General features: G+C 68.5%; 50 protein-coding genes and 1 riboswitch (2 of these 51 running past the window's edge). Of the genes, 9 read left to right on the top strand and 41 right to left on the bottom strand.

Annotation, left to right across the window (positions count from 1 at the left end; genetic code table 11):
- From IB230_RS15760 to IB230_RS15730, 7 genes are all read right to left on the bottom strand, one after another.
- On the bottom strand, positions 1-768 hold the 5' portion of the coding sequence (locus tag IB230_RS15760; RefSeq protein ID WP_192273728.1) for a sensor histidine kinase. Its footprint begins 564 nt before the window's first position; the window shows 768 of its 1332 coding nt (coding positions 1-768); it begins with the start codon at positions 766-768; its stop codon lies off the left edge, out of view.
- Positions 765-2102 (bottom strand): sigma-54 dependent transcriptional regulator, encoded by a 1338-nt coding sequence (locus IB230_RS15755; protein WP_192273727.1) that lies wholly within the window; start codon positions 2100-2102, stop codon positions 765-767. The genes IB230_RS15760 and IB230_RS15755 overlap by 4 nt, the downstream gene beginning before the upstream one ends.
- Positions 2103-2105: 3 nt before the next feature.
- Positions 2106-3320 carry an ABC transporter permease gene (locus IB230_RS15750; protein WP_192273726.1) on the bottom strand — a complete coding sequence of 405 codons (1215 nt, stop codon included), beginning with the start codon at positions 3318-3320 and terminating at the stop codon, positions 2106-2108.
- Positions 3321-3383: 63 nt separating this feature from the next.
- Positions 3384-4607 carry an FtsX-like permease family protein gene (locus IB230_RS15745; protein ID WP_192273725.1) on the bottom strand — a complete coding sequence of 408 codons (1224 nt, stop codon included), beginning with the start codon at positions 4605-4607 and terminating at the stop codon, positions 3384-3386.
- Positions 4608-4630: 23 nt separating this feature from the next.
- Entirely contained in the window at positions 4631-5941 is a 1311-nt protein-coding gene (locus IB230_RS15740) for an ABC transporter permease (protein ID WP_192273724.1), read from the bottom strand.
- Positions 5942-5951: 10 nt separating this feature from the next.
- On the bottom strand, positions 5952-6674 hold the full coding sequence (locus IB230_RS15735) for an ABC transporter ATP-binding protein (protein ID WP_062357085.1): 723 nt from the start codon (positions 6672-6674) through the stop codon (positions 5952-5954).
- 63 nt (positions 6675-6737) lie between these two features.
- Positions 6738-8006, bottom strand: coding sequence for an efflux RND transporter periplasmic adaptor subunit (locus tag IB230_RS15730; RefSeq protein WP_192273723.1), 1269 nt, complete (start codon positions 8004-8006; stop codon positions 6738-6740).
- 194 nt (positions 8007-8200) lie between these two features.
- On the opposite strand from IB230_RS15730, the gene glmS reads away from it, so the two are divergent.
- Positions 8201-10027 (top strand): glutamine--fructose-6-phosphate transaminase (isomerizing), encoded by a 1827-nt coding sequence (gene glmS, locus IB230_RS15725; RefSeq protein ID WP_192273722.1) that lies wholly within the window; start codon positions 8201-8203, stop codon positions 10025-10027.
- 75 nt (positions 10028-10102) lie between these two features.
- On the opposite strand, the gene IB230_RS15720 is transcribed toward glmS, so the two are convergent.
- The 7 genes from IB230_RS15720 to IB230_RS15690 all read right to left on the bottom strand — a co-directional run bounded on the left by IB230_RS15720 (position 10103) and on the right by IB230_RS15690 (position 21257).
- Positions 10103-11206, bottom strand: coding sequence for a toxic anion resistance protein (locus IB230_RS15720; protein ID WP_192273721.1), 1104 nt, complete (start codon positions 11204-11206; stop codon positions 10103-10105).
- On the bottom strand, positions 11203-11895 hold the full coding sequence (locus IB230_RS15715) for a hypothetical protein (RefSeq protein WP_192273720.1): 693 nt from the start codon (positions 11893-11895) through the stop codon (positions 11203-11205). The genes IB230_RS15720 and IB230_RS15715 overlap by 4 nt, the downstream gene beginning before the upstream one ends.
- Positions 11892-17213, bottom strand: a complete 5322-nt coding sequence (locus IB230_RS15710) for a DNA repair ATPase (protein WP_192273719.1) — start codon at positions 17211-17213, stop codon at positions 11892-11894. The genes IB230_RS15715 and IB230_RS15710 overlap by 4 nt, the downstream gene beginning before the upstream one ends.
- 87 nt (positions 17214-17300) lie before the next feature.
- Entirely contained in the window at positions 17301-19274 is a 1974-nt protein-coding gene (locus IB230_RS15705; protein WP_192273718.1) for a hypothetical protein, read from the bottom strand.
- 30 nt (positions 19275-19304) lie between these two features.
- The gene (locus tag IB230_RS15700) at positions 19305-19940 is read right to left on the bottom strand and encodes a hypothetical protein (protein ID WP_192273717.1); all 636 of its coding nucleotides are present in this window, start codon (positions 19938-19940) and stop codon (positions 19305-19307) included.
- Between the two features lie 13 nt (positions 19941-19953).
- Positions 19954-20616, bottom strand: coding sequence for a PspA/IM30 family protein (locus IB230_RS15695; RefSeq protein WP_192273716.1), 663 nt, complete (start codon positions 20614-20616; stop codon positions 19954-19956).
- On the bottom strand, positions 20616-21257 hold the full coding sequence (locus tag IB230_RS15690) for a DUF2170 family protein (RefSeq protein ID WP_192273715.1): 642 nt from the start codon (positions 21255-21257) through the stop codon (positions 20616-20618). Before IB230_RS15690 ends, IB230_RS15695 begins: the two co-directional genes overlap by 1 nt.
- 260 nt (positions 21258-21517) lie before the next feature.
- Here IB230_RS15690 and IB230_RS15685 point away from each other — a divergent pair, with 260 nt between their 5' ends.
- Positions 21518-22558 (top strand): glycerophosphodiester phosphodiesterase, encoded by a 1041-nt coding sequence (locus tag IB230_RS15685; RefSeq protein ID WP_192273714.1) that lies wholly within the window; start codon positions 21518-21520, stop codon positions 22556-22558.
- Between the two features lie 6 nt (positions 22559-22564).
- Here the strand turns inward: IB230_RS15685 and fabB are convergent, their stop codons facing one another.
- Together fabB and fabA are read right to left on the bottom strand one after the other, a co-directional pair.
- Positions 22565-23773 carry a beta-ketoacyl-ACP synthase I gene (gene fabB / locus IB230_RS15680; RefSeq protein ID WP_192273713.1) on the bottom strand — a complete coding sequence of 403 codons (1209 nt, stop codon included), beginning with the start codon at positions 23771-23773 and terminating at the stop codon, positions 22565-22567.
- A gap of 1 nt (position 23774) precedes the next feature.
- Positions 23775-24290, bottom strand: a complete 516-nt coding sequence (gene fabA, locus IB230_RS15675) for a 3-hydroxyacyl-[acyl-carrier-protein] dehydratase FabA (RefSeq protein ID WP_192273712.1) — start codon at positions 24288-24290, stop codon at positions 23775-23777.
- Between the two features lie 215 nt (positions 24291-24505).
- Between fabA and dinB the strand changes: the two genes are divergently transcribed.
- Positions 24506-25579, top strand: coding sequence for a DNA polymerase IV (gene dinB, locus IB230_RS15670; RefSeq protein WP_192273711.1), 1074 nt, complete (start codon positions 24506-24508; stop codon positions 25577-25579).
- Between the two features lie 8 nt (positions 25580-25587).
- Here the strand turns inward: dinB and IB230_RS15665 are convergent, their stop codons facing one another.
- The 4 genes from IB230_RS15665 to IB230_RS15650 all read right to left on the bottom strand — a co-directional run bounded on the left by IB230_RS15665 (position 25588) and on the right by IB230_RS15650 (position 29085).
- Positions 25588-25881: a DUF2218 domain-containing protein gene (locus IB230_RS15665; RefSeq protein WP_192273710.1), complete on the bottom strand. Its 294-nt coding sequence runs from the start codon at positions 25879-25881 to the stop codon at positions 25588-25590.
- Positions 25882-25985: 104 nt separating this feature from the next.
- Positions 25986-27872, bottom strand: coding sequence for a TonB-dependent vitamin B12 receptor (gene btuB / locus IB230_RS15660; RefSeq protein ID WP_192273709.1), 1887 nt, complete (start codon positions 27870-27872; stop codon positions 25986-25988).
- A gap of 128 nt (positions 27873-28000) precedes the next feature.
- Positions 28001-28219: riboswitch (cobalamin riboswitch) on the bottom strand.
- 15 nt (positions 28220-28234) lie between these two features.
- A complete protein-coding gene (locus IB230_RS15655; protein WP_142126073.1) occupies positions 28235-28603 on the bottom strand; it encodes a TfoX/Sxy family protein in 369 nt (122 codons plus the stop codon).
- Complete coding sequence (locus tag IB230_RS15650; protein ID WP_192273708.1) at positions 28600-29085, bottom strand: GAF domain-containing protein; 486 nt, start codon at positions 29083-29085, stop codon at positions 28600-28602. Before IB230_RS15650 ends, IB230_RS15655 begins: the two co-directional genes overlap by 4 nt.
- A gap of 90 nt (positions 29086-29175) precedes the next feature.
- Between IB230_RS15650 and IB230_RS15645 the strand changes: the two genes are divergently transcribed.
- A complete protein-coding gene (locus IB230_RS15645) occupies positions 29176-29901 on the top strand; it encodes a TMEM175 family protein (protein ID WP_192273707.1) in 726 nt (241 codons plus the stop codon).
- A gap of 4 nt (positions 29902-29905) precedes the next feature.
- Positions 29906-30571, top strand: coding sequence for a dethiobiotin synthase (gene bioD, locus IB230_RS15640; RefSeq protein WP_225589537.1), 666 nt, complete (start codon positions 29906-29908; stop codon positions 30569-30571).
- 102 nt (positions 30572-30673) lie between these two features.
- Here bioD and IB230_RS15635 read toward each other — a convergent pair whose 3' ends face one another.
- The 3 genes from IB230_RS15635 to IB230_RS15625 all read right to left on the bottom strand — a co-directional run bounded on the left by IB230_RS15635 (position 30674) and on the right by IB230_RS15625 (position 33004).
- On the bottom strand, positions 30674-31066 hold the full coding sequence (locus IB230_RS15635) for a phasin family protein (RefSeq protein WP_192273705.1): 393 nt from the start codon (positions 31064-31066) through the stop codon (positions 30674-30676).
- A gap of 156 nt (positions 31067-31222) precedes the next feature.
- Entirely contained in the window at positions 31223-31579 is a 357-nt protein-coding gene (gene queD, locus IB230_RS15630) for a 6-carboxytetrahydropterin synthase QueD (RefSeq protein WP_192273704.1), read from the bottom strand.
- Between the two features lie 63 nt (positions 31580-31642).
- A complete protein-coding gene (locus tag IB230_RS15625) occupies positions 31643-33004 on the bottom strand; it encodes a DEAD/DEAH box helicase (RefSeq protein ID WP_192273703.1) in 1362 nt (453 codons plus the stop codon).
- A gap of 400 nt (positions 33005-33404) precedes the next feature.
- Here IB230_RS15625 and IB230_RS15620 point away from each other — a divergent pair, with 400 nt between their 5' ends.
- Positions 33405-34172, top strand: coding sequence for a Crp/Fnr family transcriptional regulator (locus tag IB230_RS15620; protein ID WP_192273702.1), 768 nt, complete (start codon positions 33405-33407; stop codon positions 34170-34172).
- Between the two features lie 97 nt (positions 34173-34269).
- Here IB230_RS15620 and cydC read toward each other — a convergent pair whose 3' ends face one another.
- The 12 genes from cydC to ccoN all read right to left on the bottom strand — a co-directional run bounded on the left by cydC (position 34270) and on the right by ccoN (position 46579).
- Positions 34270-35943: a thiol reductant ABC exporter subunit CydC gene (gene cydC / locus IB230_RS15615; RefSeq protein WP_343227335.1), complete on the bottom strand. Its 1674-nt coding sequence runs from the start codon at positions 35941-35943 to the stop codon at positions 34270-34272.
- Positions 35940-37628, bottom strand: a complete 1689-nt coding sequence (cydD, locus tag IB230_RS15610) for a thiol reductant ABC exporter subunit CydD (protein ID WP_192273701.1) — start codon at positions 37626-37628, stop codon at positions 35940-35942. Before cydD ends, cydC begins: the two co-directional genes overlap by 4 nt.
- Positions 37625-38350, bottom strand: coding sequence for a sulfite exporter TauE/SafE family protein (locus IB230_RS15605; RefSeq protein ID WP_192273700.1), 726 nt, complete (start codon positions 38348-38350; stop codon positions 37625-37627). Before IB230_RS15605 ends, cydD begins: the two co-directional genes overlap by 4 nt.
- The gene (gene ccoS / locus IB230_RS15600; protein ID WP_062351317.1) at positions 38340-38534 is read right to left on the bottom strand and encodes a cbb3-type cytochrome oxidase assembly protein CcoS; all 195 of its coding nucleotides are present in this window, start codon (positions 38532-38534) and stop codon (positions 38340-38342) included. The genes IB230_RS15605 and ccoS overlap by 11 nt, the downstream gene beginning before the upstream one ends.
- A complete protein-coding gene (locus IB230_RS15595; protein ID WP_192273699.1) occupies positions 38531-40903 on the bottom strand; it encodes a heavy metal translocating P-type ATPase in 2373 nt (790 codons plus the stop codon). The genes ccoS and IB230_RS15595 overlap by 4 nt, the downstream gene beginning before the upstream one ends.
- Before the next feature lie 8 nt (positions 40904-40911).
- Positions 40912-41433 carry a FixH family protein gene (locus IB230_RS15590; RefSeq protein WP_192273698.1) on the bottom strand — a complete coding sequence of 174 codons (522 nt, stop codon included), beginning with the start codon at positions 41431-41433 and terminating at the stop codon, positions 40912-40914.
- Positions 41430-43019 (bottom strand): 4Fe-4S dicluster domain-containing protein, encoded by a 1590-nt coding sequence (locus IB230_RS15585; protein WP_192273697.1) that lies wholly within the window; start codon positions 43017-43019, stop codon positions 41430-41432. Before IB230_RS15585 ends, IB230_RS15590 begins: the two co-directional genes overlap by 4 nt.
- 121 nt (positions 43020-43140) lie before the next feature.
- Positions 43141-43437: a hypothetical protein gene (locus IB230_RS15580; RefSeq protein ID WP_056880835.1), complete on the bottom strand. Its 297-nt coding sequence runs from the start codon at positions 43435-43437 to the stop codon at positions 43141-43143.
- On the bottom strand, positions 43434-44369 hold the full coding sequence (gene ccoP / locus IB230_RS15575) for a cytochrome-c oxidase, cbb3-type subunit III (protein ID WP_192273696.1): 936 nt from the start codon (positions 44367-44369) through the stop codon (positions 43434-43436). The genes IB230_RS15580 and ccoP overlap by 4 nt, the downstream gene beginning before the upstream one ends.
- Positions 44366-44506 carry a cbb3-type cytochrome c oxidase subunit 3 gene (locus tag IB230_RS15570; protein ID WP_083537657.1) on the bottom strand — a complete coding sequence of 47 codons (141 nt, stop codon included), beginning with the start codon at positions 44504-44506 and terminating at the stop codon, positions 44366-44368. The genes ccoP and IB230_RS15570 overlap by 4 nt, the downstream gene beginning before the upstream one ends.
- Before the next feature lie 3 nt (positions 44507-44509).
- Positions 44510-45130: a cytochrome-c oxidase, cbb3-type subunit II gene (gene ccoO, locus IB230_RS15565; RefSeq protein ID WP_192273695.1), complete on the bottom strand. Its 621-nt coding sequence runs from the start codon at positions 45128-45130 to the stop codon at positions 44510-44512.
- Positions 45131-45139: 9 nt separating this feature from the next.
- Positions 45140-46579 carry a cytochrome-c oxidase, cbb3-type subunit I gene (gene ccoN / locus IB230_RS15560; protein ID WP_192273694.1) on the bottom strand — a complete coding sequence of 480 codons (1440 nt, stop codon included), beginning with the start codon at positions 46577-46579 and terminating at the stop codon, positions 45140-45142.
- Between the two features lie 208 nt (positions 46580-46787).
- Between ccoN and IB230_RS15555 the strand changes: the two genes are divergently transcribed.
- Genes IB230_RS15555 through cydX form a run of 3 tightly spaced genes read left to right on the top strand, consistent with a single transcriptional unit; the run spans position 46788 to position 49663 of the window.
- Positions 46788-48374: a cytochrome ubiquinol oxidase subunit I gene (locus IB230_RS15555; RefSeq protein WP_192273693.1), complete on the top strand. Its 1587-nt coding sequence runs from the start codon at positions 46788-46790 to the stop codon at positions 48372-48374.
- Positions 48375-48386: 12 nt separating this feature from the next.
- Positions 48387-49535 carry a cytochrome d ubiquinol oxidase subunit II gene (cydB, locus tag IB230_RS15550; RefSeq protein WP_192273692.1) on the top strand — a complete coding sequence of 383 codons (1149 nt, stop codon included), beginning with the start codon at positions 48387-48389 and terminating at the stop codon, positions 49533-49535.
- An 11-nt stretch (positions 49536-49546) separates the two neighbouring features.
- A complete protein-coding gene (gene cydX / locus IB230_RS15545; protein WP_192273691.1) occupies positions 49547-49663 on the top strand; it encodes a cytochrome bd-I oxidase subunit CydX in 117 nt (38 codons plus the stop codon).
- A gap of 9 nt (positions 49664-49672) precedes the next feature.
- Here cydX and IB230_RS15540 read toward each other — a convergent pair whose 3' ends face one another.
- The 6 genes in view from IB230_RS15540 to IB230_RS15515 are tightly spaced (at most 19 nt apart) and all read right to left on the bottom strand, a layout consistent with a single transcriptional unit that may run on beyond the window.
- Complete coding sequence (locus IB230_RS15540; RefSeq protein WP_192273690.1) at positions 49673-51283, bottom strand: family 43 glycosylhydrolase; 1611 nt, start codon at positions 51281-51283, stop codon at positions 49673-49675.
- Positions 51284-51302: 19 nt separating this feature from the next.
- Complete coding sequence (locus tag IB230_RS15535) at positions 51303-52976, bottom strand: glycoside hydrolase family 43 protein (protein WP_225589536.1); 1674 nt, start codon at positions 52974-52976, stop codon at positions 51303-51305.
- A gap of 10 nt (positions 52977-52986) precedes the next feature.
- Complete coding sequence (locus IB230_RS15530; protein WP_192273689.1) at positions 52987-53895, bottom strand: 2-dehydro-3-deoxygalactonokinase; 909 nt, start codon at positions 53893-53895, stop codon at positions 52987-52989.
- Complete coding sequence (locus IB230_RS15525; RefSeq protein ID WP_192273688.1) at positions 53892-54818, bottom strand: SMP-30/gluconolactonase/LRE family protein; 927 nt, start codon at positions 54816-54818, stop codon at positions 53892-53894. Before IB230_RS15525 ends, IB230_RS15530 begins: the two co-directional genes overlap by 4 nt.
- Positions 54796-55947, bottom strand: coding sequence for a galactonate dehydratase (dgoD, locus tag IB230_RS15520; protein ID WP_192273687.1), 1152 nt, complete (start codon positions 55945-55947; stop codon positions 54796-54798). The genes IB230_RS15525 and dgoD overlap by 23 nt, the downstream gene beginning before the upstream one ends.
- Positions 55944-56548 carry the 3' portion of a 2-dehydro-3-deoxy-6-phosphogalactonate aldolase gene (locus tag IB230_RS15515; RefSeq protein WP_192273686.1) on the bottom strand. 19 nt of this gene lie beyond the right edge of the window, so the window shows 605 of its 624 coding nt (coding positions 20-624); its start codon lies beyond the right edge, outside the window; its stop codon occupies positions 55944-55946. Before IB230_RS15515 ends, dgoD begins: the two co-directional genes overlap by 4 nt.

The raw sequence follows: 56548 nt of genomic DNA, 5'->3' as shown, positions 1-56548 counted from the left end.
CGCCACCGGTGCGAGCGAATTGTTGAGTTCGTGGCTGATCACGCGGATGACCTTCTTCCACGTCATCACTTCCTGCCGCCGCAGCTCGCTGGTCAGCAGGCGCAGCAGCAACAGCTCATGCGGACGCCCGTTGAGGCGGAAGCTGCGACGCGCGAGGTGGTACACCTGTTCCTCGCCGTCTTCCTCTTCGCTGCCGATGGCGAACAGGCTGTCGCCACCGCGAGCGAGCGCTTCGCGCATCTCGACCGGGGCGGATCCGATCAACGCTTCGTAGTCCTGGCCTTCGAGTTTCCAGCCGCTGTGCAGCAGCTTGCGCGCCGCCACGTTGGCGAAGATCACCCGGCGGACGCCGTCGCCGCCGGGCGCGACCAGCAGCATGGCGACCGGGGTGTTCTGCACCATGGTGTCGAGCAGCAGTTCGCGCTGGACCAGGCTCAGGCGCTGCTCGCGCAATACCTCGCCGAGCGCAGAGTGCGCCTGCACCAGTTCGGCGAGTTCGTCGTGGCCGCGCCAGTGGATACCGAAGTTGTATTCGCCGTCGCGATAGCTGTTGACGCTGCCGGCCAACGCGCGGAACAGCGAATGGGTGCTGCGCAGGCCGCGTCGGATCGCCCACATCGCCAGTGGCAGGACCACGATGACCGATACCAGTGCGGCCACCACATCGTCGCCGATCCAGTGCGACAGCAGGATCGGCAACACCACCGCCAGCGCCAGCAGGGGCAGCAGCCAGGACAGCACGCGGCCGGCGAGCGAACGACGGATCATGGCGCCTTGATGCCGAACCGTTCCATGCGCCGGTACAGCGCCTGCCGGCTCATGCCGAGATCGGCGGCGGCCTGCGCGATGACGCCACCGGCACGCGCGATGGCGGTTTCGATGTCGGCACGTTCCGGCTCCGCGACGGCCGCACTGCGCACCGGTGCGGGACGCGGCAGGTTGAGGTCGGCGGCCTCGATGCGGTCGCCCATCGCCAGCAGCCCGGCGCGCTGGATGACGTTGCGCAGCTCGCGCACGTTACCCGGCCAGGCGTGGCGCAGCAGCGCGGCGCGCGCGCTTTCGGCCAGCGGCTTGTCGGCGGGGCGGAAGCGTTCGGCCAGCGGCAGGATGTCGCCGGGACGCTCGGCCAGCGGCGGCAGCGCGAGTTCGATCGCGTTGAGGCGGTAGTAGAGGTCTTCGCGGAAGCTGCCGTCGCGGATCATCGCGGGCAGGTCGGCGTTGGTCGCGCTGATCACGCGCACGGTGACATGCCGTTCGCGATTGGAGCCTAGGCGCTCGAAGCGCCCGGTCTCCAGCACGCGCAACAGCTTCATCTGCCCGGTCAGCGGCAGGTTGCCGATCTCGTCGAGGAACAGCGTGCCGCCATCGGCCGCTTCGAACTTGCCCTCGCGCGCCTTGTTGGCGCCGGTGTAGGCGCCGGCATCGGCACCGAACAGTTCGGCTTCGATCAGTTCCGATGGCAGCGCGCCGCAGTTGAGCGTGACGAAGGCGCCCGACCTGACGCTGGAGTTGGCCTGGATGATCTCGGCGATCTTTTCCTTGCCCGCACCGTTCGGGCCGGTGATCAGCACCGGCAGGTCGGAGCGTGCGACCTGACAGGCGAGTGCGATCACGCGCTCGCTGGCCGGATCCTCGAACACCAGGTTGCGCAGGTCGTACTTGCTGGAGAGCTGGTCGCGGCCACGACGCTCGCGGCTGCGGCGACGCTCGAGTTCGCTACGCGCCTCGGCGAGTTCCAGCAATGTGTTGACCGTGGCGAGCAGCTTGCGGTCGTCCCACGGTTTGGCGACGTAGTCGGCGGCACCGGCCTTCACCAGGTTCACCGCAACCTCGAGATGCGTCCACGCGGTCAGCAGGATCACCGGCATGTCCGGCCACTGTGCGCGGATGTCGGCGAAGAGCTGCTCGCCTTCCGCGCCCGACGTGGTGTCCTGGGTGAAGTTCATGTCCTGGATGACCAGGTCGATGTGCTGCTCACGCAGCAGCGTCAGCCCGGCCGCGGGCGACTCCGCGTGCAACGTATCGATGTCGTGCAGCGAAAAGAGGACTTCCAGTGCCGTACTGACGGCCAGGTTGTCGTCGATGACGAGGATGGTGGGCATGCGCTATAGCCTAACCGAAGGGCTGCGGCTGACGAGATGCGGGGGGATGCGTCGCGTCAGGCGGACAGGCCACGCGGCAGCGGACTGCACGGCCACGATGGTCCACAGGGCGATGGCCGCGAGCGATGCCGCCGACGGTGCGGACGGACTCCACGTCGGCAGCAGTGGTGGCAGCGCCCAGGCCGCACACGCCATACCGAGGACCGACGCGATGGCAGCGAGGAGCAGGTATTCGCAGCGCAGCCGGCGCGCCAACTGCAGGGCGGTCGCGCCAAAGGCACGGCGCAGGCTGAACTCCTGGGTGTGCTCCTGGATCCAGCGATGGCCACCCAGCGTCAGCATGCCCAGGGTCAGCAGCCACCAGGCGGCGCACACCGCCAGCGATGCGCGGGCGCGGTGCAGGACGTCCTGCGAGGCGCGCTCGCGCAAGGTGGACATGGCCTCTGGTGTGGGGATGACGGCGCCGGCATACGCTTCTTTCAGGGCCGCGCGCATGCGTACCGACACGACGTCGGCGGTGCCGGCGTAGCGGACGAGGAAGTGGGCTTCATCGGCGCGCGTCATGCGGACAGGCAGCACGAGGGCGGTACCGTCGCGGCGATGCGCACTGGCGGGCAGCGGGATCCGGTCGATCACGCCGATGACGTGCAGCCGTTTGCCCGGCAACATCTGCAATGTCCGGCCCAGTGGGTCGGCGGCGCCGTACAGGCGCCGGGCAAGCGCGGCCGAGAGGATGACGGGCGCCGGGTCCGCGTGCAGACGCTGCTGGTCACCCGTGTAGTCCTGGTAGTCCGTTGTCGCGAATGCGCGGCCGCGTGAGAGCGCGATGCCGAGCGTGGCGAAGAAGCGCTCGTCCGCCAGATACGTCGAAACCAGCGGGCGCGATGCGTGATCCTCGTCTGCCCACACGTGGACGCTCCATGCGCTGTTGCCGTAGGGCGCCTGGTTGGTCGCGGCCGCTGTCTGCACGCCGGGGACGGTACGCAGCACCCGCAGGACGTCGGCGGTCTCGACGTGGTTGCCGGCCGCCGTCTGCAGCCACGGCACGAGCAGCAGATGTGTCTCGTCGATGCCGCTGGGGCTGGTGCGCGCTGCTTGCGATGCCTCCATGGCCTGCCACGCGTGCAGGCACAGCACCACGCCGATCGCCAGCTGCAGGGCGAGCAGCCAAGTGCCCGCGCGCGGCCGGCCCAGCAGCAGGAACGGGGAAGACGGCATCGGCCTCTCCGATGGACCATGCACGCCCGATGGCGTGCATGGTGGCGGACGGACGGGGAACGGTCAGGCGGTGCGCGTCGCCACGGCCGGCGGCACCGACGCGGCCTTGCGCGCCGGTCCGTACACGGCGACCTGGCCGAGCAGCCACAGCAGCACGGCGCCCACGGGCAGGTACAGCAGCGGCAGGCGCGGCAGTTCGTACTTGCCCATCAGCAACTGGTTGATGCCGTAGGCCAGGATCATGCCGATGACGATGCCGATGGTCGCCAGCAGGAAGTTCTCGGTCTGGAAGTAGCGCAGGATCTGTCCCTTCGTCGCACCCAGCGCACGGCGGATGCCGATCTGCTTGGTCCGCTGCTGCACCCAGAAGCTGGCCAGGCCGACGATGCCCAGCGCGGTGACGATCAGCAGCGAGACGATCACGGTGAGCAACAGCCACGCCATCGCGCGGTCGCCCTGGTAGTACTTGTCCATAATCTCGGTGAACGTGCCTTCGCGCAGAATCAGCCGGCGTGCGCTGTTCTTCTCCAGCGTGGCGATGGCCGCCTTCTGCACTTCGGCACGACGCTCGGGCGTGGTACGCAGCACGAACGTCCCCATGGTGATGTCCTTCGCCGGCAGGATCATCGTGTAGCCGGCTTCCGCGGGACCGCCGTTGTCGTTGGTGCGGATCAGGCGCTCGACCACGCCGACCACGCGGTGCGGCACGTTGTCGGCATTCCACGAGATGATGTTCTTGCCGATCGCGCTCTCACCCGGAAACAGCTTGTTCGCCAGTTCCCGGCTGATGATCACGGACGGCATCATGACCTTCGCGTTCTGCTTGTTCATCTCCGTCCAGTTGGAGTACTCGTCCGCCGTGAAGTCGCGACCTTCGGCCAACCGCAGGCCCAGCGTGTCGATCACCGCATCGCCCAGGTAGACGTTCGCCTGCGCGGAGGGGCGCTCCTGGTTCGGTACCAGCTGGATCGAGGTGTTCCACGAGGAGTTGTCGAACGGCACGTGGTTGATGCTGCCGGCAGCCTTTACGCCGGGCAGTGCACGCAGGCTGGCGACGTCCTGCTTCACCAGCGCGTCGGCATCGGGGTTCTCGCCGAGGTTGCCCATGCTGATGCGCACGATCTCCTCGTTGGCCAGGCCGGTGGGACGGTCGATGCGCTCCAGTCGCTGGGTGATCAGGAAGACCGCGTTGCAGATGATGGCGCACGACAGCGCCACTTCCAGCACGATCAGCGCGGCGGCCGTCTTGTGGCGGGCCAGGGTGGAAAGAATGGGACGGATGTCCATGACGTGCCTCTTGGATGGATGGGTCACTGGCTCTTGAGCTGGATGGCGGGCGTCACCTGCATCGCGCGCCAGGCGGGCAGCATCCCGGCGAGCAGGCTGGCGACGATCGCCAGCGCGAAGGTGGCCAGCAGCATCTTCAGGTCCATGTGGGCCAGGTCGGCATACCCTGCCGGCTGCTGGCGGACCGCCAGCAGGCCCAGCCAGGCCAGCACCAGCCCCAGCACGCCGCCGACCAGGCCGACCGTACCGGCCTCGACCAGGCATTGCGCGAAGATCGCCTTGCGCGTCGCGCCCAGTGCGCGCCGCACGCCGATCTGCGAGGAGCGTCCGAGGAACTTCGCCAGCAGCAGGCCCACCGTGTTGAGCAGGCAGACGGCCAGGAAGCCGAACGCCAGCCACACCTGCAGGCGCACGTCGCCGGGCACCGCGCCCTGCTTGTCGAGCCACTGCATCACGCTGTGCAGGTCCACGTTGTTGGGACGCTCGAAGCGGCCCGCCGCGCGCTGCTGGTCGGAATAGTTCGCCAGGTATTGCTTGTAGGCTTCGACTTTCGCCGGCGTGCCCAGCTCGACCCAGTACTGCAGCCATGAGCACGGCGCATTGGGGCCGCGCGACCCTTCTTCTTCCCCGCTGGAGTCACCCCAGCAGTTCATGTTGCCCTGGGTGCCCATCTTCACGTTGAGGGCGGTCCAGAACGGCACGAACAGTTGCTCCACTTCGGTGAAGCGGTCCTGCGTCATGTCGTAGAACTTCGGCGCGGGGCGCCACTCCTCCAGCACGCCGATGATGCGGAACGTGGCGCCGGAGGCCTTGAGGTCGCGACCCACGCTGTTGGCGCCGCCGAACAGCTTGTCGTTGAGGGCCTTCGAAATGACGGCGACACGCGCGCGCGATTCGTCGTCCGCCGCCGACCAGCCGTTGCCGTAGCGGAACGGCACATCGAACATCGGGAAGAAGTCCGCGGTGGTGTAGCGTGCATCGACCCGGAACGGCTCGATCTTGCCGTCTTCGGATTCGACCGACGACGCGCCGCCGCTCATCAGCGCCTGGCGGTCGCCCTTCTTGTCGCGCAACAGGCGCTCGGCGTCGAAGCGGGTGAACTGGTCTTCCGGCTCTTCGCCGGGGGTGAAGCCGTTCATCGAGCGCGGGTCGATCCGCGGGTAGAAGAGCTTGTCGCTCTTCTGCGGGATCGGATCGCCGGATAGCACGTAGAACACGGTCAGCGTGGTCATGCTGGCGCCGATGCCGAGCGCGATGGCCAGCACCATCAGGAAGGTCAGCGCCTTGTTGCGCTTGAAGCTGCGCAGCGCGAGGGAGAAGTAGTAGCCGAACATGGCGGGGTCCTCAGGCGGAGGCGTTGGCTTCGGCGGCGTGCGCCGCGCGGATCAGCGCGGGCTCCACCGACAGGTCGGTGGCCATGCCGTCGACGATGTGCACGTTGCGCTGCGCGCGCGCGGCCAGTTCAGGGTCGTGCGTGACCATGATGATGGTCGTGCCCTGGCGGTTGATCTCCTCCATCAGCTCCATCACGCCGCGCGCCATCTGCGAGTCCAGGTTGCCGGTCGGTTCGTCCGCCAGCAGCAGGCGCGGGCTGCCGGCGAGCGCGCGCGCGATCGCGGTGCGCTGCTGCTGGCCGCCCGACAGTTCGGCCGGGAAGTGCTTCATGCGCGAGCCCAGGCCCACGCGCGCCAGCGCATCTTCGATGCGCTGCTTACGTTCGGCCGCCGGCATGCCGCGGTAGCGCAACGGGACATCGACGTTGTCGAACAGGTTCAGGTCGGGGATCAGGTTGAAGCCCTGGAAGATGAAGCCGATCTTCTGGTTGCGCAGGCGCGAGCGCGCGTCGTCGCCGAGATGGCTGACGTCCTGGCCGTCGAGCAGGAACTGGCCGCCAGTGAAGGTCTCCAGCAGGCCGGCGATGTTGAGGAACGTGGTCTTGCCGGAGCCCGACGGACCGGTGACGGCGACGAACTCGCCCTCGCGGACATGCAGGTCGAGCGAACGCAGCGCATGCGTTTCCACCTGTTCGGTGCGGTAGACCTTGGCGACTTGGCGCATCTCAAGCATGGCGGGTTCCTTCTTCGGGTTCTGGCGTGGAATGGAAAGGCGGGGGGAGGGAGCGGGGGAGGATCAGTTGATCGAGACGCGTTCGGCGTCGCCGAACAGGTCGCTGCCGGAGACGACGACCTTGTCGCCGGGCTGCAGGCCGCCGAGCACTTCGATACTGCTCAGGCTGCTGACACCCAGCTGGACGGGACGGCGCACGGCGGAGCTGCCGTCCATGACGTAGGCGTACCGGCCACCACCCTGCTCGAGGAACGGGCCGCGTTCGACCATCAGCACGTTGCGGCGCGTGTCCATCAGGATGCGTGCGGACAGGCGCTGGTTCTGGCGCAGGCCGGGCGGCTGCTTGTCGGAGAAGCGCAGGCGGGTGACGACTTCGCCGCCCACCACTTCCGGCGACACCGCGGAGATCTCGCCGGCGTACGGCTGGCCGGCGCTGGTCAGCGTGGCCGGCATGCCGATGGCGAGGTCGCGCGCGAAGCTCTCCGGCACCTTGATCTCGACTTCGAACACCGACAGGTCGACCACGCTCAGCACCGGCGCGTTGATCGCCACGTTCGAACGCTGCACCGCCTGCACCTGGCCGACCTGGCCATCGAACGGTGCGCGCAGCGTCAGCGCGTCGACCTGGCGCTGCACTTCCGCGACCACCGCGCGCTGGCGGTCGGCGAGCAGTTGCTTGTTGCGAGCGTCGAGGCCGGCGCCCTGGCCCTGCAGGCCGGCATCCTTCTGCGCGTGGGACAGCGCGATCTCGCTCTTGCGCAGGTTGTCCTGCGCTTCCAGCACGTCGACCTGCGGCACGGCGCCGCCATCGTAGCCACGCTGGTAGCGCTGCAACGTGCGCTCGGCCGCCTGACGTTCGATACCGGCCTGGTCCAGCGCCTTCTGCGCGTTGGCACGGGTGACGCTGGCGTCCAGCATCGCGCGGCTCGCCTCGGCCTCCAGGCCGGCGAGCGTGGTCTGTTCCTGCGCCAGCTTGCTGCGCAGTTCGGGGCTGTCGATCTCGGCCAGCGGCTGGCCCTTGCTGACCTTGTCGCCGGCCACGACCTTCAGTGTGACCACGCCGCCGGCGATGGCGTACAGGGTCGGGCTGTTGGCGGCGATGACGCGACCGTCCGCGGCGATGTCACGGACCAGGTCGCCACGGGTGACCTCGGCGATGCGCAGGCGGGTGCCGTCGATCGAGGCCGTGCCGGCCAGCCAGCCGCGCGCGGCGAACACGATGCCGGCCAGCAGCAGGGCGCCGCCGGCGGCGGGCCAGATCCAGCGGCGCCAGGCCGGACGGGTCTGCGAGGAGCTGAGCACTCGGTCTTGCGCGGAGGTGTCCCGAATCATCGGTGGCATGCGTTCTTGAGAATGACCTGCTTGTCTCAGCAGGATGCGTGCCAAACGCAAGCGATTGATTCAAAAGGGGGTTGTCCGATACGGATGACTGTCCGGGTGTCCGCGGACACCCAGCGGACAGGGCCTGTCCAGTACCGGACACGTAGAATGTCCGTTCGTTTCATTCAGAGGGAAGACACAGGCCTATGTGCGGAATTGTGGGTGCGATTGCCGATCGCGACGTGGTGCCGGTACTGATCGAGGGACTGAAGCGGCTGGAATACCGGGGCTACGATTCCGCGGGCATCGCGGTGGTCGACCAGCAGGACGTGCGCCGCGTGCGCCGGACCGGCCGCGTGGCCGAGATGGAGGGCGCTGCCGCGGCCGAGGGCTTCAACGCCAGCCTGGGCATCGGGCATACGCGCTGGGCGACCCATGGCGGCGTCACCGAAGCCAACGCCCATCCGCACATCAGCCACGGTGTGGCGCTGGTGCACAACGGCATCATCGAGAACCACGAGGAGCAGCGCGAGAAACTGCGCGCGCTCGGCTACGTGTTCGAGTCGCAGACCGACACGGAAGTGATCGCCCACCTGATGCATCACCATCTGAAGGGCGGTGACGATCTGCTGGCTGCGCTGCAGCGCACGGTGAAGGAACTGACCGGCGCGTACGCACTGGCCGTGGTCAGCCGCAAGGAGCCGGACCGCATGGTCTGCGCGCGCATGGGCTGTCCGCTGCTGATCGGCCTGGGCGAGGGCGAGAACTTCATCGCCTCCGACGTGTCCGCGATCATCCAGGCCACGCGCCGCGTGATCTTCCTGGAAGAAGGCGACACTGCCGAGGTCACGCGCGCCGGTGTCACCGTGTACGACGGCCAGAACCAGCTCGCGCAGCGCGACGTGCATGTGTCGGACGTGTCGCTGGCTTCACTGGAACTGGGCCCGTACCGCCACTTCATGCAGAAGGAAATCCACGAGCAGCCGCGCGCGATCGCCGACACCATCGAGGCGGTGATCGATAGCGGCTTCTCGCCGGCGTTGTTCGGCGCCAACGCGGAAGCGGCGCTCAAGGACATCGAGGGCGTGCAGATCCTCGCCTGCGGCACCAGCTACTACGCCGGTATGACGGCACGCTACTGGATGGAGGCGATCTCCGGCCTGCCGTGCAATGTCGAAATCGCCAGCGAGTACCGCTACCGCGCCGCGTACGCCAATCCCAAGCACCTCATCGTCACCATTTCGCAGTCCGGCGAAACGCTGGACACGATGGAGGCACTGAAATACGCCAAGTCATTGGGCCACCAGCACACGCTGTCGATCTGCAACGTGCCGGAAAGCGCGATTCCGCGCGCCAGCGAACTTGTCTGCTACACGCGCGCCGGTGCCGAAATCGGCGTGGCGTCGACCAAGGCCTTCACCACCCAGCTGGCAGCGCTGTTCCAGCTGACCGTCGTGCTCGGCAAGCTGCGCGGCAAGGTCACGCCCGAGCAGGAAGCCGATTACCTGGAGCAGCTGCGCCATCTGCCGGGCAGCGTGCAGCATGCGCTGAACCTGGAGCCGCAGATCGCGGCGTGGGCGGAGCGTTTCGCACCCAAGTCGGACGCGCTGTTCCTCGGTCGCGGCCTGCATTACCCGATCGCGCTGGAAGGCGCGCTCAAGCTGAAGGAAATCTCCTACATCCACGCCGAGGCCTATCCGGCCGGCGAACTGAAGCACGGTCCGCTGGCGCTGGTCGATGCCGACATGCCGGTGGTGGTGATCGCGCCGAACGACGTGCTGCTGGAGAAGGTCAAGTCCAACATGCAGGAAGTGCGTGCGCGCGGCGGCGAGCTGTTCGTGTTCACCGACCAGGACAGCCACTTCAGCGAATCGGAAGGCGTGCACGTCATCCGTACACCGCGCCACGTCGGCGTGCTCAGTCCCATCGTGCACACCATCCCCGTGCAGCTGCTGGCGTACCACACCGCGCTGGCCCGCGGCACCGACGTGGACAAGCCGCGCAACCTCGCCAAATCGGTGACGGTGGAGTAAGTCGCTCTCCGATGCGGCAAACGCAACGGGCCGCTCTTGGGCGGCCCGTTCGCTTTGCGTCGGAAGCGTCGGCGATCAGGCGGTCGCGTTACCGGTGGTCGGCAACGACAGCCGCTTCTCGAGGTCTTCGCGCATGTCGACCAGTTCGGTGGACAGCTGCTTGCGCTTGGCCATGCCTTCGCGATGGATCTCGCGGACTTCCTCGACCGTGCGGATCAGCGTGTCGTTGACTGTTCGCAGCGTTTCGATGTCGATCACCGAGCGCTGGTTGGCGCGTGCGGTGCCGACGGCGGTCGAATGGACCAGTTCGGCGTTCTTGCGCATCAGTTCGTTGCTGGCATCGTCGATGGCGTTGGCCAGTTCGACCGCGTTGCGCTGGTCGGCCAGCGACAGCTGGATGGCGAACTGGTTACGCCACATGGGGATGGTGATGTCGCGCACCGCGCTGAACTTCTCGATCAGCTGGATCGCGTTGGCCTGGATCAGCCGGATCATCGGCAGCGTCTGGTCGGCCGCATGCTGCAGCACCTGCAGGTCGGACACGCGCTTGTCGATCAGGCGCAGCGCGGTATCGAGCGCGGCGCGGCGGGTACGCGATTCGGGATCTTCCTGGCCGGACAGTGAGGCCAGGTCCGCCTCCAGCTCGGTGATGCGGATGCGGCCGGCGGCCACGTGCACGCCCAGCTCGCGACGCTCGTCGAGCACGATGTCGTGCATCTGGTCGTACTCGCGCACGCGCTGCTGCTGGATCTGCTGGGTCTTGCCGACGTCGCCCATCAACTGGTCGATTTGGCGATTGGTCGAACTGTAGCGCTGCACCAGGTCGTCCTTGGTCGCGCGCATCTTGTCGATCAACGGGCCGAGGATCGGCAGCTTGGAGCGGCCATGGAAGGATTCGAGGTTCAGCGAACGCGCAATGCGGACCACCTCGCCCAGCTTGTCGCCGCTGCTGTCGAGATCGGCGTTGCGCACCTTGTCCAGCAGCTGCGTGCTGAAGGCGCTGGTCTTGGTGGTGGCCTCGCGCCCGTAGGTGTGCAGGTTGCCGGGTGCGATGTCCTGCAGCGCCTTCGCCGCTTCCTGGATACGCGGGATGTCGGCGCTTTCCAGCCCCAGATCGGTCAGCAGCTGCGGCGACAGCGCCGCGGGGACCAGCGTCTGTTCGGGATTCGTCGTCGTCATGGGGCCTCCTGGGATGGGGTGCGCTGCCCGGCGGGCGCCGGTGCGGGCAGGTGTTCGATGTGGGCTTCCAGCTCATCTATCGTCCGCATGGCGGAGGATAGCTGCATTCCGTGCCCGGCACCGGCCGTGACGCCCTGCTGCTGGTCCAGCAGCACGGACAGTCGGGGCAGTTGCTGGGCGTGGCGTTCGGCGATGGCGAGCGCATTGGCGGCGACCAGGTCCAGCTGGCTGGCGGTGATTTCGTAAGCGCTGCGCAGCGTGACGAGGTGGGCGAGCCGTGATGTGCCGGCAGGCGTGCCGCCTTCTGCCGACGCCTGCTGGCGGGCGAGTCCGTCGATGTCCTGTTGCAGGCGCGCGCAGGCGTCGCGCAACCGTTGCGCATGGTCGGCGAGCGTCGCGTGCTGGTGGCGCAGCCGCGTCGCTTCGAAGCCGGCCTGCCGCAGCAGGATGCCGCTGCGTTCGCGCAGTGCACGCGCCTCGGCGGCGAGCCGGATGTCGCGTCCGATCAGCCGGCCCCAGAACCCGACGCTGCGACGGAGCGCGCGTGGATCGGCGGAGAGCAGCACCGTGCGCAGGTCGCGCAGGGTCGCCTGCAGGTCGCTGGCGCTGGCGTGCGTCAGCGCCCCGATGGCGGCGGCGTGATCGGCCCGTCCGGGAACGTCGTCGTCCATCGCGATCGGCGGATTCACCGCGGCAGGTCTCCGGTGCCTTCATCGGGCACCGACGGAGACACATCCAGTGTCGGTGTCGGACGCTCTTCCTTGAAGGCGAGGCTGGCGATCACCTGGTCGAACTCCGCCTCGCGCGGCGATCTCGGTTTCGCCTTGCGCGTGCCTGACGACATGGGCGGCGTAGCGTTGCTGCGCATCGCCTGCGCCAGGGCGACCAGGGCCGCGTTGAGCTGGTCCTGCCGCGCCATCGTCTGCTTCAGGGCGTCCAGCACCGGCGCGGTGTCGATCGCGGGTGCCGGAGCGGTGGGTGCAGCGACGGCTACCGGTTCCGGCAAGCGCAGCGATTGCAGCGCCGACAGCAGCGCCTCCCACGGGGCGGGCGGCGCTGCTTCGGCCGGGGCGGGTTCGCCCAGGCGCTGCAGGCCGACGGCGATGTCCGCCAGCTGCGCGACGACGCGACCGCCGACATCGGCATCCTCGGCGCCCATTGCCTTGTTGCGCAGGAAGTCGGCCTTGATCTGGTTCCAGCGTGCTTGTTCTTCGCCGGTCAACGTGCCGCGCAGCTCGCCCAGTTTCAGCAGGTTCTCTTCCGCGCCGGTGGTCAGCAGCTGCGCCTCGCCGAGGTAGTGGTCGGAGATCAGCTGCTGCAGCTCGGTGGCATTCATGACCGGCGAGATCTTTTCCGCCAGCTTGTTCATGTTGCGGTAGCTGCCCTGCAGGCGGAACGGTGGCTCCACCCGATACTTGTCGGCCTGCGCGGCGCTGGCTATGTACTGCTGGTTGACGCGATAGACCACGTCGCGCACGGTCAGCAGCCGCTGCAGCACCGCGACGATCTCGCCGATTTCCGCACCGCTATAGGCGTGCGACAACTGGTTGGTACTGACGTCCTTGCCGCGCGCCTTGTCGACCAGCAGGTAGAGGTCGGCCATGTCGCGGGTCGCGAGCGGGGCGAGCACCGGGTTGGAGGTCAGGCAGTTCTCCACGTAGCTGAGCAGGAACGCATCCTCCATGCCGCCCAGCACATCGCCCAGGTTGTAGATGTCGGCGCGGTTGGCGAGCATGTCCGGGATCTTGAAGACCTCGCCGGACTCCGTGTACGGGTTGCCCGCCATCACCACCGCGAACTTGCGTCCGCGCATGTCGTAGGTCTTGGTCTTGCCGCGCCAGACGCCCTCGATGCGGCGGGTGCCGTCGCACAGCGAGATGAACTTCTGCAGGAACTCCGGATGCGTGTGCTGGATGTCGTCCAGGTACAGCATCACGTTGTTGCCCATCTCCAGCGCGAGGTTAAGCTTCTCCAGTTCCTGCCGCGAGGTCGCGTCCGGCGCCTGCGCCGGATCCAGCGAGCGCACTTCGTGGCCGAGCGCCGGGCCGTTGATCTTCATGAAGACCAGGCCCAGCCGGTGGCCGACGTATTCCATCAGCGTGGTCTTGCCGTAGCCGGGCGGCGAAATCATCATCAGCAGGCCCATCAGGTCGCTGCGCTTGTTCTCGCCGACGGTGCCCATCTGCTTGGCGAGGTTGTCGCCAATCACGGGCAGGTAGACATCGTTGATCAGCTTGTTGCGGACGAACGAGCTCAGCGGACGCGCCTTGAACTCCGACAGGCGCATCGCCGCGCGCTCCCGCTGCGCGACTTCGCCACGCAGCGCCTGGTAGCGCTGCCAGGCGGGCACGAAGTGATCGCGATGCGTGGCGAAGCGTGCCGGCAGGTCGTCCACCGCCAGCGACAGGCCGCCGTCACGGATGCGCGCGTGTTCGCCGAGCAGGCCATCGACGCGCACCATCAGCGTGACGTGTTCGATCACGTGCGTCAGGTGTGCGCCATGACGGAACAGGGCGATCGCTTCCGGGACGTACGCCGCCAGATGCGCCTGGTCGGGCAATGCGGTCACTGCGTCGAGCGCCTGCCGAAGCAACGACCAGGCCGCGGCAGGTCGTGCGTCCAGGCGGTGCAATGCGCTGGCCAGTACGCTGCCACCGGCCTCGTCAGCCAAGCGTGCGCGGAACGCAGCCACCAGCGACTCGGCGTAATGGGTGAAACGGAACGTGGGTGTCGCAGCGGTGACGGTGTCCGTCAGGAAGGCGGCCGCGGCCGATGCGTCCGTAGCGGGGAAGGGCAGCGCATCTCGCAGTGCCCATTCGACCATGGCGGTCGCCAGCTCGTCGCGCAGCGTCGGCACGGCGCGGCCCGCCGGCGACATCGTATCGATGGCGCGTGCCGCGCGTATGCGGTCGGTCGTGTCCTGGGGAGTCGCATCGCCGCGGCACCACCAGGCCACCGCCAGCGCGCGCGCGGCGGGGGCGTACTGCAGCGTGCCCGCCGCCTGGCGCAGCGGCAGGTAGCTGCGCAGGATCGCGGCGGCATCGTGGTCGTGGATGCCTTTCTCGTAGCCTTCGCGGTAGCGTGGCGCGGCGTAGTCGCGGACGATCCGGTCCAGTGCTTCCGGGTCGGCCAACGCATGATCGAGTTGCTCCGCACCCAGTCCGCCTTCGCCGGCCAGCGCGTCCTGCAGCAGCCGGCAGGCGAGGTACTCGCCGCGGTACAGCGTGGGCGATTCGGATTCGAGGGTGACGTCCCAGTACGCGCGCAGCGCCTCCAGCGCAGGTTCCTGCAACGGCTCCAGGTAGTCGGTGCCGGTGAGGTGTACGGCCAGCGTGTCGCCGCGCGGGATCAGCGTCAGGTCCAGCGGTTGCGTGTTGACGCTGAAGCGGTGGCGCGGTCCCAGCCGGATGACGTTGCCGGCGTCCTCGAACAGATCGCTGCGGTCGCGCAGGCCGCGTACGGCCTGGTCGCGTGCGCCCTTGATGCGCGCCTCGATGTCGTCCGCCTTCACCGAGTCCTTCAGCTCGCGCAGGCGGCCGGCCAGCTCGCGCAGCTTCAGGATCAGCGCATCGCCGGCGAAGAACGCATTGAGCTCGTCGGGCGTGGTGAAGCGTTCCGTGCGTCGGGCCAGGCCTTCCAGGATCCGGCTGGCCGCTTCCTGCACCGACTGTGCCTTGCGCTGGCGTTCGTCCAGCAGCGCCTGCTTGTGCGCTTCGAAGGCTTCCAGCATCTCCTCGCGCTTGGACAGGATGTCGCCGAGGAACTGCTCGTGCTCGCCGAACTGGCTCTCCAGTTCCTCCAGCTGCACCATCAGGCGCGACAGCTGCTCGTCGGCGCGCTCCGGCGTGGTCGCCATCGCCAGCGCGTTGCTGACGGCCTGGCCGAACAGGGTGAACTGCGCGCCGAACTGGGCCACGGCCTCGGCCGAGCCGAGTTCGCGGCGGCGCTGGGTCGCGCGCGCGCGGCTCTGGTTGAGTTTCGCGTAGATCGCCGATAGCGCATCGACCACACGGGTGCGCTGGGTGGCGTCGTCGACCCGCAGCGTCGCCATCAGCTCGGACAGCATGTCGAGTTCGCCGGCCATGCCTTGCATGGCCTCGATCGCCTCGGCCAGCTCGCGTGCGCTGGCGGCCTTCTGTGCGCGCGCATCCAGTTCGCCCAGCCGCTGCTGGAACGGCGCCAGTGCCTTCTCGCCGGCGAGGAACTGGCCGGTCGCGGTGCCGACGCGTTCGTGCGCCTCCTGCAGCGCCGCCGTCATCGCGTCGATGGCGGTGGTGTCGATATAACGGTAGTCGCGAATGGTCAGCAGGTGGCCGCGCAGACGCGAGACGGCGCCCAGCGCCTCGACGAACTCGCCGATGCCGTTCCAGCCCGCCGGCTGCAGGCGGCCGAGCAGGGCGCGATGGTCGCGCTGCGCCTGCGCCATCGAGGTCTCGGACTGGCGCCGGATCTCCTGCACCTTCTCGTATTCGTCCAGCACCGACTCACCGGTGCCGGCGATCTCGTGCAGCAGCGTGGCCAGGCCATCGCACTGCGTGTCGTCGATCCAGTGGTGCAGGTCGAACAGGCGGCGCGTGCCGTGCGTCAGCAACTGGTAGCGTTGCGCGGAGACATCGTCGCGCTCGATCTCGCGGGCGAGGTCGAACAGGTTCGACACTGCGCGCACCAGTTCGGCATTACCGAGCTTCGCCATGAACGAAGTGCCGGCGGGACGCGTCGCCGCGAATTCGTCCGAGCTGAAGGGCGTCTGCCACACCTGCATGGGGTGGACGCGGGTGGGGTCGTCGTTCTCGGCGCGGAACAGCACCATGCGGCCGTCGTGCAGGCGCGCGTAGCCGTGCGCGAGCACCGGCGGCTGCAGGCGGCGCTGCACCAGGTTGTAGACCAGCAGCGCGGCCTGGCCTGTCTCGCGCTCATAGAACACGTACATGACGTCTTCGCCGTTCGGCGAGCGGATCGTGCGCTTGTACTGCATGTCCTGCACCGCGGCATCGAAGGCCTTGTGCTCGCCGTTCTGCAAGTAGTAGCCGCCGGGGAAGATGATGCCGTGGTCTTCCGGCAGCTGAATGCAGGCCTGCACGATGGCGTCCAGCCGCGTTACTTTTCCGGTCTGGGTGTTGTAGACCAGCCCACGCCAGGCGCTCTCGCGGTACGGCAGCACCTTCAGCAGGATCAGCGAACCGACGCGCGCGAACTCGATCTGCGCATCGTCCAACGACTGCGTGCGGTCCTCGACCGGTTCGCTGTAGACGCCGGCGCCGGTCTCGGTGTTGTTCTCCACCTTCAGCGTCAGGTCGCCGCCGATGGTCTCGACGAACAGGGTGTCGAGGATATTCAGGTGCGGATGACGACCGCTGACTTCCATGTCCTTGGTCGCGCGGGTCCATTCGAAGTCGAACGGAGGCGGCAGCACGATGTCGCGCTCGCCGCGCGCATCGAGGTAGTTCACCTCGCCCTCGGAGGTCAGCGTCCAGCGGAACACGCGCACGTCGGTGTTCTTCAGGCCGATCTGGAAGGCCATCAGCAGGCGGCCGTCGCGGACGATCAGCTGCAGCAGGCGCGCGTCCTTGTAGTAGCTGTACAGCTCGCTGAAGTCGCGCTGGAACGCGCTGTCGGCGAGGAAGCTGGCGGCGATGTCGACCGGCGCCACGTCGTAGCCTTCGCCGGCTTCGACCAGGCGGTAGATACCGAACACGTCGGCGACCGAGGTGGTCGCCTTCAGTCCCATGTAGACGTTGAAACCGAACAGCAACAGGTCGCCGACCTGCACGATGTCGCGGCCGACCGAGTTGTGCTCGGTGCGGATGCGCAGGCGGCCGATGGCTTCCATCCGGCTGTCGCCGAACTCCTGCAGGCGGCGCGCGTTGAGTGCGTCCACGACGGTGCGCAGGCGCGCGCCCTGTTCGTCGAGGCGGCGACGCAGCACGTCGTAGGCGCCGCCCTGGGCGACGGCCTGGTCGACCTGCGTATCGGTGGAGGGGACTTCGGTGTTCGGCGTATCGGACATCGGACCTCATCCTCGCCCGTCCTGGGCGGTCGATGCGGAAATCGGGGCCGACGGCACGCGCCGCCGGCCCGGCTCAGGCGCGCGGGGTCAGGCGTCGGTCGCTTCGGCCTGGCGGCCGGCGAGCGGCAGGCCGGAGCCCGCCAGACGACCCAGCAGCTGCGCCGCGATGGGGCTCTCGCCCACGATGCCTTCCAGCGCCTTGCCCAGCGACACGCCCTTGGTCAGCGCGTTGAACACGCCACCGTCGCCACCGATCAGCTCGATGTTGGCGTTCTTCAGCGCGCTCGCCAGTACCTCGGCGTTCTCGCGCGAGATCGCCTTGCCCGCATCGATCGACGCCAGCAGCTGGCGCAACTGGGTCTCCAGCAGCATGCGGAACTCTTCGTGGCTGCGGGCGTCCGGGCTCATCTTGCCCATCGCGTCGAACTTCGAGGTCAGGCCCTCGGCTTCGGCGGACATCTTCTTGGCGATGTTGCTGGCTTCGGCATCGCCCATCGCCTGGGTGGCGCTGGCGTTGGCGTGGCCCAGCTTCTGCGCGCCGTCGGCCTCGGCGCTCAGGCGCTCGGTCAGTACGCGGGCGTCGGCGTTGCCCTGCTTGTAGGTCGCGTCCGCCTTGGCTTCCAGCACGCGGGCTTCGGCCAGGCCGGTCTTCTCCATCGCCACGGCATTGGCTTCCTGCACCTGCGCCTCGGCCAGACCGTGGGCGGCGCTTTCGGCGCGCACGCCATCGGCCATCACGCGCTTGGCCTCGGCCTGCTTGCCGGCAGCCTGCAGTTCGGCGTCGGCCAGCACGGTCAGTTCGACGGCGCGGTGGCGTGCCGCCTGCTCGGCCGCTTCGGCCGCCTTGACGTCCTTGACCAGCGTTTCCTGCGCGGCCGCTTCTGCGGCCAGCACGGTCACCTGCTTGGCGCGGTCGGCCTCGGCGACTTCGCGCGTTTCCTTGATCTTCTCTTCCGCCACGGCGACGGTCTGCTCGATCTGAGTGCGCTCGCGCACCACGTTCGCCACTTCCATGCGGCCCTGTTCGACGACCTTGTCGCGGTCGACCTGCTGCATCTGGACTTCCTTGTCGGTGTTGACGCGCTCCAGCTGTTCGGCACGGGCGACGCGCTCGAGTTCGATGGCGACGGCGCGGCGACGGTTCTGCTCGGCGACCTCGACCTGGCGCAGCTGTTCCTGTTCGCGGATCTTGATCTGCTCCTCGGTCTCCAGGCGCGCGCGCTCGGACACCTGGCGCTGCTCCTCGATCACCTTGGCGGTCTCGGCGGCTTCGCGGGCGCGCACGGTCTCGACCTCGCGCTGTTGGCGCGCCTCGGCCTCCGCCTGCTGGCGTTCGAGCGCGAGCAGGGCTTCACGGGCTTCGGTGTTCTTCTTGGTGATCGCCAGCTTCTCGTTCTGCTCGAGCTCGTTGGTCTGCACGTTCTGGCGCGCGGTCAGCTCGGTGATCTTGCGGATGCCTTCGGCATCCAGGATGTTGCTCGGATCGAGCAGGTGCTTGGGCGTCTGCTCAAGGTAGTCGATGGCGACGTCTTCCAGCACGTAACCGTTGAGGTCCTGGCCGATGACGGCGACGATCTCGTCACGGAACTCCTGGCGCTTGTCGAACAGTTCGGTGAAGTCGAACTTCTTGCCGACCGTCTTCAGCGCCTCGGAGAACTTGGCGTTGAACAGCTCGTCCACGGCATGCTTGTCGGACGCACGGTCGGCGCCGATCGCCTTGGCCACGCGCAGGACATCGGCCGGCGTTTCGTTGACGCGCAGGTAGAACGCCACCGCGATGTCGGCGCGCATGTTGTCCTTGCAGACCAGGCCTTCCTTGCCGCGGCGGTCCACCTGCAGGGTGATCAGGCTGATCTTCATCAGCTCGGCCTTGTACAGCACCGGGACGATCAGCGCGCCGGTGAAGTGCACCTTGGGATGCGAACTCATGTCGTTGACGATGAGGGCCGTGCCCTGTTCAACCTTCTTGTAGAAGGCCTTGAAGATGCCGATGAAGCCGAACAGCAGCACCACTGCGACGCCGAGAATGGTGATGACGAAGAGCAGGTTGGTGGTATCCATGGCGGAACTCCTTGAGGATGTGGCGGATGCTTACTGCTGGTCGAATTCGGTTTTCGAGATGATGCGGAATGCGTTGGCCGCTTCCAGGTGCTCGATCAGCACGACCTGATCGCCGCGCTGGAAACTCTGGTCGGGCAAGGAACGCACCTGTAGGATCAGGCCGGCGCCGCCATCATCGAAATGGGCGCGCCCATTGCGCTCATCGACGGCCGGCGAGATGACACGGCCGGCGCGACCGAGGACGCTGGGTGGCACTGGTGGGCGCAGGCGAGCGATAAGTTTGGCCAGCGGTCGCAGAGTCACCGACGTCGCCAGTACGCCGGGGACCAGTGCAGCGACCGCGACACCCAGGCCGGCGAGACCGCGCAGCGCATCCGGCGCGAGGGGCAGCAGGTACCGCTGCGCAAGGAAGCAGACGATCCATCCAAATAGGGCGAGGACCGTCAGCACCAGCGTCAATGGAATGCCGGAGAGACCGATCTTCGCGAGTATGCCGGCGACGAACGATGGCTCGATGCTGTCGCCATCGCTCCCCAGCCAGCCGTCCACCGTATCGAGGTCAAGCAGGCCGGTGGCCGCGAGCATCCAGTAGATGACGCAGACGGCGAGCAGCACACCGTAAACGACGGTTGGGAATGTCAGGATGATGGTGAGGAACTCGTTCAAGTGACCCCCTGTTTCAGCGCTTGCGCGCGGACGACGTGATGCGCTTGCGGGCACGGTCCAGCACGGCCTGTGCGGGATCGGCGTTCGTCTTCTGGTGCTTGTCCGGGCTCGTGGCGCCGCTTCCCTGCGCAGGCGCGCGACGCCGCTTCATGCGCGCGGCGGACGCGAACGCGGGCTCGGGATACAGCGCATCGCCCGGCTGGCGGCGTGCGACGGTCGCCTGCGCACGCTGCAGGCTGTTGGAGGCGCGCAGGATGTCCAGCTGGTGTTTCAGGCGACGAAGACGGCCTTCGAGCTGTTCGACCACGTGCGCGAACTGGCGCTCATGGACGGTCAGATCCTGTCCTTCCTCCGCGCGCTGGCTGCGTTCCGCCTGCTGGCGGACCACGTCGTCCGCGGCCGCGCGCGCCTGCGTGGCGCGTCCCTGACGCAGCGCGGTCTCCACCTTGGCCTCTGTCTCCCCGATGCGCACGGCCAGCGCAGCCTGGTGCTGCTCGTTGGCGACGCGACGCGCCTTCGCCGTCGCATGCTCGCCGCGCGCACCGTGCAGTGCGTCGTCGATGGTGCGGATCTCCTCGTCCAGCAGCCGCTCGGCGCGGTCGCCCATCACGGCGCCGGCCAGGCCTTCCATGCCTTCCTGGATGCGCTTGAACAGGGTCTTCAGCGTGTCGGGCATCAGGCCCTCCTCCGCGTCGTGGTCCGCAGGAACGGGCGGTAGGCCTCGGTGGCGTTGATGACGTTCTCGGCCAGCGTCTCGATCTCGAACATGACGTTGGCCAGGCTGGAGTGCGTGTCGAGCGCGCCGAACATGGTGTAGCCGGCGACGCCGCCGATGCGCTGCATGCCGATGGTCGAAAGCGGCAGCAGCACGTGCGTGCTGAGCACGTGCGCGTTGAATGCGGCCGCGTCGGTCACGTCCTCCACCGGCCACAGGTAGGCCTCGACCAGGATCTGTTCACCGCCCACGGCAAGGAACACCGACAGATCGCCGTACTCGTGCATCACCAGATGCAGGCTGGGTTCGGCGCCCTCGATGGTCTCCAGACTGATCAGGCCATCGCGCACGGTGCTGGCCTGCTGCAGCGCATGCCGGATCGCAGCGACGGTCCAGCCGGCCTCGGTGGACTGCGTCGGCAGGTAGGGGATGCCGGACTCGCGGGTCGCCTCGCGCATCGATTTCTCGATGGAGGCCAGCTCCTCGGCGTACTCCGGTCGGATCCAGACGTCCTTCTTGACCAGCCCCTGCTCACGCATGCGCTCGCGGTAGTTGCGGACGTGCAACGTGGAGGCCTTGATCGCGGGGCGGGAGGCTGTCATGAAATTGAACTTATTTCTTACATGTAATGTTGTCAAGCGGCGGCGCGGGACCGCCCGGACCGGATGACCAGCCGATGACGCCTGTCGCGCAGGTGTAACAAGCGGCAGGGACAATGGCGCCAGCAACGAGGTCCCTCTCTCCTCCCACGTTGCGGCGAAGCCCGGTCGATGCCGGGCTTCGTGCTTTCCGGGCCACGCGCCGTCAGTGATATGCTGAGAAAGATGAGGATCTGTCGACGCTGTTACGCCGTCTCCCCGCCATGACGGCAGCCCTTTCCCCCCACGCAAAGGCAGAGCCGCTCGTCATCGCCCACCGGGGTGCCAGCGCGCACCTGCCCGAGCACACGCTGGCCGCCTATGCGCGCGCGATCGCGGACGGTGCGGATTACATCGAGCCGGACCTGGTCGCCACCCGCGATGGCGTGCTGGTGGCGCGCCACGAGAACGAGATCGGCGGCACCACCGACGTGGCGCAGCGGCCCGCGTTCGCCGCGCGCAAGCGTCGACAGGTGATCGACGGCACGTCGGTCGAGGGCTGGTTCACCGAAGATTTCACGCTGGCCGAACTGAAGACGTTGCGGGCGCGGGAACGTCTGCCGGCGCTGCGCGACACCTCGTACGATGGATGTTACGAGATCGCGACGCTCGACGAGATCATCGCGCTGGCCGCGGAACAGGCCGCGCGCAACGGGCGCACGATCGGCCTGATTCCTGAGATCAAGCACCCCAGCCACTTCCAGCAGATCGGGCTGCCGATGGAGGACCGGTTGCTGGAGGTGCTGGCCGCGCATGCCTACACGCGAGAAGCGCCGGTGGTGATCCAGTCGTTCGAGCAGGCCAACCTGCGCGCGCTGCGTGGGCGCCTGGGGCCTTCGCATCCCAACATCCGGTTGCTGCAGTTGCTCGAGGTACCAGACGCGCAGCCGGGCGATGCGCTGGCGGCGGGAGAACCGACGCGCTATGCCGACCTGATGACGCCGGCAGGGTTGAACGACATCGCTGGCTACGCCGAGATCATCGGGCCGTGGACGCGCTCGCTGATCCCGCTCGCCGACGACGGCACGCTGGGGACGCCGACATCGCTGGCATCGGATGCGCGCAATGCGGGGCTGGAGGTCTGGCCCTACACCTTCCGGCCGGAGAACCACTTCCTGCCGACGGCGCTGCGCGAAGGCGAGGATCCACGTACGCGCAGCGAGGCGGGATCTCTTGCGGAGATCCGCGCTTACCTTGCGCTGGGGATCGGCGGTTTCTTCACCGACGATCCGGCGCTGGGGCGTCGCGCCGTCGACGCCCGCTGAGCCGTCTCAAACCCGGCCGAACACCAGGCTGGCATTGGTGCCGCCGAAGCCGAAGCTGTTCGACATCACCGTGTTCAACGTCGCGTCGCGGCTCGCCTGCACGATGGGGAAGGCGGCAGCGCCTTCATCCAGCGCCTCGATGTTGGCCGAGCCGGCGATGAAACCGTCGCGCATCATCAGCAGGCAGTAGATCGCTTCGTGCACGCTGGCGGCGCCCAACGAGTGACCGGACAGGGCCTTGGTGGACGAGATTGGCGGCAGGGTGTCGCCGAGTGCGTTGCGGATCGCGTCGAGCTCGATCACGTCGCCCAGCGGGGTCGAGGTGCCATGCGTGTTGAGGTAATCGAGCGGCGCGGTGACGCCCTCCAGTGCCATCTGCATGCAGCGCACGGCGCCTTCACCCGAAGGCGCGACCATGTCGGCCCCGTCGGAGGTCACGCCGTAGCCCAGCAACTCGGCATGGATGCGTGCGCCGCGCTTCACCGCGTGGTCGTAGTCCTCGAGCACCAGCATGCCGCCACCGCCGGCGATGACGAAGCCGTCGCGATCCGCATCGTACGGACGCGACGCGTGCGTCGGATCGTCGTTGCGCTTGCTCGACAACGCGCCCATCGCATCGAACATCATCGTCAGCGCCCAGTGCAGCTCTTCACCGCCGCCGGCGAACACGATGTCCTGGCGCCCGGCGCGGATGAGGTCCGCCGCGGCGCCGATGCAGTGCGCGGAGGTCGCGCATGCCGCCGAGATCGAATAGCTGACGCCCTTGATCTTGAACGCCGTGGCGAGCGTGGCCGACACGGTGGAGCACATCGTGCGCGGCACCATGTACGGGCCGACCTTGCGGATGCCGCGTGCACGCAGCAGGTCGGCCGCTTCGATCTGCCATTCAGCCGAACCACCGCCGGAGCCGGCGATCAGGCCGGTGCGCGGCTGGCTGACCAGTGCCTCGTCCAGGCCGGCATCGGCGATGGCGTCGCGCAACGCGATATGCGCGAACGCTGCGGCATCGCCCATGAAGCGCTTCTGCTTGCGGTCGATCTGCGCGTCGAGATCGATCTCCGGCGCGCCGCCCACGTGGCTGCGGAAGCCGAGTTCGGCGTACTGCGGGATGTGGCGGATGCCCGAGCGGCCTTCGCGCAGCGCGGCCGACACGGTATCCGCATCGTTGCCCAGGCAGGAGGTGATGCCGAGACCGGTGATGACGACACGACGCATGTCAGAAATTCTCCGTCGACGTGAACAGGCCGACGCGCAGGTCGCGTGCGGTGTAGATCTCGCGACCATCCACCAGCATGCGGCCGTCCGCGACGGCGAGGACGAGCTTGCGGTTGATCACGCGGCTGATGTCGATCTCGTAGCTGACGCGCTTCGCTGTGGGCAGCACCTGGCCGGTGAACTTCACTTCGCCGGAACCGAGCGCACGACCGCGGCCGGGCGCGCCGATCCACGTCAGGAAGAAACCGGTCAGCTGCCACATCGCATCCAGGCCCAGGCAGCCCGGCATCACCGGATCGCCGAGGAAGTGGCACTGGAAGAACCACAGGTCGGGATGGATATCGAGCTCGGCGCGCACCATGCCCTTGCCGTGGGCGCCACCGTCCTGGCGGATCTCGGTGATGCGGTCGAACATCAGCATCGGGTCGTTGGGCAGGCGGCCGCTGTCGGGGCCGAACAGTTCACCGCGCGCGCTGGCCAGCAGCTGTTCGCGCGAGAAGGAAGCGGGGGCGTTCATTGCGTGGTCCGTTCTGCGAAGGCGCAAATAATGCACACATGTGCATACGCTTGTCTTGATGCAGATCAACGGCGGTTTTTCCATACGCCGGCGTACCATCGACGAAGTGCAATCGCGGCAAGGGTTTGGCGCATTCTGTCCGCGACTCCACACGCAACCGTATCGTCGCCGCACGCATCCATGCGATCGCGTACGGCGGCCGATATCATCGCGTGATGCGCAAGATCATCCACATCGACATGGACGCTTTCTACGCGTCGGTGGAGCAGCGCGACGATCCGTCGCTGCGTGGACGGCCGGTAGTGGTGGCGTGGCGCGGCGAGCGCTCGGTGGTGTGTGCGGCGTCATACGAGGCGCGCGTCTTCGGTGTGCGTTCGGCGATGCCGGCGGTACGCGCGGAGCGGTTGTGTCCGCAGGCCGTCTTCGTGCCGCCCGATTTCGCGCGCTACAAGGCGGTATCGCGGCAGGTGCGCGAGATCTTCCTGCGCCATACCGACCTGGTCGAACCGCTGTCGCTGGACGAGGCCTACCTCGACGTCACCGCGCCGAAGTCCGACCTGCCAACGGCCACCGCTGTCGCCGAGACGATCCGTGCGCAGATCCGCGAAGAGACGCAGCTGACGGCCTCGGCCGGCGTGGCACCGAACAAGTTCCTCGCCAAGATCGCGTCCGACTGGCGCAAGCCGGACGGACAGTTCGTGCTGCGGCCGCACCAGGTGGAGGCGTTCCTGACGCCGCTGCCGGTCGAGCGCATCCCCGGCGTCGGCAAGGTGATGCAGGGCAGGCTCAATGCCGATGGCATCCGCACGGTCGGTGACCTGCGGGCGTACTCGCAGCACGAGCTGGAAACGCGCTACGGCAGTTTCGGCGGTGGACTGTACCGGCGCGCGCGCGGCATCGACGAGCGACCGGTGGAACCCGACCAACCGGTGCAGTCGATCTCATCCGAAGACACCTTCGCCACCGACCTGCTGCTGTCCGAACTGGAACCCCACATCCTGCGCATCGCCGAGAAGGCGTGGGCCGCCAGTCGCAAGACCGAGCGCATCGGCCGCACCGTGGTGCTGAAGCTGAAGACGGCGCAGTTCCGCATCCTGACGCGCAGTTTTACGCCGGAATCGCCGCCGGCCTCCGCGCAGGAGTTCATCGACATCGCGCTGGCGTTGCGCGAACGCGTGGACCTGCCGCCCGCGACGCGCTATCGCCTGGTCGGGGTGGGCCTGTCGGGATTCCGGGATCGCGAGGAAACCGTCGTACAGGCCGGGTTGTTCGATCCGCAGGAAGCGTAGGCGGCTTGTTACGCCGCTTGCCAGTCGAACACGAGGGCCTCGTTGCGCTCGAAGCGACGCAGGTGCGAGGCGATCACCTCCTGCAGGCGTGTGCGTGCTTCCGCATCGGGCGCGTACAGCGTGATCAGCAGTGCGTCGCCTTCCACCGCGAAGTCAGCCGGGCCGAGGTCGCCGAACGGAATGCGCGCATGGGTGTCGTCGGGGCGTTCGATCTCGAACTTGTGCCGCCAGTGGTTGCACAGCGTGCGCAGCAGCTTGGCGGGGTCGGTAGGAACGACGGTCACGCGGGAAGCAGGTTGCATGGTCATGAGCACGGAAAGCGGGGCTTCCTGTTTACCTCTGCACGCAGGCAACAAAAAGGCCGGCAACGGAACAGTCCATTGCCGGCCTTCTTCGTCCGTCCGGATCAGTCGCGCGCGCTGTAGCGCAGGCTAAGGCCGTACTCGCGACCAGGCTGGTTGTACCAGGCGATCGTTTCGTACTCGCGGTCGAACACGTTGCTGGCGCGCGCCTGCACCGACCATTCGTCGGTGATGGCGTACTCCAGACGCAGGTCCAGCGTGCCGTAGCCCGCCAGGCGGACGCTGTTGGCGGCGTTGTCGTAGCGGTGGCTGGCACCGTAGCCGGTCACGCCGATGCGGAAGTCGCCGAACGCGCGGTCCACGTCGAGGCGTGCGGTGTTGCGCGCACGGCGCGCCAGCAGGTTGTCGTAGTTCAGGCCGCTCGTATGGTTGCGCGGATCGGTGTGGCTGACCTGCGCGGCGATGTCGAAGCCGGCGAGCGTCAACGCGCCCGTCAGTTCGAGGCCGCGGATGCGCGCTTCGTCGGTGTTCGCCGGCAACCAGTTGCTGTCCAGCGCGATCAGGTCCTCGACGCGCGTCTCGTAGACGTTGACGCCCCAGTTCCACGCATCGCCGTACTGCGCCAAGCCGATGTCGAGCGTCTTGGAGCGCTCGGGTTCCAGCAGCGCATTGCCGGAGAACGGGTAGTACAGGTCGTTGAAGGTCGGTGCCTTGAAACCAGTGCCGGCGTTGACCGTCAGCTTGAAGCCGCCGCCGAACGCGAGACCCCAGCCGAGGTTGCCGGTGACGTGGTTGCCGAACTGGTCGTTGTCGTCGTTGCGCACGCTCGCCTGCACCTGCTGCGCGCCGAAGCGGCCCTGGTACTCGATGAATACGCCGGTGTTGTCGCGGCTGTCCACGGGTACGCCGACGGTATCGTTGACGAAGTCGACGCTGCTGGTGACCTCGTCGCGCTGCCAGTCGGCACCGGCGGTCAGCAGGTGCTGCTCGCCGAACGCGAAGTCGCCCTGCAGCGAGGCGGTGTCGCGACGCGTGTCGAACGTGCTGACATACGCGCGCGCGCCGGAGGTGGCGTCCGCGAAATAGTTGTCCGATTTGTCGGACGCACGACCGACCTGCGCGGTGAGCGTGGTGGCGCCGGACGGCTTCCACGTCAGCTTGCTGCCCAGCACCTGCTGCACGTTGTCGGCTTCGTTGCCGCCGTAGATGCTGCCGTCGAATTCGTTGAAGGCATCGGCGTTCAGCGCATGGCCTTCCAGCGTCAGCGTGTCGGTCAGCTTGTAGCCGCCGCGCACGTTGAGCGAGACGTTGCGGTAGCCGTCGTCATCGGGCTCGTCGGTGAAGCAGCCCTGGAACAGCGTGCCCGAGCCCCGGCAGGCGTTGATGCCGTCGGTTTCCTGGTAGGCGGCGTTGGCGCCGATCCAGCCGCGTTCGCCGCCGTAGGCGAAACCACCGCTGGCTTCGCGCAGGTTGTGGCTGCCGCCACCGATACGCAGTTCGCGCGACAGGCCCTGAGTGCCGCGGCGGGTGAAGATCTGGATCACGCCACCGATCGCTTCCGAGCCGTACAGGCTGGAGCGCGGGCCGCGCACGATCTCGATGCGCTCGATCTGGTCGACCGGCAGGTCCTGGAACGACGCCAGGCCGGCGGTCGCCGAGCCGATGCGGATGCCGTCGACCAGCACCAGCACGTGGTCGGATTCGGTGCCGCGGATGTTGAGGGTGCTCAGCTTGCCCAGGCCGCCCTGGTTGGTGAAGCCGATACCTGCGCGACCCTTCAGCAGGTCGATCAGCGAACGCGACTGGCTGCGTTCGATCTCCTCGCGGGCAATGACCTGCACCGGCGCCAGGCTGTCGCGCACGGCGACGTCGGTACGCGTGCCGGTGACGACGATCTCGTCGAGATCGGTGGCGTCCTGTGCCTGCGCGGCGAACGGGAGGGCCAGCGCGACCGCGGCGGCGAGAAGGGAAAGGGAATGACGGCTGTACATCGGACTCAACTCCATCGCGCGCCCCGCGCGCATTCATTTCGGCGTGGAGTTGCGATGCAGGAGAGGGAGCGTTGCGGACAGCGCGGCAGACAGGCGGCGGCGCGGCACGCCGCGACGCCCTCCGCATCGCAACCAGTGGACTTCCAGGCCGGTCTCCGGGCTTGCGAAGGCGTGCCGTGCACGCTGCCGTGGCGCCTTCCCATGCGTGATCGCACAGTGGCCGATGCCGCGGTTGTCTTCGCCTACCGTTGCGGGGGCAGCGCCGGAATGCCGCGTGTGCGGGTCACCGGCTTCCCGTTTCAACCCATGGCAGGACTGCCGGGGTCACCTGAAAGCGCGCGCAGTATACGGGATGGGGTGGATCAGTCGTCGCCGCGCGAGTCGAACAGGTTCAGCGAAGGTCCCGTGTCTTCCTCACGCTCGGTGTGCGTGGTGGTCACCGGGCCGGCGGCGGGGCGGCCGCGCGGCGGGGGCAGCAAGGCTGCGGCGGCGTCGTAGGCCACCAGCAGTTCGCTGCGGCGGTCTTCAGGCAACTGCTGCCAGTGGCAGTCCAGCAGCGCGCCTTCCAGCGCGTACAGCAGGTTGAGGCTGGGACGGAATCCCGCGCGCTTCACCCGGATAAAGGCTTCCACCGCGCCCACCGACTCCAGGTCCTCCTGCGTGCGCAGGCCGACCTGGCGTAGCCAGGCGGCGGACTTGGGGCCGATGTTGCGCAGCTTGGTGCCTGTCATGTCAGCGAATCCACGAAGATGGCGGCGATGCGTTCCATGCCCGCCTGGTCGTCGGCATCGAAGCGCGCCAGGCGTGGGCTGTCCAGGTCGAGCACGCCGACCAGTTCATCCCCTTTCACCAGCGGTACCACCAGTTCCGAGCGTGACGCGGAGTCACAGGCGATGTGGCCCGGGAAGGCCTCCACATCGTCCACGCGCTGGGTCTGGCGGGTGCGTGCGGCGGCTCCGCAGACCCCCTTGTCCAACGGGATCCGCACGCAGGCTGGTAAGCCTTGGAACGGACCGACCACCAATTCCCGGCCATCGAAGAAGTAGAAACCCGCCCAGTTGAAGTCCGGCAGGGCGTGATAAAGGAGCGCCGACAGGTTGGCCGCGTTGGCGATGCGGTCGGGTTCGCCGGCCAGCAGGGCACGGGCCTGTTCGGCCAGCTGTGCGTATTGTTCCGGCTTGCTGCCGGTGAGCGTCTGGGAAGTGAATGACATGGGTCGATTCTACTCCCCGCGTCTGCTGGGCGGCCCGATATGATGTGTCACACAAGCGGGGCCTTGCGTGGGCGACAGGGGAGTGGGTGCATGCGCGATCACGAGGATGAAGCGGGCTGGCGCGGTCATGGCGTGACACGGCTGGAGGCGTTCGTCGACGCCGCGTTCGCGTTCGCGGTCACCCTGCTCGTGATCTCGGTCGAACGCATTCCCGACAGCATGGCGGGGCTGCTGCAGGCGCTGAAGAATGTGCCCGCGTTCGCGGCCAGTTTCGCGATGGTGGCGATGTTCTGGTACGCCCACGTGCGCTGGAGCCGCCGCTATCGGCTGGGCACCGTGCCGGCCACGCTGCTAAGCCTGCTGCTGGTGTTCCTGGTGCTGGTCTACGTGTATCCGCTGCGGCTGCTGCTCGGCACTTTTTTCGGCTGGATCACCGGCGGCTGGTTGCCGATGCCGCTGTCCGATGCGAACGGTCCGCGCCCGCTGGCCTTCATGTTCGTCTTCTACGGGCTGGCGTTCGCCTCCATGTCGGCCTGCATCGGCGGCCTGTACGTGCTGGCGTGGTGTGCGCGCCGACGGTTGGCACTGGATGGCGAAGGGGCATCCAATGCAGCGGGCGAAGTCGCTTCGCATGCCTACTTCGTGCTCGTCAGCCTGATATCCGTGGCGATCGCCTTACTGCTGACCGACCAGTCGCGGTCGTGGCAGGTCGCGTTGCCAGGGTGCGTGTACTTCCTGCTGTCGTTCGCCGGGCTGGTGCACGTGCGCGGACAACGCTGGGGCGCGGCGCGCTGGCCGGAGCAGGCAGATGGATAGGGCGATGGACCGCTTGTTCATCACCGGCACCGATACCGGCGTCGGCAAGACTGTGGCCAGCGCGGCCCTGCTGCATGCATTCCGTGCGCGAGGGATGCGCGCGGTCGGCATGAAGCCGGTCGCCAGCGGCTGCACGGCGACGCCGCGGGGCTGGCGCAACGACGATGCGCTCGCGCTGCAGGCGGCGAGCGATCCGGTACCGCCCTACGATGACCTCAATCCGTATGCGCTGCCCGCGCCGCTGGCGCCGGAGATCGCCGCACGCGACGCCGGCGTGGACGTGCAGCTGGGCGTGCTGGTGTCCGCCTTCGAACGCCTGCACCCGCTGGCCGACCTTGTGCTGGTGGAGGGTGTCGGTGGCTGGGCGGCGCCGCTGACCGCTACGCTCGACCAGCGGCACCTGGTGCAGGAGTTGCGCCTGCCCGTGGTGCTCGTCGTGGGCATGCGGCTGGGCTGCATCAATCACGCGCGATTGAGTGCGCGGGCGATCCAGGACGACGGCGCCCAACTGGTGGGCTGGATCGCCAACGAGGTCGATCCGGACATGGAGCGCAGGGACGAAAACTTCGCCCTGCTCTCGGCGCGCCTGCCGGTGCCGTGCTGGGGACGCCTGCCGTATGCGCCCGAGGCCGATGCGCGCGCCATGGCCACGCACTTCACGGTGCCCTAGCGCAAACGCACGCAATAAAAAACCCGGCAGCGTGGGGGCTGCCGGGTCGGTCTGCGCGGAGGGAGGGGGAGCCGCGCAATAAACGGTGGAGCAGAGCGGGTCTTACTTGCCCTTGGCGGCCTTGGTCGCCTTGGCCACGGAGGCCTGGACGTTGTCGGTCGCGGTCTCGAACTGGGTCTTCACCAGCTGGCCGAAGGCTTCACCGGTCTTGAGGCTCAGGCCGAACACTTCCTGGCTGGCGGCGACGACGCGCTCGGCGTTGTCCTTGGCGACCTGCAGGCCCTTCGGCCACAGGTTCTTGTAACCGTCCAGGTCGCGCGTCTCGGCGAGTTCGCCGAAGAAGGACGTGGTGGCGTCGACGTTCTTTTCGAAGGTCTTCAGCTGCACACCGAACACGGTCTCGGCGCTTTCCAGGGCCAGGCGGTTGGCGCGCGAAGCGGCGGCGGCGAACTGGTGCGTGAACTGGCTGAAGCTTTCGTTGAATTGCGTGGTCATGGCGGACTCCTGAAAGGGATTTCCCATCTGTTGCGGCGCAGCATAAGCCTATCCATGTTGCAGTGCAATAACGGCCGTATGGAAATCCGACGAACGGTCAGGAACCATTAAAAATCAAACGCTTGTAGGGACTGGTATGAAACCGGTTCCATGCCCTCAGGGGCCGGTATAGCGGCTCCCGGAGGTGCAGGTTTCGTGCACCACTACCGCGCTGAGCAGCGGCAGGACCGGCTTGGCCTGATCCCAGATCCACGCAGCCAGCCGCTCGCTGGTGGGGTTCTCCAGACCGGGAATGTCGTTGAGGTAGTGATGGTCGAGCCGGTCGTAGATCGGCTTGAAGGCCGCCTTCACGTCGGCAAAGTCCATGACCCAGCCCGCATGCGGATCCATCGGGCCGGACAGGTGCAGCTCGATGCGGAACGAGTGCCCGTGCAGACGCGCGCACTTGTGGCCCTCCGGCACGTGCGGCAGGCGGTGCGCGGCTTCGACGGTGAAAACCTTGAAGATGTCCATGCGACGGTTCCAGGAGCGTGGAAGCGCGCGGCACCGGGGGCGGTGCCGCGCGAGGGGTGCAGCTTAGCGGGCCGGACGCGACTGGCCCTGGCGCGCGCCGCCGGAACGGCCCCCGTCACGGCGCTGGCCGCCGTGCTTCTTCGGGCCGGCATGCGCGTGGCGCGGCGCATCGCCGTGCGGACGACGAGCGTGCTTCTGCGGACCGTTGCGGCGCGGGGTGCGCTCGCCGGCCGGCTGCTCGGCCTTGCCGGGAGCGCTGTTGCCCCAGCGGATCGGCGTCTGCAGCTCGAAGCCGGGCACGTCGCGGATGTCCATGTCGCGGTTGAGCAGGCGCACGATCGCGCGCAGGTACTTGGCTTCGTCCTGCGCGACCAGCGAGATCGCCTGGCCGGTCGAGCCGTTGCGGCCAGTGCGGCCGATGCGGTGCACGTAGTCCTCGGCCACCATCGGCAGATCGAAGTTGATCACCTGCGGCAGCTGGTCGATATCGATGCCGCGCGCGGCGATGTCGGTGGCGACCAGCACGTTGATGCGGCCGGCCTTGAAGTCGCTGAGCGCGCGCTGGCGCGCACCCTGCGACTTGTTGCCGTGGATCGCCGCGGTCTTGATGCCGCTCTTCTCCAGGAACGTCGCCAGCTTGTCGCTGCCGTGCTTGGTACGGGCGAACACCAGCGTCTGCAGGCGGCTGTCCTGCGCCAGCAGGTGCAGCAGCAGGTCGCGCTTGCGGCTGCCATCGACCGGGTGCACGCGATGGGTGATGGTCTCGGCGACGGTGTTGCGCGGGGTCACCTGGATCTGCTTCGGATCGTGCATGAACTCCAGCGCCAGCTCGCGGATCGGGTCGGCGAAGGTGGCGGAGAACAGCATGGTCTGGCGGTTCTGGCGCGGCAGCTTGGCCAGGATGCGCTTGATCGACGGCAGGAAGCCCATGTCGAGCATGCGGTCGGCCTCGTCCAGCACCAGGATCTCGATGCCCGACAGGTCCACGCTGCGGCGCTCGAGGTGGTCGATCAGGCGGCCCGGGCAGGCGATCACCAGGTCCACGCCACGGCGCAGCGCGTCCAGTTGGTTGCCCATGCCGACGCCGCCGTAGATGGTGGTGCTGGGAATGCGCAGGTACTTGCCGTAGCCACGCAGGCTGTCGTGCACCTGCACGGCCAGTTCGCGGGTCGGCGTCAGCACCAGGGCGCGCGGCTTGCGCGGGCCGCCGCGCTGCACTTCCTGCGGGGTCGTGGCCAGGTACTGGATCAGTGGCAGGCCGAATGCGGCGGTCTTGCCGGTACCGGTCTGCGCGCCCGCCAGCAGGTCGTGGCCGGCTAGGGCCAGCGGGATGGCCTGTTCCTGGATGGGGGTGGGCTGGGTGTAGCCCTGTTCGTCGAGCGCGCGCAGCAGGGCGGGCGCCAGGCCCAAGGTTTCAAACGTCATGGTGGAAGCTCCAAAGCCGGTCGGCCGGACACGCACGCAACGCCGGCACAGCGATGTGCGGCAACGTAGGACGCGCGGAATGCGGCAAGACCGTGACTCGAAGCGTTCCCTGAAACCGCGCTGCGAGAAGGGGTGCGGAGGCGCCAAAACGGCGCTACCGAGCTTGCGCAACGAAAGAAGTCGGAGCGGGGCGGGCGCGGGAACTCGCGTGGAATTCCCTGCGCCGGCGGACCATCGGGGAAACGAACGGCCGCAGGCAAGCGGCGCGCACTGTACCCGAATCCGGGGCTGAATGGGGGAATCGGGGCTGAAAACCCCGTCTGCGACCGATTGTCGCAGTGCGGAAATCAACGGTGTGCGGGCGTATCATGGGTTACGAAGACCCACGTAGCCGACCGCCATGAGCCTTCGCATCCTCCGCCAGAACGACACTCCGGTGACCCCCGCGCCCAGCGACGGCGCCGTCTGCCAGGCCAACTCGCGTGGCTGCGGGGGCTGCCTGGTGCGCCACCTGGCCATCTGCGCTGCCCTGCCCGTCTCCAAGGCCCATGCCATGGAGTCGCTGGCCGACGATGCGCGGCTGAAGGCGGGCGAGGCCCTGGTCCGCGAGGGCGAGCCGCGGCGGGGCGTGTTCACCGTGACCAAGGGCGCGCTGCGCCGGATCCGGCTGCTGCCGGACGGTCGCCGGCTGGTGGCCGGGTTCCTGATGCCGGGCGATTTCATCGGTTTCTCCGGCACCTCCCACTACAAGCACACGATCGAGGCCATCACCGACAGCACGCTGTGCGAGTTCTCGATGGCCGACATGCGCAGCCTCTGCCACGACCATCCGGAGCTGGAGCGCGAACTGCTCGAACGCGCCTGCGTCGAGCTCGATGCCACCCGCGGCAACCTGATGGCGCTGGCGCGGCTGAATCCGATGGAGCGGCTGGCCGGCTTCCTGGTCGACATGGCGCAGCGCCGCCGCCGCCAGGGTCAGGACGACAGCGAAGTGATCCTGCCGATGACGCGCACCGACATCGCCGACTACCTGGGCCTGACCGTCGAGACCGTGAGCCGCAGCTTCACCCGCCTGCGGCAGGAAGGCAGCATCGCCACCGACGATCCGCACCACGTGCGGCTGCTCAATCGCACGCGGCTGGACGCGCTGGCCGAAGCGCGCGCCTGAGGCAAGGGAAGTCTCCTGTGGGAGCGACGTCAGTCGCGATGAGGCGTTACCGGTAGGCTATCGCGACTGACGTCGCTCCCACACCAATCTCAAAGGGTCATTCCCTCACCAGCTTCCCGGCCCGCAGCCGGTAGCGCGCATCCACCACGCCTTCCGGCAATGCCGCGTGGCTGATGATCAGCATGCTGCGCCCTTCGCCGGCCTCCACGAGGTCGCGCATCAGCGCATCTGCGGTGTCCTGGTCGAGGCCTTCGGTCGGCTCGTCGAGCAGCAGCAGCGGCGCATCGCGCAGCAGGGCACGCGCCAGCGCAAGGCGGCGCGCCTGCCCGGCCGACAGCGTCGCGCCGTTCTCGCCCACCCACGTGTCGAGGCCGGTCTCGCGGAAACGGGTATCGAGCTTCACCTGCGCCAGCACGCGCCACAGGCGCGCGTCGTCGGCGGTGGGATCGCCGAGCTGCAGGTTCCCGCGCACGCTGCCGGAGAACACCGGCGCGTCCTGCGGCAGCCACGCGATGCGCGCATGCCAGTGCGCCTGATCCAGCGACCGCAGGTCATCGCCCGCGAACAGCACCTGGCCTGCCTGCGGCGTCCGCAATCCGAGCACCAGCGCCAGCAGCGACGACTTGCCTTCGCCGCTGTCGCCCGCCACCAGCACGCGCTCGCCGGGCGCAAGATGGAGGCTGGCACCATCGAGCACGCGCCGTGTCGTGCCCGGCCACGCGAACACGATCTCCTGCAGGTCAAGTGCGCCGCCTGCGGCCGGTGATCGCGTACCGCGGCCTTCGCCGTCCGTCGCAGGGCGATCTACCGCGTCCTGCAGACGCTGCGCGGCGACGGTCGCCGCCCGCCAAGCCTGCCAGGCCGGCGCGATGGCCGCACAGGCATCCAGCACGGCCACGGTCAGGAAGAACAGTCCGCCCGCGGCGGCGGCGCCGAGGCGTTCCGCGTGCACGGCCGACAGCAGTACCCACAGCATCGCGGGCAGCGTGAACGCCGAGACCAGTGCGTGGGCGAGCGTCGCGAGCGCCAGACGCTGCTTGCGGCGCTCCTCCCACCGCGCCAGGTCGCGACTGCGCGTGTCCAGCGCGTCGAGCCATGCCGAGGTCGCATCCATCGCCACGATGTCCAGATGGCCCTCGATGCCCTCCTGCACGGCGGCGCGCAGGCGGGTGCGGCTGGCGGCCCGCTCGTCTTCCAGGGCGGCGACGCTCCGCGTCGCCAGCCGTGGCGCCAGCGCCGCGATCAGCGCCAGCGCGACCAACAGCACGATGCCGGCCAGCGGCAGGACGACCAGCGCCACCAGACTGGCGAGCAGGCACAGCGACAGCAGCGCGAGCAGGGGACCGACCGCACGCACCAGCAGGCCGTCCACCGCGTCGATGTCCGCCATCAGCCGCGCCATCAGTTCGCCGACGCGGAAGCGGCCCAATCCCAATGGCGCGAGCGGCAATGCGCGGGCGAAGAACCATGCGCGCAGATCGCGCGCGATGCGCAACGTCACGTCGTGGCCGATCAGCTTCTCGCCGTAGCGCGACAGGATGCGGACGAAGGTCAGCGCACGGATGCCCGCGGATGGACCGAAGAAGTTGAAGCCGAGCGCTCCGCTGCCGGCCAGTGCGGCGGCGGTGAGGAAATGGCCGGACAGTCCCAGCAGGGCGGTGCCTGCCAGCAGTGTCAGCAACAGCAGTCCGACCGCCAGCGCGCCGAAGCGTCGATGCGTTGCCAGCACGTGGCGCAGCGCGGTCGTGTCAGCGTCGCGGCGCCCCTTCACGGCGCTCCTCCGTTGCCGTGCAGGCGGCCGTCGCGTACCTGCCAGACCTGGTCCATTGCCGCCTGCGCCGCCGGGCTGTGGGTCGCAATCAGCACGCTGCGGTCACGCGCGAACTGCCGGATCGCCTGCAGGACCGCGGCCTCGGTGGCGGGATCGAGGAAGGCGGTGGGCTCGTCGAGGAGCAGCAGGTCGGGGTCGCGCAGGAACACGCGTGCCAGCGCCACGCGCCGTGCCTCGCCGCCTGACAGGCCGAAGCCGCGCTCGCCGATCACCGTATCCAACCCGTCCGGCAACCGTGCCGCAAAGCGCATCACCTGCGCTGCGTCGGCTGCCCGTTCGAGTTCCGCCTCGGAAGCATCGGGCTTGGCCATGCGCAGGTTGTCGCGCAGCGTGCCGGCGAACAGGAAGGGACGCTGCGGCGCGTAGCCGATACGCAGGCCGGACGCGCGCTGCACAGTGCCCGCGTGCGTGGGCAGCCAGCCGGCCAGCGCCTCCAGCAGCGTGCTCTTGCCGTCGCCGCTGGCGCCGGTCAGCGCGACGTGCTGGCCGCGTTGCAACTCCAGCGTGACGTCGTGCAGTACTTCGCGCGTGGCGGCGGGATGGCGCAGCGCGATGCCGCGCGCGCTGATGAACGATGCCGAGGGGGCCGGCTTCCCGACGCCGTCGTCCGTGGCGACGGGAGCATCGTGCTCCAGCACCGCCGCAATCTCGTCCATCGCGGCCAGCGCCGAAGCGCGGTCATGGTAGTGGGTGGCGAGACGCCGCAGCGGCGCGTAGAACTCCGGTGCCAGCAGCAGGCAGAACACGCCCACGCCCAGCGTCAGCGGCGCGGCGCGCAGGTCGAGCATGCCCAGATAGGTCAGGCCGAGATACAGCGCGATCATCGCCACGCTGAGCGAGGCGAAGAACTCCAGCACCGCCGACGACAGGAAGGCGATGCGCAGCACACGCAGGCTGCGCACGCGCAGTTCCTCTGCGGCGGCGCGGATGCCCTGCAGTTCGGTGTCACCGCGGCCGTACAGCCGGATCAGCCCCAGCCCGCGCAGACGATCGGCGAAGTGCCCTCCCATCCGTGTCAGCGCCTGCAGCTGGCGCTGGCTGGCCGCCTGCGCGCCCAGGCCCACCAGCATCATGAAGACGGGCACCAGCGGCATCGTCAGCAGCAGCACCAGCCCGACGGTGCGGTCGACGGAAAAAACGGCGAGCAGGATCGCCAGCGGCACGCCCACCACTTCCGCCCGCAATGGCACGAAGCCGCCGAAGTAGCCTTCGAGCGCATCCACGTGCGCACCCATCCGTTCTGCCAGCGCGCCACTCTGCTGCGACCGTACCCAGACCGGTCCACGCGCGACCAGTCCGCGCGCGATGCGGGCACGCAGGTCGACGCGGATCGACTCGACTGCACGGTCTGCGAGCCGACGGCTCGCCCATCCTGACCCCGCACGCAGCAGCAGCGTCGCCAGCAGGGCCGCGAGCAGCGGCAGCAGCGTCGCGGGCGGCGCGTGGTCGACGAAAACGCGTTGCAGGCACACCGCGATCAGTGCGGCCTGCGGCAGCACCAGCACACCGCCCGCCACACCCAGCGCCGCGGCGGCGCGCAATGGCGTGCGCGCGACATCGCCGATGGCCTGCAGGCGCGCTTTCGCCGTCGCGCCCTCCGACGCTTCCTTCGTGCCTGCACTCATGTCGGCAGCGGCTGGCAGCCGAGCGCGGCGAGTACGCCGTGCAGCGAGGGATGCCGCATCAGCCACGGCGAGGCAATCGTCAGCACACCCGCGAAGAGCACGAAGCCGGCCGCCGTGCGCCGCACCGCCGTGCGCTGCCAATGGCGGCCGAGGCGTGCGCCGGACCAGGTCAGCGTCACCATCATCGGCAGCGTGCCCAGGCCGAACATCGCCATCGTCAATGCGGCATCGCGCGCATTGGCCTGCAGCCACGCCACCGTCAGCAGGCTGAGGCTCAACCCGCAGGGCAGCCAGCCCCACAGCGCGCCCGCCGCCAGTCTGCGCGGCAGCGTGTCGGCCGGCAGCACGCGCGCATGCAGTGGGTGCAGCGCCTGCCACACCTTCGCGCCGGGACGGGCAAGGAAGTCGAGCCGGCCACGCTGGTCGAGCAGGCGCAGCGCCAGCACGACCAGCGCCAGCCCCACGCCGACGCGCATGGCGAGCACCGCGGTCTCGTGCCGCGCCAGCGCCAGCAGGCCGCCGCCGAACGCACCGACCAGCGCACCTGCCAGCGTGTAGCCGGCGACGCGACCGAGATTGAGCTGCAGCGCGCTGCCCCAGCCCTGCCGGGACGACACCGCGGAGAAGCCGGTGGCGATGCCGCCGCACATCACCGCGCAGTGCGTACTGCCCACCAGGCCGGCCAGCAGCGCGGCGAGTAGGACCGGAACGTCAGGCGCCATCGTCGCCTTCGCGGACGGGCGGTGCGGCCGGCGCACGCGGCTTCGCGGGCGCGTCGTCGAGGATATCCAGCGCGGGCGTGTCGAGATCGTCGAACTGGCCCTTGCGCACCGCCCATGCGAACGCCGCGATGGCCAGTCCCAGCAGGACCAGGCTGATCGGCAACAGCATCAGCAGGATATTCATGCCGCCATCTCCGTGGAGGTGCGCGCCAGGCGCAGCGCATTGAGGGTGACCACCAGCGAGGATACCGCCATGCCCAGTGCCGCGATCCACGGCGTCACCATGCCGGCGGCCGCCAGCGGCACGGCGAGCAGGTTGTAGCCGGCGGACCAGGCCAGGTTCTGCTTCACCAGCCGGCGCGACAGCCGCGCCACGCGCACGGCGTCGGCGATGCGCAGCAGCGACGGGCCGGTGGCCACGAGGTCCGCCGCCTGCTGCGCCAGCGGTGCGCCTTCGCCCATCGCGACCGATACGTCGGCACCGGCCAGCACCGGTGCGTCGTTCAGGCCGTCGCCGACCATCGCGACGATGCGGCCTTCGGACTGCAGTTGCCGTACACGCGCCAGCTTGTCTTCCGGCGACTGGCGGGCGAGCGTCGAATCGATGCCGAGCGCCTGCGCCAGCCGCAGCACCGCCGCGTCGCCGTCGCCGCTGGCGAGATGGATGCGCATGCCTTCGGCGCGCAGCGCCGCAATGGCCGCCGCAGCATCGTCGCGCGGCTTCTCGTCCAGGGTGAAGCGGGCCACGCCGCGTCCGCCATCACCCAGCCACAGCGCACCGTCGTCGTCGCGTCCCGCGGCCCAGTCGGCACGTCCGAAGCGCCAGTGGCGACCGTCGACATCGCCTTCCACGCCCAGGCCCGCCCGGGCGACGACGGACGTGGCGGCATCGCGCGCCTCGACATCGGCGAAGGCGGTGGCGATCGGATGGCCGCTGTCCTGCTCCAGCGCAGCGACCACCCGCGTGGCCGCATCGGCATCCAGTTCGGCGAAGACGTCCACGGCGACGCGTGCGGGCCGGCCGTCGCTGAGCGTGCCGGTCTTGTCGAACACCACGTCGGTCGCACGCGCCAGCGTGTCCAGCGCCTCGGGCCGCGTGGCGAGCACGCCGCAGCGGGCCAGGGCGCCGTGCGCAGCGGCCAGCACCGCGGGTACCGACAGCGACAGCGCGCACGGGCAGCTGATCACCAGCAGCGCCAGGGTCACCTCGAATGCGCGTTCCGGCTGGTAGAACCGCCAGCCGATGTACACGGCGATCGCGAGCACCAGCAGACTGACGACGAAATGACGCCCCACGCGATCCGCCGCGCGTGCCAGCGGCGGGCGGTGGCCCTGCGCGCGATCGACCAGCTCCGCCAGCTGCGACAGGCGCGTCGAGGTACCGGTGGCGGTGACGCGCAGGCGCGCCGGACGCTCGCGGCAGGTGGTGCCGGCGTAGACGGTCTCGCCGGCGCGACGGCGTACCGGGCGCGACTCGCCGGTCAGCAACGCTTCTTCGAAATCCGCCGCCGCGTCCAGCAGCACGCCGTCGGCCGGAACGCCGTCGCCGGCGGCCACGCACACGACATCCGACGTGCGCAGGGCCGAGGGCGGCACCGACTCGCGCGTGCCGTCGTCGCGCTCCCGGATCGCGAACACCGGCTGCGCGCGCGCCAGCGCGTCCACCTGCGCGGTGGCCACGTTGCGCGCCCGCTGTTCCAGCATGCGCGCAGCCAGCAGCAGGAAGACGAACATCACCGCCGCGTCGTACCAGACGTGCGTGCCGCCGCGGATCGTCTCGACCAGGCTGGCGAAGTACGCCAGCAGGGTGGAGCTGGCGATCAGCGTGTCCATGCCCACGTGGCGCGCGCGCAGTTCGCGCGCCATGCCGGCCAGGAACGGCCAGCCGCTGTAGAACACCACCGGCGTGCTGACCAGAAAGGTCAGCCAGCGGAACAGGTCGCGCGTCGGCAGCGGCATGGTGGCGTTGACGTCGAGATACAGCGCCTCGGCCAGCATCATCGCCTGCAGCGAACCGAGGCCGGCCACGCCCAGCCGCAGCAGCCACCGACGACGTTCGGACAGGCGCGCCTGTTCGCGCGCATCGCCGGTGGCGAGATACGGCCGGTAGCCGAGCATCGCCAGGCGCTGCAGCAGCGCGGAGAGTTTCGTGCGCGCCGGATCCCAAGCGATGCGGATGCGTCCGGTGACCGCGTTGGCGGTCGTGTCGAGCACGCCGGCTTCGCGTGCCAGCGCACGGTCGATCAGCCAGGCGCAGGCGGCGCAGCGCATGCCGTCGGTGAGCAGCACGATCTCGCGCCCCCCCTCGATCGCGCGGCTGTGCTCGTCGAGCAGTTCGGTACGGTCCCAGCTGTCCAGGTCCAGCCGGTCGGCCTGCACGCGGTTGGCGTTCGCGCTGCGCAGGCGGTAGTAGCTGCCCAGGTCGGCGTCCTGGATCCACGCCGCGGCGGCGGCGCAGCCTTCGCAGCAGAAGACATGGCTGCCCGCCGTGACCAGATGCCCGCTGGCGACCGGTTCGCCGCAGTGATGGCAGGGCACCACGGGCGCGTCCATCGCGGGACTCAGCCGCCCCCGAGGGACGGCGCCAGGCGCGAGGCCTGCGTGTCCTTCTGCAGGCGGCCGCGGATGCGCCACTGGGCGTTGTCGGGCGTCAGCTGCAGGTTCCAGTCGTGGCGCGTGTCGATCTCGGCCGGCGCGGTCCAGCCGGTGGTGGTGCGCGCCAGCGGCAGGCGCACGTCCTGCGCGGCCTCGGTGGGGTGCGTCATCACGAGGACGAGCGCGGTCTCGCGGTCGAACTCGCCGGTCACCGCGGTCAGTTCCACGTGATCGGGACGCACCTGCAGGATCGCGCTGAGTTGGCGCTGTGCGGCGCGTTCGTCGGGCCCCAGGTCGGTGGTCTGGATCTGCGACACGCGCTGCACGTCGTCGATGACCGGGTCCGCGCCGCCGGCGCGCACGGCGGTCACTACCAGCCAGATGCCGGCGACGACCGAGGCCAGCGGAAGGCCCCACACCAGCCACACCATCGGCTCTTTCCAGAACGGTCGGCCGTTGCCGGCGGAGGAATCGGTTTTCGTGGTCATTGGATCGGTCCGAAGTAGCTGCTGTCCACGGTCTTCTCGGTGCCGGTGTCGACATCGCGGACGGTGAACGTTACGGCATGGCGGCCGCGGAGGGTGGCGGGAGCGGTGGCGGTGACGGCCAGCGACAGGACTTCCTCGGGTTCCGCGCGAACGCTCAGCTCGCCGTCGCGCAGGCGGATGCCGGGCGACGGCGATGCCAGGGTGACGAGATAGCCATGCGACTGCTGGTCCTTGTTGACCAGCTTGAGCGTGTAGCTGTTCTCCACCTGGTCGCCGGCGACCTCGCGATACAGCGCATTGCGGTCGCGCAGGACTTCGGCGATCAGCACGTCGCGGTTGAACACGCCCCAGCCCCACGCGGCGACCAGCGCAAGCAGGATCGTGCCGTAGACGAAGATGCGCGGGCGCAGCACCTTCGACGGCTTGCCGTCGATGGCATTCTGGGTGGTGTAGCGGATCAGGCCGTGCGGATACCCCATCTTGTCCATCACGTCGTCGCAGGCGTCGATGCACGCACCGCAGGCGATGCACTCGTACTGCAGGCCGTTGCGGATGTCGATGCCGGTGGGGCAGACCTGCACGCAGATCGTGCAGTCGATGCAGTCGCCCAGCTGGTCGGGCGCGAACTTCGGCAACGGTTCGACCACCGCGCCGGCACCGGCGAAGGTGATGGTGCCGTGCGCCCCGAGCCGCTGATCGGCAAGAGTGGGATGCGCGGCGGCGCGCATCACGTAGTCGTAGGCCGTGGTGTTCTGCAGCAGGCCGCGCGCGCGTTCCAGCACGCTGCCGAGGCCGCGCTTGCGCGGGCCGCGCGGTTCGCCGCGCATCGGGTCGTAGGCGATGATCAGCGTATTGCGGTCGAACATCGCCGCCTGGAAGCGCGCGTAGGGGCACATGTACTTGCAGACCTGCTCGCGCAGGAAACCGGCGAAGCCCCACGTGGCCAGCGCGTAGAAGAACACCCAGAAGGTCTCCCAGCCGCCCCACGCGAACGGCCACAAACGGGCGCCGAGATCGAGGATGGGGGTGAAGAAGCCGACGAAGGTGAAGCCGGTCCACAGCGCGAACACGGCCCACAGCACGTGCTTGCCGCCCTTGCGCAGCAGTTTGTTCGCGCTCCACGGCGCGGCATCCAGCTTCATGCGTGCGCTGCGGTCGCCTTCGGTCCAGCGCTCCATCCACAGGAACACTTCCGTCCACACCGTCTGCGGGCAGGCGTAGCCGCACCACAGCCGTCCGGCCAGTGCGGTGAAGAAGAACAGCGCCATCGCCGCGATGATCAGCAGCACCGCCAGCAGCAGGAAATCCTGCGGCCAGAACACCAGTCCGAACACGTAGAACTTGCGCGCCGGCAGGTCGAACAGCACGGCCTGGCGGTCGTCCCATTTCAACCACGGAAACACGTAGTACATGCCCAGCAGCCACCACACGGCGGCGACACGCAGGCGGTTGAGCGGGCCTGCCACGTCGCGCGGATACACCTTGCGTTCGCTGACGTAGAACGAGTTGCCCTGCGCATCGACCACATCCAGCGGGATGCGGCGCTTGCTGTCGGGAGCAGGGGAGGGCGAGGCTGGCGTGGACATGGCGGTGTCTGTCTTGGCTGGCGTCATGCTCGCGCCGGTGGCGCGCAGCGGGGAGCGACGGTTTGTCGCAGGTCGCGCCACCGGCGCGCAGCGGCGGCCGTGATGGCGCGCGGACGTGCGCTCAGTCCGGCGGCAGCGCGCGGTTGAAGCGGCTGGCGGGGCGCAGCAGGATCCAGGTGAACAGGCTGCTGGCGGCGGTCGCCAGCCAGAACATGAAGAAACCCAGCGTGTAGCCGAGTTCGCGGCTGATCGCCAGGTCGGGGAAGGTCATGTCGCGCAGCGTCAGCGGGTCGACGAAGGCGAAGAACACCATCGTCGCCACGCCGGCGGCGAAGAAGCTGGGCCAGAGCACCGCCCCGACGCGCTGCGCGAGCGGCCGGGGCGGGTGGTCGAGGCGGGGCTCGGTGAAATCGGTCATTTCGCGCCGGCTGCCGCCTGACCCTCCTTGTGCGACAGCGACCAGACATAGGAGGCCACGAGGCGCGCACGCGTCTCGCCCAGCAGTTCGCGGTGGGCGGGCATCACACCATGACGGCCCTTGGTGATCGTCGTGCGCATGCTTTCCTTGCTGTTGCCGTACAGCCAGTAATCGTCGGTCAGGTCGGGCGCGCCGAGTTCCTGGTTGCCCTTGCCGTCCACACCGTGACAGGCGACGCAGAGGCCATCGTACAGCGGCTTGCCCTGGGCGGCCATGAAGTTGTTGCTCATGCCTTCCTGCGGATTGTTGAGCACGTTGACGTAGGCGATGACGTAGTCGACAGCGTTCTGGCCGCCCATGCTGGTCAGCGCGGTGCCCCATTCCGGCATCACGCCCTCGCGGCCGTCCAGCACCGTCTGCAGCACCAGGTCCGGCGTGCCGCCCCAATGCCAGATGCTGTCGGTCAGGTTGGGATACCCGATCGCGCCCTGACCGGTGGAGCCATGGCAGGTGGCGCAGGTGTTGTTGAAGATCGAACGGCCCAGGGCCAGCGCCTTGGGATCCTTGGCGAGCGCATCGATCGGCTGGTTGGCGAACGGCGCGAAGGTGGCTTCCAGCTTCTTGTCCTGCACGGCCTTCACCTGGTCGTGCTCGCCGGAGGACGACCACTTGGCGTAGCCCGGGATGACGCCCAGGCCGCCGTACCACGCGATGTAGCCGATGCTGAAGACGATGGTGATGTAGAAGAGGTTGATCCACCACTTCGGCAGCGGCTTGTTGTACTCGGTGAGGTCGCCGTCCCACACGTGCGAGGTGTCTTCCGGCGCCGGATCGCCCGGACGGCGGCGGCCGGTCCACCACAGCAGCCACACGCAACCCAGGATGTTCAGTACGACCAGCGCGACGATGAACCAGATCCAGCCTGCGCTCATGGGTTGTTCTCCCCTTCCTCACCCAGCGGCATGCGCGCCGCATTCTCGAAATCCGCCTTGCGGCGCGGGCTCCACGCCCACGCCCAGCCGACGATGAAGAGCACGATCAGTGCCCCGGTCACGATCCCCGATACCATGGCTCAGCCTCCCCTCGGCGCGGCCTTGCCCAGCCCTTGCAGGTAGGCGACCACGGCGTCCAGTTCTGTCTTGCCTTCCACGTCGGTGGCGGCGTTGTTGATTTCTTCGTCGGTGTACGGATCGCCGATGCGCTGCAGCGTCTTCATGCGCTGGGCGATGTCCGCGCCGTCGACCTTGGCGTTCTCCAGCCAGGGGAACGACGGCATGTTCGACTCCGGCACCACGTCGCGCGGATTGATCAGGTGCACGCGGTGCCAGTCGTCGGAGTAGCGTCCGCCCACGCGGGCCAGGTCCGGTCCGGTGCGCTTGCTGCCCCACTGGAACGGGCGGTCGTAGACCGATTCGCCGGCCAGCGAGTAGTGGCCGTAGCGTTCGGTCTCGAACCGCAGCGTGCGGATCATCTGCGAATGGCAGTTGTAGCAGCCCTCGCGGATGTAGATGTCGCGGCCGGCCAGCTCCAGCGCCGGATAGGGCTTCACGCCCTCCAGCGGCTCGATCGCCTCGGCCTGGAACATCAGCGGGACGATCTCGGCCAGGCCGCCGAACGACACCGCCACCGCGATCAGCACGGCCATCAGGCCGACATTCTTTTCGACTTTCTCGTGTGAATTTCCGTTGCTCATGTCGGTTCCTCAGGCGCGCGCTTGGCTGGCATCGGGCGGCAGGATCGGCTGCGGCGCGGTGGACTTGGCGGCCTGGAAGGTCTTCCAGGTGTTCCAGGCCATCAGCAACATGCCGGCGAAGACCAGCAGGCCGCCGCCCAGGCGGACCAGGTAGTAGGGGTAGGTGGCGTTCAGCGCTTCGACGAAGCTGTAGGTCAGCGTGCCGTCGGCGTTGGTGGCGCGCCACATCAGGCCCTGCATCACACCGGCGATCCACATCGAGGCGATGTAGAACACCACGCCCAGGGTGTGCAGCCAGAAGTGCGTGTCGATGGCCTTGATCGAGAACATCTGCTCGCGGCCCAGCAGCTTGGGCAGCATCGCGTAGACCGAGCCGATGGTGATCATCGCGACCCAGCCCAGCGCACCGGCGTGCACGTGGCCGATGGTCCAGTCGGTGTAGTGGCTCAGCGAGTTGACCGTCTTGATCGACATCATGGGACCTTCGAAGGTCGACATCATGTAGAACGACAGCGAGACGATCAGGAACTTCAGGATCGGGTCGGTGCGCAGCTTGTGCCACACGCCCGAGAGGGTCAGCACGCCGTTGATGGCGCCGCCCCAGCTGGGCGCCAGCAGGATCAGCGAGAACACCATGCCCAGGCTCTGCGCCCAGTCCGGCAGCGCGGTGTAGTGCAGGTGGTGCGGGCCGGCCCACATGTAGATGGCGATCAGCGCCCAGAAGTGCACGATCGACAGGCGGTACGAGTAGACCGGGCGGCCGGCCTGCTTCGGCACGAAGTAGTACATCATGCCGAGGAAGCCGGCGGTCAGGAAGAAACCGACTGCGTTGTGGCCGTACCACCACTGCACCATGGCGTCGACCGCGCCGCTGTACACCGGGTACGAATGCAGCAGGCTGCTCGGCAGCGCCAGGCTGTTGACGATGTGCAGCAGCGCCACGGCGATGATGTAGGCGCCGAAGAACCAGTTGGCCACGTAGATGTGCTTGACCGCGCGCTTGGCGATGGTGCCGAAGAACAGCACGGCGTAGGACACCCAGACCACCGCGATCAGCACGTCGATCGGCCAGATCAGCTCGGCGTACTCCTTGCCCTGGGTCAGGCCCAGCGGCAGCGAGACGGCGGCGGCCACGATGACCAGCTGCCAGCCCCAGAACACGAAGGCCGCCAGCTTGTCGGAGAGCAGCCGGACGTGGCTGGTCCGCTGCACCACGTGCAGGCTGGTGGCGAACAGCGCGCAGCCGCCGAACGCGAAGATCACCGCGTTGGTGTGCAGCGGCCGCAGCCGGCCGTAGCTCAGCCACGGCAGATCGAAGTTCAGCGCCGGCCAGTACAGCTGGGCGGCGATCAGCACCCCCACCAGCATCCCCACGATGCCCCAGACCACGGTCATCACCGTGAACTGGCGCACCACCTTGTCGTTGTAAGTCCCCTGGACGCCTTGCATGCGGCCTCTCCTATTCTGGTACGGTGGATTCTCGGGCCTGTTCAGGCAGGCCGCATTGATCAGGATCAACCCCTCCCCGCAGCCGGGGGCCACGGGGCGCGCAGGATGCCCCAGGGTGGCGGGAAGGGGGGGTGCGACAGATGGTCGCCCCTTCCCGTGACATGACGGGGGCTAGAATCCCCCGCAGACAACCGGGAGCCGCACTGCCATGCCGGACATGACCGTCGTCGAACTGTCCCGTCTGCAATTCGCGCTGACGGCGATGTACCACTTCCTGTTCGTGCCCCTGACCCTGGGGCTGTCCTTCATGATCGCCATCATGGAGAGCGTCTATGTCATGACGGGGCGCGACATCTGGCGGCGCATGACGATGTTCTGGGGCACGCTGTTCGGCATCAACTTCGCCATGGGCGTGGCCACCGGCATCGTGATGGAGTTCCAGTTCGGCATGAACTGGTCGTACTACAGCCACTACGTCGGCGACATCTTCGGCGCGCCGCTGGCCATCGAGGGCCTGATGGCGTTCTTCCTCGAGGCCACCTTCATCGGCCTGTTCTTCTTCGGCTGGGACAAGCTGAGCAAGGTGCAGCACCTGATGGTGACCTGGCTGGTCGCGCTGGGCACCAATTTCTCGGCGCTGTGGATCCTGATCGCCAACGGCTGGATGCAGTATCCGGTCGGGGCCGAGTTCAATCCCACCACGATGCGCATGGAAGTCACCGACTTCGCCGCCGTGCTGTTCAACCCGGTCGCGCAGGCCAAGTTCGTGCACACGGTCAGCGCGGGCTACCTGCTCGGCGCGGTCTTCGTGATGTCGATCAGCGCGTTCTACCTGCTGCGCGGGCGGCATGCCGACCTGGCCAAGCGTTCGATGGCGGTGGCGGCCAGCTTCGGCCTGGCGGCGGCGCTGTCGGTGGTGGTGCTGGGCGACGAGAGCGGTTACGTGGCCGGCGAGAACCAGAAGATGAAGCTGGCCGCGATCGAGGCGATGTGGGAAACCGAGCCGGCACCGGCGGGCTTCACCGTCTTCGCGATTCCCGACCAGGAGGGTCGCGCGAACGATTACGCGGTGCACGTTCCGTGGGTCATGGGACTCATCGGCACGCGCTCGTTCAACACCGAGATCCCGGGCATCGGCGAACTGGTCGAACGCGCGGAGGTGCGCGTCCGCAACGGGCAGCTGGCCTACGCGGCGCTGCAGCAGCTGCGCGCCGACCGCACGGACGCGCAGGCCAAGGCGGCCTTCGACGAGCACTGGCGCGACATGGGCTATGCGCTGCTGCTGAAGCGTTATCGCGAGGATATCCTCAACGCCTCCGAGCAGGAGATCGCACGCGCCGCCGCCGACACCATTCCGCACGTGGCGCCGCTGTTCTGGAGCTTCCGCCTGATGGCGGGCATCGGCTTCTATTTCATCGCCTTCTTCGCGCTGGCGTTCTGGCTGGCGACGGTGCAGAAGCTGGACCGATACCGCTGGTTCCTCAAGCTCGCGCTCTACAGCCTGCCGCTCCCGTGGCTGGCGATCGAGGCGGGCTGGCTGATCGCCGAGTACGGGCGGCAGCCCTGGGCCATCGACGGCGTGCTGCCGACGTTCATGGCCGCATCGGGGTTGCAGCTGCACCAGGTCGTCATTTCGCTGACGGGTTTCGTGCTCGTGTACACGACGCTGGCCGTCATCGATGTGTACCTGCTGCGCAAGACGATCCTGAAGGGACCGGACGACGTGCCCGGTGGCGAACACCGGGCAGACCGCGATGGCGTGCCGCTGGCACCCGCTTCCGCGACCGAAGCCTGACAGGAGGACGACATGGACACGATTCCCCTCGACTACGCGACCCTGCGCCTGATCTGGTGGCTGCTGCTGGGCATCCTGCTGATCGGCTTCGCGGTGATGGACGGCTTCGACCTCGGCATCGGCACGCTGCTGCCGGCGGTGGCGCGCACCGACGCCGAGCGCCGGCTGGTGCTCAACGTCGTCGGGCCGGTCTGGGAAGGCAACCAGGTCTGGCTGATCCTCGGCGGAGGCGCGATCTTCGCGGCCTTCCCGGCGCTGTACGCGGTCAGCTTCTCGGGCTTCTACCTGGCGATGTTCCTGATCCTGTTCGCGCTGATCCTGCGGCCGGTCGGTTTCAAGTTCCGCAGCAAGGTGGAAGATCCGCGCTGGCGTGCCGCGTGGGACTGGGCGCTGTTCGTCGGCGGCTTCGTGCCCGCGCTGGTGTTCGGCGTGGCGATGGGCAACGTGCTGCTGGGCGTGCCGTTCCATTTCGATGACACCCTGCGCATCCATTACGCCGGCGGATTCTTCGCGCTGCTGTCGCCCTTCGCGGTGCTGTGCGGCCTGGTCAGCGTGGCGATGCTGGTGGCCCACGGCGCCAGCATGCTGGTGATCAAGACCGACGGGCCCGTTGCATTGCGGGCGCGGCGTTTCGGCAGCGTGGCGGCGCTGGCGACCGCCGTGCTGTTCGTGCTGGCCGGCGTCTGGCTGGCCCTCGGCGTGGACGGCTATGCCGTGGTGGGGGCATCCGTGACCGACGCCGCCTCCAATCCGCTGTTCAAGCAGGTGGCCAGCACGCGTGGCGGCTGGATGGCCAACTACCAGGCCATGCCGTGGACGTGGATCTTCCCGGTGCTCGGCGTGGCCGGTGCGCTGGCAGCCGCCTGGCTGCTGCGCGGCGGCCGCGGCATGGCGGCGTTCCTGGCGTCGGCGCTGGCCATCGCGTCGATCATCCTGACCGAGGGGCTGGCGGTGTTCCCGTTCCTGCTGCCGTCCTCGACGCATCCTGCGTCGAGCCTGACGCTGTGGGATGCCTCGTCCAGCCACATGACGCTGTTCGTGATGCTGGTGGCCACCTGCATCTTCCTGCCGCTGATCCTGCTTTACACCTCGTGGGTGTACCGCGTGCTGCGCGGCAAGGTCAGTCCGGAAAGCATGGAACAGAACCACAACGCGTATTGAGGAGCACGACCATGTGGTACTTCAGCTGGATCCTGGGCGCCGGACTGGCGGCGAGCTTCGCCATCCTCAACGGCATGTGGTACGAGATGCGCGAGAACGACCGCGACCGTGATGATCGCGGCACCTAGCGCTGCGCATCAGCCGAGCGCGCGATAGCGGAAGTCGCTGAACGCCACCGAGCCCGTGCCTGCGCTGTAGAGCGCGACGCGCAGGCTGAGGAAGCCGCCGAACACGTTGTGGTGCAGGCCCGACACTTCCATCCGCGTATCCAGTCGCGTCCAGGTGCGGCCGTCGTCGTGCGAGTGATGCCAGGTCACCACGTGGTGGTCGTAGGTCAGGCGCAGGCGGACCCGTCGCGTCGGCAGCGCCTGCCGTGCCCAGGTCTGCTCCTCCGCGTACTGGAACACGCGCAACCCGTCCGCGGTGAAGCCGAGGCCGACGAAGGCCTTCGGGTTGTAGAACAGCAGCAGGCCACCTTCGCCGCCATCGACCAGCGTCAGCGTGACTTCGGCCTGATAAGCACGGTCGCCGACGATACAAGCCAGCACGCTGCCATCGGCGGGCGAAGTGCCGGCACCGGCCACATGCAAGGCCTTGTCGCCGTAGCGGACGCGCTGCATCTCGTCCCGTCGTGGCGCGTGGAAAGCCCATTGCGCGCCGAACCGGTCGATGGAGAAATCATCCGACAGTGCAGTGCCGGTGATGCTTGCTTTGCCACCGCGTGGAACAGGCAACGGGCGCGACAGATCGCCGCCGCGCGCGCGGAACCAGCGGTCGTCTGTCCATTCGATCGGCTCAAGCAAGGTTTGCCGGCCGAGTGTGCGATAGCCGTTCTCGTAGCCGTGGTAGACCATCCACCACCCGCCAGCAGGGCCTTCGACCAGCGTCGCGTGCCCGCGCGACCACCACGGTTCCGAGGCGTCGTGCGTGCGCACGAGCGGGTTGTGCGGACAGTGTTCCCACGGTCCATGGATCGAGCGCGAACGTGCCGCAATCACCATGTGGCCGGTGACCGGACCGGCAGTGCCGCCGACCGCGGTGACCAAATAGAACCAGTCGCCTCGCCGCGTCAGCTTGGGGCCTTCCGGCGCGAAGTTCTCGGTGATCCAGTCGTCGGGATAGCGCCACGGGCTGTACGCATGCTCGAGCGTGCCGTCGGTCGCCAAGCCGTCGTCGCGCAGCCGCACCTTGCGGATGCCGTTGACGAACAGGTAGCGCTTGCCGTCTTCGCCGACCGCATGGCCGGGATCGATGCAGCCGTCGATGCGCAGGTCGACCGGTGCGCTCCAGGGTCCGCGGATGTCGTCGGCCCAGATCGCGTGGATCTTCCATGCGCCGCCCGGTGCGAGCGTCGGCAGGTAGATGAAGTAGCGATCGCCGTGCTTGCACAGGTCGACGGCCCACACCGTGCCGACATTCGTATGCAGCGCCGGCCCGATCGGCGTCCAGTTGACCAGGTCGGTCGAATGCCAGATCACCAGGCCGGGATAGGCGTCGAACGACGAGAACGTCATGTAGTAGTCGTCGCCATCCTTGAGGATTGTGGGATCGGGGCGATCGCCGGCGACGATGGGATTGAGGTAGGTGCCGTCGCCGAGATCGGCCTTGCGCTGGCCTTCGATACCGGTTGCATGCGGCGACGGTGCGGGCGCGCAGGCGGTGGTCGCCGACGCGCGCGATGACAGCGGCCAGGTGGCGAGACCGGCGAGGCCGGCCTTGAACAGGGCGCGACGCGAGGTGCCTGGCATGTCGACTCCGGGGCCGCGGTCAGCGACGCAGTGCGTAAGGGCCGAAGGTATTGCCGATGAAGCCGCCCGCCGTTTCCACGCTCAGCAGGCTGGCATCCAGGCCGGAGGCGACGGTCTTCCAGTCGCCGGTCGCGAGCGCGTATTCCGCGTCAAGGCGCGGGCCGTCGAGCCGGAAGCGCAACGAGACGGGGCCATGTCCGGCATTCAGCGGAAGGCGTGCGAGCCGATCGCCTTCCTTCGCGCCATCGCGTCCGCTGCGCCGGTACAGCGACACCGCCAGGCCTTGCGCATCGCGTTCGACGCCGAGCACGTAGTGGCCGTACTCGTTCTGCAGCAGGGCGAGGCCGGCGAGTTCGCCGACCGCAGGATCGAACGCCGCGAGCGTGGTTTCCAGCGTCGCCTTGTGGTGCTGCAGGCGATGCGCGACGTAGGCCGGCTGGCCCGGCGCGGTGCCGAAGGCGCCGAGCGGCATCGTGCCGGGCGTCAGCGTCAGTCCCCGTGCGCCGGTGGAGTACCACGTCGTCTTTGGTGGATGCAGCGTCATCCACGACAACGGCAGTGATGCGGCATCGAAGCGTTCGGTCCAGGCGATCGGTCCGCTGGTCGGCAGCGGTTGCGGATTGCGCGGCAGGTCCGGTCGCTGCACGACCATCGGCACGCGCTCGCCGCGCGGCAGGATCACCGGCCAGCCATCCTTCCATGCGACCGGCAGCAGGAACGTCTCGCGCCCCAGGTTGTACTGGTTGCCGCGATACGGCCGCGTGGCGAGGAACGCCGCCCACCACGTGCCGTCCTTGAGCTTCACGAACTGCGCGTGGCCGGTGGAGGTCACCGGGTCGGCGCGCGTCGGGTCCAGGTCGCGCTGCGTCAGCGACGGATTGGACGGCGAGGGCTGGTAGGGGCCGGTCAGCGCGCGGCTGCGCCACACCATCTGCGCATGCTGTTCGCCGGTGCCGCCCTCGGCTGCGGTCAGGTAGTACCAGCCTTCGTGCTTGAAGACATGCGGGCCTTCGACATGCTCGGGGTTCGTCGCCGGGTCGGCGCCGCCGTCCACCAGCAGGATGCGCTGGCCGATCCGTTCCCGCTTGGCGAAATCGAAACGCTGCAGCCAGATCGCGCGATGGCCGTCGTAGCGCAGCGTACCGTCGGGCACGTCGTTGTGCACCACCCACGCGCTGCCGTCGTCGTCGAAGAACAGCGACGGATCGATGCCGCTGACGCCGAGCCAGACCGGGTCCGACCACGGCCCGGCCGGATCCTTCGCGGTGACGACGAAGTTGCCGCGGTCGCAATAGAAGCACGTGTTGGCGATGTAGAACGTGCCGTCGTGGTGCGCCAGCGTGGCGGCGAACAGGCCGCGGGTCAGTTCTTCCTTGTCGCCATAGTCGATCTGTCCAGGGCGATGGATCGCGTTGCCGACCTGCGTCCACGAGACGAGATCGGTGCTGTGGAAGACCGGCAGGCCGGGGAAATAGCCGAAGGTCGAGGTAACGAGATAGAAGTCGTCGCCGACGCGGATCGCCGAGGGATCCGGATAGAAGCCTGCCACCACCGGATTGCGGTACTGCGTCGCGCCGACCGGCGGACCGCCGTCGTCGCCGGCATAGCGCACCTCGCGGAATACGGCGTCGCCCGCCCGGGCCGAGGTCATCGACAGCGCCATCACCAGCGCCATGGCACATCGCTTCAGCATCCTGTCCTCCTCACGTCGTGGCGGCGCTCATGCGGCGCGCCCATAGCGCATGCAGGCCGCGCGCGGCCAGGTCTTCGGGGTGGCGCTGCACGCCGACGCCCAGCGTGGTCAGCGCATGCGCGTACGACGCCAGCAGTCGGTCGTTGCCGATCAGGTGCACCTGCGCCGGTCGCGGTGCGTGCGACAGCAGGCCCGACGCGCGCAGCTCGTGGCCGATCAGCAGGCCGGACAGGTACGACGGTAGCGCGGGCTCGGTGAACTGCTGGAACAGGCCGGTCGTGCGTACGCCGAACAGATGGTGCAGCAGGCCGCCGCCGTCGGCACTGCGCTTGAGGCCGGCATCGAACGCGTAGCCATCGAAGCGCACTTCGCCGGCCGGCATCAACCGGCCGAGGATGCTGTGCTGGCGCAGCAGCGCATACAGCTCGCCGGTCATCGCGGTGGCGATGCGCTGCACCTGACCATCGCGCACCGTCACCCACTTGCTGTGCGTGCCCGGCAGACAGACCAGATGGGTCCCGCCGGTCAGCACGTCGAGCAGCGCCGCCAGTTGTGTTTCCTCGCCGCGCATCACGTCGGGCACGCGGTCGGACTCGCTGTCGCGCAATCCCGGTACCAGCCACAGTGCGCGGTCGTCGAAACCGGGCGGCTGGAAGCGCTGCATGCCGAGCGCCAGCGCGTGGTTGCCCGCGGGGCAGGGCAGGTAAGGCATCTCGTGCCACCCGCCGCGTCCGCCGACCATGCCGCACAGCAGGACGTCGACGTCGTCCCAGCCCGCGATCTCGCGCGCCAGCACCTCACCGAAACGGCCATCGCAGGCCAGCACGCCCTGGTCGCTGCGGCGCCGCTCCCGGACCTGGCCGTCCTCGGCCATCCGGTACAGGCGCAGGCTGCTGGTACCCCAGTCGATCGCGATCATGGCAGGTGCACCCGGTCCCCGCTGCGCGCGAGCGGACGTTCGTTGCGGTGCGCGAACACGCCACCCGACAGCGGGTGCGCCGCCAGCGCGTCGGCATCGAGTCCGACGCGCGCGCTGGTGACGTACAGCGTGTCCTCACGCAGCACGCAGCACGAGGGCTGTGGCGCCGGCACGTGCACGATGCGGTCGAGGCGCCCGTCCGGCAGATAGCGCACCACGCGGCCTGCGCCCCATTGCGCATTCCACAGCGCACCTTCGTCATCGACGATGGAACCATCCGGCTCCGCGCCAGACGCGTCCAGTTCGACGAACACCTCGATGTCCGACACGGTCGCGGAGGCAGCGTCGTAGCGGCACTGCAGGATCCGCGGCGTCACCGAGTCGCAGAAGTACAGCCGCGTGCCGGCCGCGTCGAAACAGATCGAATTGGGGATCGCCGCGCGCGGCAACGCGAGTTCACGCAGCCCGTGCGTCGCGGTGTACTGATGGAAGCGGCCGACGGGACGCAGGTCGGCGTGCTCGCTCTTGGTGCCGAACACGAAGCCGCCGTGGCGGTCGGCGCGGCCGTCGTTGATGCGGGTCATCGGCTCGTCGGCGTCGACGTCGGCCAGCTTGGTCATCGCCAGCGTGCGCGCGCCGAGCTGCGCTTCGACATCGCTGGCATGCAGCCCCTTGGCGAGGCCGAGCAGCAGGCGGCCGTCCTCGCCCAGCGCCAGGCAACCGAGCGGCGCCGGCAACGACCAGGTGTGCGTGTGGCCGCTCGCGGGATCGTGTCGCCACAGTTCCGCGGCGAGGATGTCGGTCCAGTACAGCACGTGCCGACGCTCGCACCACAGGATGCCTTCGCCCAGCGCGCAGCGGCTGTCGACGGCCAGGGTCGCCAGCGCCGCGGTCACCGGATCACCATTCGGCCACGCTGCCATCGGCATGCCGCCACAGCGGGTTGCGCCAGCGCGGTGGCTGCCGGTTCGCGTCGATCAGGCGCGCCTCGTCGATCTCCACGCCCAGGCCGGGCTTCGGCAGCGCGGCGATGCTGCCGGTGGCGTCGCAGCGGAAGTCGTCCTTGTTGATGACGTAGTCCAGCAGGTCGGCACCTTCGTTGTAGTGGATGCCGATGCTCTGCTCCTGCAGCATCGCGTTGTGCGCGACGAAGTCCACCTGCAGGCAGGCGGCCAGCGCCACCGGGCCCAGCGGACAGTGTGGGGCCAGCGCCACGTCGTGCGCTTCGGCCATCGCCGCGATCTTCACGCACTCGGTGATGCCGCCCGCGTGCGACAGGTCGGGCTGCAGGATGGCCAGGCCGCCGGCCGCGAGCACCGGCTTGAACTCGGCGCGAGAATACATGCGCTCGCCGGCGGCGAGCGGGATCGAGGTCGCGTCGGACAACGGCCGGTAGTACTCCCACTGTTCCGGCAGCACCGGCTCCTCGACGAACAGCGGCTTGAACGGCGCCAGCTCGCGCAGCAGCACGCGCGCCATCGGTGCGCTGACGCGGCCGTGGAAGTCGATGCCGAAATCCACCCGGTCGCCCATCGCCTCGCGGATCGCCGCGACTTTCGCCACCGCCGCGTCGATCGCGCGCGGGCTGTCGATCAGCTTCAGCTCCTCGGTGCCGTTGAACTTGAACGTATCGAAGCCCTGCGCCTGGTAGCGCTGCATCTGCGCGACGATGTCGGCGGGGCGGTCGCCACCGACCCAGCGGTAGGTCTTCATGCGGTCGCGCACCAGCCCGCCGAGCAACTGGTACACCGGCACGCCGAGCGCCTTGCCCTTGATGTCCCACAGCGCCTGGTCGATGCCGGCGATCGCGCTCATCAGGATCGCGCCGCCACGATAGAACCCGCCGCGATAGAGCACCTGCCACAGGTCGTTGATGCGGGCGGGATCCTGGCCGACGAGGTAGTCGCCGAGTTCGTGCACGGCGGCTTCCACCGCGTGCGCGCGCCCCTCGATGACCGGCTCGCCCCAGCCGCTGATGCCCTCGTCGGTCTCGATCTTGAGGAACAGCCAGCGCGGTGCCGCGTGGTACGTAGTGAGGCGGACGATCTTCATGCGGCGTGGTCCAGGTAGGCCTGGCGGAAGCGGCGCGCGTGCTCGCGCGTCCGCTCGACCGGCTGGCCGGGTGTGTAAAGTTCGCCGCCGATGCCGGCGCCCTGACAGCCGGCTGAGAGGTAGCCGGAGAGGGTGTCGGGCGTGACGCCACCGACGGCGAATAGGGGAACCGGCGGCAGCACGCTGCGCAGGGCGCGCACCATCGCCGGTCCGTAGACGGAAGCGGGGAACAGCTTGAGCATCTGTGCGCCCGCCTCGAGCGCATCGAACGCCTCGCTGGCGGTGGCGACGCCGGCGGCGACCTGCAGGCCGCGGTCGACGGCATGCCGGATCACCGGTGGCCGAGTGTTCGGCGTCACCATCAGGCGGCCGCCCGCGGCGACCAGCGCGTCGACATCGGCGGTCGTCAGCACGGTGCCCGCACCGATCAGTGCGCGATCGCCGAACGCGCCCACCGCGACGCGCACGCTGCGCGTCCACGCCGGCGAATTGGCGGGGATCTCGATGGCGTCGTAGCCCTCGTCCACCAGCACGCCGACGTGCGCGTGCGCCTCGTCGGGCGTGATGCCGCGCAGGATCGCGATCAGCGGCAGGGCGAAGG

The sequence above is a fragment of the Pseudoxanthomonas sp. PXM01 genome, assembly GCF_014851815.1.
Taxonomy (GTDB): domain Bacteria; phylum Pseudomonadota; class Gammaproteobacteria; order Xanthomonadales; family Xanthomonadaceae; genus Pseudoxanthomonas_A.
The sequence above is the reverse complement of the archived record's forward strand: the minus strand, read 5'-3'. Positions and strand labels throughout refer to the sequence as shown.

Excerpts from the sequence above, each read along its gene's own strand:
- IB230_RS15755 (WP_192273727.1), bottom strand. The coding sequence starts at position 2,102 with ATGCCCACCATCCTCGTCATCGACGACAACCTGGCCGTCAGTACGGCA.
- IB230_RS15750 (WP_192273726.1), bottom strand. The coding sequence starts at position 3,320 with ATGCCGTCTTCCCCGTTCCTGCTGCTGGGCCGGCCGCGCGCGGGCACT.
- IB230_RS15745 (WP_192273725.1), bottom strand. The coding sequence starts at position 4,607 with ATGGACATCCGTCCCATTCTTTCCACCCTGGCCCGCCACAAGACGGCC.
- IB230_RS15740 (WP_192273724.1), bottom strand. The coding sequence starts at position 5,941 with ATGTTCGGCTACTACTTCTCCCTCGCGCTGCGCAGCTTCAAGCGCAAC.
- IB230_RS15735 (WP_062357085.1), bottom strand. The coding sequence starts at position 6,674 with ATGCTTGAGATGCGCCAAGTCGCCAAGGTCTACCGCACCGAACAGGTG.
- IB230_RS15730 (WP_192273723.1), bottom strand. The coding sequence starts at position 8,006 with ATGATTCGGGACACCTCCGCGCAAGACCGAGTGCTCAGCTCCTCGCAG.
- glmS (WP_192273722.1), top strand. The coding sequence starts at position 8,201 with ATGTGCGGAATTGTGGGTGCGATTGCCGATCGCGACGTGGTGCCGGTA.
- IB230_RS15720 (WP_192273721.1), bottom strand. The coding sequence starts at position 11,206 with ATGACGACGACGAATCCCGAACAGACGCTGGTCCCCGCGGCGCTGTCG.
- IB230_RS15710 (WP_192273719.1), bottom strand. The coding sequence starts at position 17,213 with ATGTCCGATACGCCGAACACCGAAGTCCCCTCCACCGATACGCAGGTC.
- IB230_RS15705 (WP_192273718.1), bottom strand. The coding sequence starts at position 19,274 with ATGGATACCACCAACCTGCTCTTCGTCATCACCATTCTCGGCGTCGCA.
- IB230_RS15695 (WP_192273716.1), bottom strand. The coding sequence starts at position 20,616 with ATGCCCGACACGCTGAAGACCCTGTTCAAGCGCATCCAGGAAGGCATG.
- IB230_RS15690 (WP_192273715.1), bottom strand. The coding sequence starts at position 21,257 with ATGACAGCCTCCCGCCCCGCGATCAAGGCCTCCACGTTGCACGTCCGC.
- IB230_RS15685 (WP_192273714.1), top strand. The coding sequence starts at position 21,518 with ATGACGGCAGCCCTTTCCCCCCACGCAAAGGCAGAGCCGCTCGTCATC.
- fabB (WP_192273713.1), bottom strand. The coding sequence starts at position 23,773 with ATGCGTCGTGTCGTCATCACCGGTCTCGGCATCACCTCCTGCCTGGGC.
- fabA (WP_192273712.1), bottom strand. The coding sequence starts at position 24,290 with ATGAACGCCCCCGCTTCCTTCTCGCGCGAACAGCTGCTGGCCAGCGCG.
- dinB (WP_192273711.1), top strand. The coding sequence starts at position 24,506 with ATGCGCAAGATCATCCACATCGACATGGACGCTTTCTACGCGTCGGTG.
- IB230_RS15665 (WP_192273710.1), bottom strand. The coding sequence starts at position 25,881 with ATGCAACCTGCTTCCCGCGTGACCGTCGTTCCTACCGACCCCGCCAAG.
- btuB (WP_192273709.1), bottom strand. The coding sequence starts at position 27,872 with ATGTACAGCCGTCATTCCCTTTCCCTTCTCGCCGCCGCGGTCGCGCTG.
- IB230_RS15655 (WP_142126073.1), bottom strand. The coding sequence starts at position 28,603 with ATGACAGGCACCAAGCTGCGCAACATCGGCCCCAAGTCCGCCGCCTGG.
- IB230_RS15650 (WP_192273708.1), bottom strand. The coding sequence starts at position 29,085 with ATGTCATTCACTTCCCAGACGCTCACCGGCAGCAAGCCGGAACAATAC.
- IB230_RS15645 (WP_192273707.1), top strand. The coding sequence starts at position 29,176 with ATGCGCGATCACGAGGATGAAGCGGGCTGGCGCGGTCATGGCGTGACA.
- bioD (WP_225589537.1), top strand. The coding sequence starts at position 29,906 with ATGGACCGCTTGTTCATCACCGGCACCGATACCGGCGTCGGCAAGACT.
- IB230_RS15635 (WP_192273705.1), bottom strand. The coding sequence starts at position 31,066 with ATGACCACGCAATTCAACGAAAGCTTCAGCCAGTTCACGCACCAGTTC.
- queD (WP_192273704.1), bottom strand. The coding sequence starts at position 31,579 with ATGGACATCTTCAAGGTTTTCACCGTCGAAGCCGCGCACCGCCTGCCG.
- IB230_RS15625 (WP_192273703.1), bottom strand. The coding sequence starts at position 33,004 with ATGACGTTTGAAACCTTGGGCCTGGCGCCCGCCCTGCTGCGCGCGCTC.
- IB230_RS15620 (WP_192273702.1), top strand. The coding sequence starts at position 33,405 with ATGAGCCTTCGCATCCTCCGCCAGAACGACACTCCGGTGACCCCCGCG.
- cydD (WP_192273701.1), bottom strand. The coding sequence starts at position 37,628 with ATGAGTGCAGGCACGAAGGAAGCGTCGGAGGGCGCGACGGCGAAAGCG.
- IB230_RS15605 (WP_192273700.1), bottom strand. The coding sequence starts at position 38,350 with ATGGCGCCTGACGTTCCGGTCCTACTCGCCGCGCTGCTGGCCGGCCTG.
- ccoS (WP_062351317.1), bottom strand. The coding sequence starts at position 38,534 with ATGAATATCCTGCTGATGCTGTTGCCGATCAGCCTGGTCCTGCTGGGA.
- IB230_RS15595 (WP_192273699.1), bottom strand. The coding sequence starts at position 40,903 with ATGGACGCGCCCGTGGTGCCCTGCCATCACTGCGGCGAACCGGTCGCC.
- IB230_RS15590 (WP_192273698.1), bottom strand. The coding sequence starts at position 41,433 with ATGACCACGAAAACCGATTCCTCCGCCGGCAACGGCCGACCGTTCTGG.
- IB230_RS15585 (WP_192273697.1), bottom strand. The coding sequence starts at position 43,019 with ATGTCCACGCCAGCCTCGCCCTCCCCTGCTCCCGACAGCAAGCGCCGC.
- IB230_RS15580 (WP_056880835.1), bottom strand. The coding sequence starts at position 43,437 with ATGACCGATTTCACCGAGCCCCGCCTCGACCACCCGCCCCGGCCGCTC.
- ccoP (WP_192273696.1), bottom strand. The coding sequence starts at position 44,369 with ATGAGCGCAGGCTGGATCTGGTTCATCGTCGCGCTGGTCGTACTGAAC.
- IB230_RS15570 (WP_083537657.1), bottom strand. The coding sequence starts at position 44,506 with ATGGTATCGGGGATCGTGACCGGGGCACTGATCGTGCTCTTCATCGTC.
- ccoO (WP_192273695.1), bottom strand. The coding sequence starts at position 45,130 with ATGAGCAACGGAAATTCACACGAGAAAGTCGAAAAGAATGTCGGCCTG.
- ccoN (WP_192273694.1), bottom strand. The coding sequence starts at position 46,579 with ATGCAAGGCGTCCAGGGGACTTACAACGACAAGGTGGTGCGCCAGTTC.
- IB230_RS15555 (WP_192273693.1), top strand. The coding sequence starts at position 46,788 with ATGCCGGACATGACCGTCGTCGAACTGTCCCGTCTGCAATTCGCGCTG.
- cydB (WP_192273692.1), top strand. The coding sequence starts at position 48,387 with ATGGACACGATTCCCCTCGACTACGCGACCCTGCGCCTGATCTGGTGG.
- cydX (WP_192273691.1), top strand. The coding sequence starts at position 49,547 with ATGTGGTACTTCAGCTGGATCCTGGGCGCCGGACTGGCGGCGAGCTTC.
- IB230_RS15540 (WP_192273690.1), bottom strand. The coding sequence starts at position 51,283 with ATGCCAGGCACCTCGCGTCGCGCCCTGTTCAAGGCCGGCCTCGCCGGT.
- IB230_RS15535 (WP_225589536.1), bottom strand. The coding sequence starts at position 52,976 with ATGCTGAAGCGATGTGCCATGGCGCTGGTGATGGCGCTGTCGATGACC.
- IB230_RS15530 (WP_192273689.1), bottom strand. The coding sequence starts at position 53,895 with ATGATCGCGATCGACTGGGGTACCAGCAGCCTGCGCCTGTACCGGATG.
- IB230_RS15525 (WP_192273688.1), bottom strand. The coding sequence starts at position 54,818 with ATGGCAGCGTGGCCGAATGGTGATCCGGTGACCGCGGCGCTGGCGACC.
- dgoD (WP_192273687.1), bottom strand. The coding sequence starts at position 55,947 with ATGAAGATCGTCCGCCTCACTACGTACCACGCGGCACCGCGCTGGCTG.